Genomic DNA, 56794 nt, shown 5'->3' on the forward strand with positions numbered 1-56794 from the left:
GAACGGTTGTTTATCAGATTACGCAAAACCGAGATCGCCCTGAAAGTGCGACCTATATTGGAATTGGGAAAATTGAAGAAGTGATGCGTGCAGTCGCAACCTATGATGCCGATACCGTGGTGTTCAATGATGAACTCAGTGGATCACAGATTCGAAATCTGGAAAGTTTAATTGGTTGTAAGATTGTTGATCGAACCAATTTAATCCTTGATATTTTCGCTTTGCGTGCAACCACGGCCGAAGGAAACTTCAAGTAAAACTTGCGCAACTAAAATATCGTTTACCGCGCTTAATTGGGTAGAGTGATTATTTATCTCGTACTGGTGGTGGCATTGGGACACGGGGTACCGGTGAACAAAAACTTGAATTGGATCGACGCCACATCCAACGGGAGATTCTTCACGTCCAAAATGCCTTAACCAAATCAGAAGAAAACCGTGAAATTACCCGTAGTAAACGGTTAAATTCAAATCTTCCAATTATCTCATTTGTTGGATATACCAATGCGGGTAAATCAACCTTAATGAACGCAATTTTAACCAATGGTGATCCCCAAGCTAACGATAAACATGTGTTTGTGAAGGATATGCTCTTTGCGACCTTAGAGCCCTCCTTGCGTAAAGCCCGTCTTAATAATGGACTGAATGCTATTCTTACGGATACCGTAGGGTTTGTATCAAAATTACCCCATACACTTGTAGAAGCATTTAAAGGGACTCTTGAAGAAATTAAGTATTCAGATCTAATTATTCATGTGGTGGATGCGTCCAATCCTGACTTAAACATTCAAATGGATACAACGTATAAAATGCTTCGCGATTTGGATGTGCTGGATCGTAAAATCATTACCGTCTTTAACAAGATGGACCAGGCAATGGATCAAGATATTGTCTACTATCAAAGTGAATTTGGAAATCGTATGTACATCAGTGCCCTCGACATGGAAGACATAGATCGACTGGTTGATGCGATTGAAGTTGAACTGGAATCAAGTTTTAAGAAAGTAAGTTTTGAAATCCCGTTTGCGGATCTTGGAATCTTAGATGCGATTGCCTCCAACTATGAAATCATCGGTTTAAATTATACGGAAAAAGGGGCAGAATTTCGAGCTGTCATTCGTGAATCAGATCAAAATCGTTATAAAAAATATATAATCTAAAAGATGTGTGTGTTTTTGGATGCTCATTAACCACTTTGTACTAAGATAGTGTATAATGAAAAAGCACTTTCACACATGTCCAATCGGTATGGTGAATTCGGTTTAGAATAACCATGCATAGAAAAGAGATGATATCGTGAAACATACATTTAAAAATTATGGAATTGATGACTCAATTCTAAAGTCAATTCAGTATTTGGGCTATGATGCCCCAACTGATGTTCAACAAGAAGTGATTCCTGCTGTATTAAGTGGGAAAAATATTGTTGTGCAATCACAAACAGGTAGTGGAAAAACCGCTTCATTTGGGATTCCTATTTGTCATCAGGTTGATTGGGCAAAACGTAAGCCTCAAGTTTTAGTGTTAGCACCGACGCGTGAACTTGCCATCCAAATCCAAGAAGATTTATTTAATCTTGGTCGTTTTAAACGCTTAAAGGTTGAAGCGTTATTTGGGCGCAGTTCATTTGAGAAACAGGCACAGCGTTTAAAAGAAATGACCCACATCCTTGTCGCAACGCCTGGTCGTTTATTAGACCATATGGCAAGAGAAACCGTGGATCTTTCGCATATTGAAACATTAGTGATTGATGAAGCTGACGAAATGTTTAATATGGGCTTTATTGATCAAATTACAAGTATTATTAACCGTATTCCCAAAAAGAGTCAAAAATTACTCTTTTCCGCAACCATGCCAGAACGCGTTAAAGATCTCTGTACGCTTTACATAAAAAATCCGCAGTGGATTGATATCGAAACAGAAAGTCGTGTTGAAGACCGTATTGATGAACGTTACTATATTGTCGATTATCCCGATAAAATGGCGTTACTTGAATCCGTACTCATAACGGAAAATCCAGATAGTTCAATCATCTTCTGCAATACCAAAGAACAAGTAGAATCCGTGACTGATTTTATGGAAGACTTAGGGTGCAAGGTAGATACCCTTCATGGTGGGATGGAACAACGTTTTCGAACCAAAGTCCTAGCGGACTTTAAACATGGTCTTTTCCGTTATCTTGTGGCTACGGATGTGGCAGCACGTGGATTGGATATTGATGATGTTTCACTCGTGGTGAACTTCGATGTTCCTGAAAATACGGAAAGCTATACACACCGCGTGGGCCGTACCGCACGTGTGGATAAATATGGTAAAAGAGAAACAAGTCAACGTGACGAAATGAAATTTATGAATTTAATTATTAATGAAACGGATCATGAACTTCAAAAAGTTGTGAAACCAAGTCAAAGCCTTGTGGATGCACGGCGTGATGCATTTGAAGCCAAACGTGATCGCAAACCTAAAGTCAAAAAAGATAAAGCGCATGACTTTAAACAAGAAATCACCAAAATTCATATTAACGCAGGTAAGAAAACAAAAATGAGACCGGTCGATATTGTGGGTGCATTGTGTTCCATTGAAGGTATGAATGCAGAAGACATTGGGGTTATCAGTATTGTCGATGTTTCAACCTTTGTGGAGATTCTTAATGGTAAAGGAGACCTTGTTTTAAAAGCACTTAAAACAATGCCCATTAAGGGGAGACCTCGTAAAGTAAACCGTGCCAATAAAACGGAATACGAACGCCTCTTATAAAAAAAAAAAAAACTGTAGCTGCACCTTAAAGGAGGCAGCTACAGTTTTTTTTTCTAAAAAAGATACGTTAGCGATAAAAAATTATTGTTTGCGTTTAAAAATCACAAATCCGCAAAGGGATACAAGCATTCCAAGTCCGACAAATCCAGAAACAGCTTTTCCTGTTTTAGGAAGTGTTGCATCGGTTTTGTCTGTCGGTGTTGTTTGAACATCACCTTCAGTTGTGCTATCGGGAGTTTCGGGTTTTTGAGAATCCGTATCCGGTTTTGGTTCTACAATCGGAGGTGTGATGCTTTCATCAGGATTTGATGGTTCCTCTGTTTCAACCTCACGTTTGCTTAAACCTCTAACGGCTGAGTCTAAGGCTTCAATGGCTTCTTTAATCTGCGCTTCATTTGGTGTAGAAGCTTTGAAGAGACGTCTAAAACTGAAGCGTGGTGTTTGAAGCAGTGCTTTCGCAGACTCCAACGCATCATATACGGTCTGCACACTTGTCTCTGTATAAAGAGACAGATCAAGGGTATTCATGTAATCCTCAACCTCTTAAATTTTTAAACGTAATGAATCTAAAGTGTAGTTACTTAACTCGAGATTGTTGATCAATTCATTGAGGTTTTGAACCATTTCATCAATTATTTCCTGTGTTGTTTCTGAGTTATCAAGAAGCTCATAGGCTTTTTCTTTTAATTCAAGTAATGGTTTAAAACTTGCTTCGGTATAAAGGTTTTGATCGTAGCTTTCAAGTGTTTCAAGAACGTGATTTAAGCTTGAATAATCGAGAGGTGCACGATATGTTTTTCCATGCAGGGTAATTTCCGCAGCATTTCCATAGTTTTCAAGACCTTTTACGACTTTAAAAACTAGTGTATCCACATGAGCATCCTCAAACGTAATGGTTTTCTTTGAAAGATTTGTATCGAGAGTGCCTTCAGTGAGAACCTGAAGCGGTGCATCACCCAATTTACCTAAGATTTGATATTCTGTGACGACACCGTTGATCGTTCCATCTTGACGTGGTAGATAGGTCAAGGCATTCACAACCATCTCATGATGGAATGAAATCGTTACATCAAATGGCGGGTTTTATCGCCCCATTTGAGTGCCAGAAGGTCCTATCGCCATCAAAGGCTAAGCCGATAGGACCTTCAACGAGTGTGTTCCTTTTCATCTTCTTGACTTGATGCCGTTACATCAAACATTGAGTTTGGAATGTAGGTTGGATCAATCGCATCAATCATTGCATGGATTTGTTGGATGAAATCACCAATGGTAAAGGGATTATCACTTAAGAGTTCTGCTTTGGTAATCAGTTGATCCGCTGCATCTTTTACACTTGGTGCTAGGTTTTCAAAATCAAGGGCTTTAAGTGTTTCGAGTGCTGCATCAAGACCGTGTTTATTCGCAATATTGAGTGCTTTCCCATCAAGTGTTTCAAGATAGCCTTCAGTAAAGCCATTGAGAATGGTGATGGGTTCTGTTAAGTTAAAGCGTATTGTGTTCGCATCAACACGTTTTGGTGTTGATGTTTGATGTGTATTATACGTTAACGTTAAGTTTGAGCTAGGAATTAAAGCCTTATCCGATTTTATTTCAAGGAAGGTATCCTGAATATCAAGATTTAAACTTGAGGTATCTTTAACACCTAAATCTTCAAACGAGAAACGTTTAAACATCATCGACATATTATCCCCGTTTTCAGGTTTTTTATGTTCGTACATTAAACCAAAATGTCCATCAGGAAGTGGTTGAACCACATTGTACTCATAATTTCCACTTTGCATATGCGTATTGGAGAGCAGAACGAGTCGTTCACCTTCTAAAACTTGAAGCAGCTTTACTGCCCCATTGGTTCGTTTAGGACCATTTGGATTTGCAAGTAAGATATACTCGTTACCTTCATGGTTATAATGTAAGGCCGACATTTGTGAGTAAACATCGGTAATGGGAAGAGTTTCAAGATCATTCTCCCAGGTTTCTCCATTATCATAAGATGTACCTACCAGAACTTTTCCGGATACATTTCGCGCAAATTGTTTCAGGGTACCGTTATTAAGTTGGACCACTTGGGATTCGGTGACCAGGGCGCCGCCATTATTTAAGGTTTCGGAATTTAAAACTTGACCGTTAAAGTTACGGTTATCGTTGAGGTATTCCGTTTTATGCCACGTAATACCATCGGCACTTTTGATCATGGATGTGGATTGAGAATTACCGCCATGACGGTTTGTATGGTAAATCGGGAAAGCGAGTTCGCCATTTTCAAGTTGAATGCCAACGCCAGGACCCGTTCCTATGAACTGCATCCAATCTGCTTTGACTTGTGGTGTAATATCATGAGGCGATGACCAGGTTTGACCGTCATCATCCGAATGGGTTAACCATAGATAAGCCGTTTGACGGACGCGTAGGGGACTTTTCTTAAGGTAGATATTTCCCACATATGTATCGCCCTCATAAATATCTCCAAGATCATTGAAAGGCATGCCTTTCTCAGATTCTAAGACAACGCGATAATTCGTGATGATATCCGTATTTAAATCAAATACGGTCCCATCAGCTTTTGCGTAGTATTTCTTGCCATCAGTACCTTTTAGAACAATATGCGTACCGTCTTCTTTGGTTACATAAGGTTGACCAAAGTCCTGGTCTTCATTTTGAACACTAAAGAATCCACGTGATTCTGGGAACATATCAACTAAAAGATAAATACGGCCATTCCGTTTATCTTGTGCCATTGCCGCATCAATAAGGAATGCGGAACTTTGATAGTTTGTATTCACATTTTCCTGGGAAACATTTGGGTCTGATTTTAAATCAATAATCACTTGGGTATCAGACCATGTTTTACCACTGTCTTGACTTCTACGGATTGCGATATCGATATTTCCCCAGTCTGCTTGATGGGTAATACGTTTATCAATCGCAGCTAAGACGGTCCCATCTTGAGTTGTGAGAAGACTTGGAATGCGGTAGTTTTTACTGCCATCTTGTCCCGGTGCATAGAGCTCAATTGCTTCTGAAGTCGATGGATCAACGGTTGAAGCGGTGTCGGAATGTAATGTTTTAATGGTATCAACATCGAGGATGTCGTGGGTTAGGTTTAATGAAGCAATCTTTCCACTAAAAGGCCATAAGTTTTCACCTTTTAAGCGGGCAACGCCACCCAGTTTCATACGATTCCAAGGTATGGATTGGATTTTCGTGAAATCAATATCATCTTGGGATGCAAGTAAGAGTCCATCTGCATAAATTTCTACACGATTACCATGATTAAGGACGGTAACGGTGTGCCAGTTTGCGTTGGCAAGTTGGGTACTTGTGCCCGAAGTATTAATAATATGTTTTCCGGTTTCATCTCTGAATTCAATGCCAAGCTTACCGGTACTGTTTTGATAGTAAAGCGCGAAATAGTTGTTTTCCAAATTTGCGTTTGATATTGAAAACAGTGAAGTAAGATCACTGGATAGTGATTCAGAACGGAAACGTAAGGTTAGGGAACCTTGGTTAAATTCTTTGATGTGTGATAAATGGTCGGAAATATCAGCACCTTCTCCCTTTAAGTGTAGGTGATTAAGATTTAGATCATTCATAGCAAAGATAGAACTTGGGTAAAGACTTATACCCAATACAAGTGTAAGAAGCACGACGAAAATGTTACTTATTTTCTTCAATTTAAATACCCCTCTCATATAAGTAATGTATGGATGATTCAAATGTAAGCGCTTCATTCATCGACATTATAGCATCTTTTTTCGCCATGTCCAAAACAATTTACAAAATTTCATATTCATGAAAATCAGTTTCCTTAAGCGTTGAATTTTAGCTTGTAAACCCGCAATTTAGCGAAAATAATTACCAAAAAAAGGAGCTTAGCGCTCCTTCGCATATTTACCTTGCCAGGTGTTCTTTTGAACCATGAGTTTATCGATTTCATTGGTGACTGCAATTTTGCGAACCGTCCAAAGTGGGGCAAGCAAATCATCCGCCATGCCATCTCCAGTAAGTCGAGCAACCACAATATCTTCGGGCAGGCGTTCAATTTGTTTCACAACCACATCCACATAGTCATCACGGTAGAGAAGTGGAAACGGATTTTTTTGATATTCTGCACCCAGTTTTGTTTCTTTAATAATATGAAGCATGTGTATTTTAACCATCTCCGGATGCATTCGTGCAAGGTAATCGGCAGTTTCAAGCATCATCTCAGGCGTTTCCTGAGGAAATCCGTTAATAATATGAACACAAGTACGAATGCCTGCTGCTTTGAGTTTTTGTATACAAGTTGTGACCGATTCAAGATCGTGACCCCGATTCATACATTCGGAAGTTTCAGGATGAATGGTTTGCAAGCCAATTTCGATGGTCAAGTCTTTCTTACGACTCATTGCTTCAAAATATGCAATCTTCTCATCATCCAAGCAATCACTGCGTGTCGCAATATCAATCCCCACAAAACGATCATCATTGAAGAAAGGGTCGTAGAGTTTTTTGAGGTTTTCTAAGGAATCATGTGTATTTGAGTAGGCTTGAAAGTATGCAATCTTGGCGGCATGGGGCCATTTTTGAAGCATTATATTTTGGCTGTGCTCGATTTGCTTTTCTAAGTCTGGATTTTTTAAAATCATATCCCCTGATCCACGGGCACTACAGAAGTTACAACCGCCACTTCCACACGTACCATCACGATTTGGACAGGTAAATCCTGCATCGATGCTGACTTTAAATGCTTTTTGGCCATAAGTTTTCTGGGTAAAATAGTTATATGTTTGATAACGCTTGTTATCAAGGGAATAAGGATATGGGTTTGTCATCGTAATACCTCCATAATACAATAGTCGATGTCATTGCGGGTAAATGTTTGATCTGTTTGTGTAAAACCAAAACGTTTATAGTATGAAATTTTGCTTGTTCGCGCATTAAGAATGATGCGCCCATTATATAATGATAGCACATGGCTTAATAACAGGCTTCCATATCCTTGATTTTGGAAGCCTGGAAGGGTTGCGAATTTTCGAAGTTGGACCGTGTCATCATGCTTAACGACAGAGATTACGGAAAGACAGTGTTGGTCCAAAAAGAGACCATAATGAAGTGCCATGGCGTCATCCTCTGTTTGTGCTAAGGTTATGGGGCCATCAGGATACATTGCGTGATGGCGGATGGGTAAAACCTGTTGAAGTGAAGTTGTTTGTATGGATATCATGATTATTCTCCTTGTGACATATTATACGGTAAATGGTAGAATAGATGTAAAGAATTAGAAAATAGATTGAGGACTTTATGAAACAAGCACGACAACAAGCATCAAACGCCAATGAAAACATCAATCCCATTCAGCACGAAGCGCGGGAATCATTGCGTTTAAATAAATATATCAGTGATTCGGGTTATTGTTCACGTCGACAAGCAGATCGTTATATTGCGGAAGGGGTAGTTGCCATTGATGGAGTTACGGCTATTGTTGGCCAACAAGTACTGCCAGGGCAACGTGTAACCGTTGAAGGCAATCACGTGACCATCGATGACGAGAAAGTTTATATCGCCTTAAATAAACCACGTGGTATTACATGTACAACGGATGGTGCCATTGAGGGCAATATTTCAGATTTTATGAACTACCCAAAGATGATCTTCCCAATAGGACGGTTGGATAAAGATTCCAGTGGCTTAATTCTACTTACCAATGATGGTGATATTGTTAATAAAATATTACGTGAAGAATACGGTCATGATAAAGAATATATCGTATCGGTGAATAAGATGATTGATGAAGACTTTATTACCCAAATGTCCAAAGGGGTCGAGATCTATAACCAACAAACCCATCGTATGCAAGTGACCAATCCATCCGATGTGGAGCAAGTTGCACCGAAAACCTTTCGAATTATTTTAAATCAAGGTTTAAACCGACAAATTCGCCGGATGACAAAGGCATTGGGATTTAAAGTCACAACGTTAAACCGGGTTCGAATTATGAATATTAAACTGGGTGATTTAAAGGTAGGAGAATGGAGTTATCTAAGCGTCCAAGAACTTGAAGAAATGAACCGACGTATCCAAAGCCGCTAAGCGGCTTTTTTAATGCGCTATAATCAGAGATTATTACGCAATAGGTTTTAGTTATAAGTATTGCTTATGACTGAATGGCCAAAACGGTCAAATTTTGTGATACAAGTTATTAATTTCACAAATACAAAAGAAATAAATCACTTTTAAATCGAAAAAAGTGATATAAGGGCAGATTATGGCTAAAGTCGTAAAAACTCGTGAGTTAATTAGTTGTAATGTCAACAATACGTGATACGATTTATGAGCAAGGCAACGATTAGCCTTAAACATTTGATGATTATCCATGCGGTGATGCGCAAAAGATACGGGGATCTGATAATCCTATAAATGTAAGGTGTCGTTTGCTTATTTGTCATTCATAGGAGGAGAACATGAAGAAGACAGAAAATATTATTGGATTTGTATTGCTTATCGAAGTATTCATCCTTGGAAAGAATTTTTTAGCGTCTGATATGCATTTATTCAGACTTGTAATGGGGATTGCATTAGGATATACATTAACACGTGCTGCAACAGGGTTTGCAGGAAGTGTGAACCGTGCTGCAAATACAGGTTCCACAAAATTAATGAAAACCTTAATGTTTATGTTCTTTATTACAACAGCATTATCCGCATCATTTATGATTTTCCAAGATCCATCACAAATGGATTTATGGGTTAATCCAATTAATGGTGGGTTACTTGTTGGGGGTGTGCTTTTCGGATTTGGGATGGCATTCTCATCCTGCTGTGCATCAGGTGTTTTAACGGATTTAATTACAAGTTTACCACGTGCTTTAATTACACTCGTATTCTTTAGCTTTGGGGTCTTTATTGGATTCCCTCTTCAAAAACAAGGTTGGGTTGCGACATCATGGTTTGTATCTGAAGTTGGATCACAAACAGCAGGTGGTGTCTTCTTACCAGACCTCTTTAAATGGGATGGTCTTGGTGGATGCCTTGGCGCATTAATCTTAACAGCACTGCTTTGTGGTCTTGTGGTTGTGCTTGCGAACAAATACGAAGCAAAACGTAAAAAAGAGGGTACATACACAGGTCACTTTGTGGAAAAAGGCCAAGATAGTATGGAATCATTTGAAGTTGAAAAAGATTATGCTTTCCCAACAGAAAGTACTTATGAACGTCTTTTTGTAAAGACATGGACTTTAAAACAAGGTGCAGTGATCATCGCGATCCTCTTTACATTATTAATGGGTGTTACTAAAGCAGGTTGGGGTGCATCAACACCTTACGGTTTCTGGTTTGGTAAATTCTTAACACTCTTTGGTGTATCCGCAGAATCCCTGGGATCATTTACACAAATGGATCCAGCTGTATTCTCAAAACCATTCTTAGCAAACCCTGTAACAGTTCAAAACATGGGTATCCTTGTTGGAACTGCAGTATACTTACTGACAGCAGGTAAATTTAAAAATACATTTATGTCAGAGCTACACATTACCGTTAAAGATGGACTGCTTTATGCAATGGGTGGTATCACAATGGGTGTTGGAACACGTCTTGCGAACGGATGTAATGTTGGTGCTTTATATACACCGATTGCGAACTTCTCGTTATCCGGTTGGGTATTCCTTGTTGTGATGGTAATCGGTGGTTACTTGGGAAACAAACTCGCAAAACCATTTACAAAAATAAAGTCTTAAAACGATAACTTAGATTAGAAAAGAAAGAGGATTCTACCATGAGTAAAAGAATATTAATTGTTGGAGGGGTAGCTGGAGGTGCTTCAGTTGCAGCTCGTGTTCGTCGTCAAGATGAACATGCGGAAGTCATTATGTTTGAACGCGGACCGAATGTGTCCTTCTCAAACTGTGCTTTACCATATCACCTAAGCGGCATTGTTGCTTCAAGTGATGACTTAGTCTTAATGACCCCTGAACAATTTAAAAAACAATATAACATCATTGCACGCACAAGCACTGAAGTTCTAAAAATTAATCGTGACGCGAAAACCGTTACGGTTAAAAACTTTGAAACTGGTGAAGAAATGGATGAAGCGTATGACAAGCTTGTCCTATCACCAGGAGCAAGTGCAATCTTACCACGCAGTATCGAAGGCATTGACGGTGATAATGTCTTTACCGTACGTAATGTTGTCGATATTAAAAAATTAAACGGACATATCGTCACCAACAACATTGAAAACATTACCGTTGTTGGTGGGGGATTTATCGGTGTGGCAGTTGCGGAAAACTTGCGTCATGCAGGCAAAAACGTAACACTTGTGGAAGCTATTGATCAAATCATGAGTCCATTCGATTATGATATGGCACAAGTACTACATAAAGAAATGATGGATCACGGCATCAACCTAATCCTTGGTGATGGCGTTAAAAAGATTACAGAAACAAGTGTGGAACTGGGTTCAGGAACCATCTTAGAATCCGGCGCAGTTGTCATGGCAATCGGTGTTGCACCTGAAACAAGTCTTGCGAAAGCCGCAGATCTTGAAATCGGTGTTACTGGTGGAATTAAGGTAGATCACAATTATCTTACAAACGATAAAAATATTTACGCAGTGGGTGATGCGATTGAAGTCTTCCACCAAATTACACATAAACCAACACGTCTTGCACTTGCAGGTCCTGCTCAACGTCAAGCACGTGCAGCTGCAGATCACATGTATGGAATTCCTCATAACAATAAAGGTGTTGTCGGATCATCATGTGTACAAGTATTTGATTTGAACGCTGCATCAACTGGTCTTAATGAAAAAATGGCAAAGGCTAACGGTTTCGACTATGACTTTGTTTACATTATCCCGGGTGATAAAGTAGGGTTAATGCCCGATGCAAATCCAATGCACTTTAAACTTTTATTTGAATACCCAACAGGTAAATTACTGGGTGCACAAGCAATCGGTAAGGGAAATGTTGATAAACGTATTGATGTCATTGCGACAATGATTCAAATGGGTGGAACGCTTGAAGATCTTAAAGAAGTTGAATTATGCTATGCACCACCATTTGGTACAGCCAAAGATGTTGTGAATCATGCAGCGCTTGTTGGTTTAAACCTTCTTTACGGTCGTTTCAACCAAGTTCCTGTAACGCAAGTTCGCGAATTGGTAGAATCCAATGCATGTATTATTGATGTGCGTGAAGAACATGAATATGCTTTAAGTCACCTTATCAATGCAATCAATATTCCATTAAGCCAAATTCGTGATCGCTTGGATGAAATTCCTACGGATAAGCCTGTATATTTACACTGTCGTTCAAGCCAACGTTCATATAATGCTGTAATGGCACTTCAAAACCTTGGATTTGATAATGTAATTAATATTTCTGGATCATATCTTGGAATCTGTGTTTATGAATACTTTAACGATCAAGTCACAGGCCGTGATAAAATCGTTACAGAATACAACTTTAACTAAGGAAACAGTATGCGCAAAAGACTCAGTAAATTGGATATCTTGGCGCTTGCATTAGGTTCAATTATCGGTTGGGGATCGTTTACGCTCCCGGGGACCAAGTTCTTGCCCGAAAGCGGTGTAATAAACACTGCGATCGGGCTTATTCTTGGTGGCATCGCAATTATCTTTATTGTTCAAGGCTATCATGTCATGATGTCTTCCCATAATGAAGATGGTGGTGAGTTCTCATATACATACAATAATTTAGGAAAAAAGCACGGTTTCATTGTAGGCTGGTTCTTAATTCTTTGTTATATCAGTATGGTGCCTCTGAATGCGACAGCATTTGTGCTTGTCGTGAAAAAACTTTTTGGATCAATTGTAACGTTTGGATACCTCTATGATATCGGAGGAACCTCTGTATATCTCTCAGAAATACTAATCGCAAGCTTTATCATTATTATCTTTGCGAAAATAAACATCCAAGGACTTAAGATGAGTTCGAAAGTTCAAAATGTGATGATTTTACTTACAGTCGCAAATATTATGGTAATTTTCACCATGATGCTAGCCACTCAAGGAACTTCCGTTCTAAAAGAAAACTATATTACACCCTATACCTTTGATCTTGCTCAAATTGCGAAAGTTTTTGCGATTGCACCGTTTCTCTTTGTAGGGTTTGATGTCATACCACAGGGTTCAACAGATTTAGACTTTAGTCCTTCAAAAGCCGTTCGGGTTACCATGCTCGCTGTGTTTGCAGGTGTTGTATTCTATAATCTCAATAACATCACGACAGCCTTGGGCTTTGCGCCACAAGCAGGTTTGCTTGAGGAGTGGGCATTAGGGTCAGCGGTTTTAAGTCGCTTGGGATTTGCGGCGTTTATCTTGCTGCTGATTTCACTTGCAGGTGCGGTATCGGGTGGTATTAATGGCTTTATGCTTGGGGGAAGCAAACTTATTGGAGCATTAGCTCAATATAAGCTCATTCCTGAAAAGTATAGCTATGAAAACCAAAATGGGATGTACACGAAAGCAATTCGATTTATTACGATCGTGAGTCTTGTTGCTCCATGGTTTGGACGTGAGATGATTATCTATATAGTAGATATGTCATCGCTTCTAGCGGCCATCGTTTATTTCTATGTGTGTATGATTAGCTATCGAAAATCGTCGGGGCGTTTAAGTGCTGCTGGTGCTTTAGTAAGTCTTGTGTTTGTGGGACTTCTCGTCATACCGGGATCACCTGGACAACTCCAGTTGCCCTCATTTATCTTTATGATTATTTGGTCGGCACTTGGTGTTTTCTATTATTTTAAATATCAATAATCTTTTTGGTTAAAGCACTGTCGCTTTACCCTTTTTTTATGAAACACCTTCGATGATGTTTAATTGTGTGACACAACATTTTCGTTATGTTTCAACGCTGAAAAGGGTATAATAGAAAAGAAAAGAGGAATCCCATGAAACGAAATGCAGCTTATTTAACCATCGCAATTCTTATCTCAAAAATATTAGGTCTTGTAAGAGGCCTTGTTTTATCATATTTTTACGGAACATCCATGGTATCGGATGTTTACTTTACTTCATGGAGTATTCCTAATGTTATCTTTGGTTTTGTAGCAATCGGATTGGTAAGTACGTTTATTCCGGTTTATATTCGAGCATCAGAAGAGCACGGTGAAGGCATTGCCGATCGATACATGAGTGATGCCCTCAATCTGATTGCGCTTTTAGCTTTGGTACTTGTATTACTGGGGCTTGTCTTTACCCAAGAACTTGTACTCGTATTCGCACATGGGTATACAGGAGCCAAACTGGCACTTGCGGTTCGCTTTACTAAAGTGACATTGTTATCCATCTTTTTTATTGGGGCACGGTCGATTTATGAGAGCTATCATGAGATTCATAATCGCTTTCTTATTGCGCCAATCGGAAGTTTTATGATGAATATTGTCGTGATTCTATCCATTTTTATGAGCGTGAAAACGGATATCATGGTCTTACCCATTGGGATTTTTGTGGCGAGTGTCATTCAATATCTATTTGCCTTCCTAACATCAAAAGGTAAAGGCTTTAAACGTCGTTTAACCTTTGATGTTCGCAATCCTTATGTGAAGATGATGACGGTGATGGCGATTCCAATTATTCTTGGGGCTTCAATTGATCAAATAAATCTCGTCATTGACCGCACCATTGCCTCTACATTTGCGGATGGATCGATTTCCGCCATCAGTTATGCATCGCAAATCAATGACGCAGTCTTAGGTGTATTCGTCTCCACAATGGCAACAGTACTCTATCCAACCCTAGTGGGGAATGCAGTTCGAAATGAAACCGAACAACTTAAAGAAACCGTTACGAAAATATTAAATGTTGTGAATTTATTAATGATTCCTGCGTCAATTGGGATTATGGTGCTTTCAAAACCGATTGTTATGATGCTTCTAGGTCATGGTAAGTTTGATGATCAAGCGATTGTGGTTACGGGTACAATTTTATTTTTCTATTCCTTGGGTCTTGTGGCATTTGGAATGCGACAGGTTCTAACGAAAACCTTTTATGCACTGGAAGATACAAAGACACCCGTACGTATTGGGGTTATTTCTGTAGTCGCCAATATTGTTTTAAATCTTCTGCTTTCAAAGACAATGGGGGTAACCGGTCTTGCACTTGCAACCACATTGGCTGCATTTATCGGATCACTGTTACTCTATAATGCTCTGCGTATCCGTTTAAATGGATTGAGAACGGGTCAATTTATGCGTTCGTTCTCAAAAACGATGATCGCTTCACTTATTATGGGATTTGCGGTTTATGCCATCTATTACCCAACGGTGCTTGCTGATATGGGTAAAAAAGGTGTTGTGATTGTGATTGCCTTTGGTATTGCGGTCTATATGCTCGTCATGCATTTTATGGGTGTACCGGAATATGATGAAATTATTAAAAAAAGAATCAAGGTTTAATCATAAAAAAAACTTCTTGAGAAGAACTTGTTTTGTTCTTTTAAGAAGTTTTTTTATCGAGATAATTGGTCAACGTATCAAGTTGCCATTTTCGCTCAAGGGAACGTTTACTGCGTTTTCCAACTTGAACTGCTTTTAAGGCATAGTCTGCACATTGAATGCCGTGTGCTTTAACCTGTGTCGTTCCTGCCGCATGACCGCTCGCTCTAAGTAAATAGATGTGTTCTGTTTTTGTAAGCTCACGTGCACGTTCATGGGCTTTTAAGGCACGTTTTCGTGCTTCATCAGTCGTCATAGTGCCTTGAACCCAATCTCGTGTTGCTTTAAGGGACGCGGTGGCGTGCACATCACGATATCGACAAAGAGTTAAGGCATGTTCCAAGCAATCACCAGCCCACATGACAACAATGGGTTTGGGTGTGTCTTTTAAAAGTGTTTCCAGTAATTCAGTATCAGTCATGTTTGATGTGTTGGATATAGTGTCCATAGCCTTCCTCTTCCATTTGATCAAGTGGTATAAAGCGAAGCGCTGCGGAATTAATGCAGTAACGAAGTCCACCAAGTTCTTTCGGTCCATCGTTAAAGACATGGCCTAAATGCGAATCTGCATTTAAGGAACGGACTTCGATACGTCGTGTTTCATCTTCAACCTCAAGCAATGCATCAATTGGTTTTGAGAAAGCTGGCCATCCACAACCTGCATTAAACTTATCATTTGATAAGAAAAGGGGTTCGCCACTTACGATATCGACATAAATTCCCGGCTCATAAAAATCATCATATTCGCCCGTAAACGGTGCTTCAGTGGCACTGTTTTGGGTGACTTCATATTGAATGGGTGTGAGTTTATTTTTTAGATTCATCTTTATGTCCTCCTGAATTTATTATAGAACAATGTTGTATCTTAAACAATTCTTAAACATTTGACCCGTTGGGTTTTAAACAGTTAGTCCCTATAATAGAACTATGAGGTGACGAGATGGCTAAAATTTTGATTTGTGATGATGAAAGAGATATTGTGAACGCATTAAAAATTTATTTATCACAAGAAGATTATATGATTTATGAAGCATTTAATGGTGTCGAAGCATTGGATGTGCTTAAGAAGGAGCGGATTGATCCGGTGTTACTGGATATTATGATGCCTGAAATGGATGGGTTGGAGGCGATAATGCATATTCGTCAAACAACAACAATCCCAATTATATTCTTGACGGCTAAGGGAGAAGATACGGATAAGATTTTAGGATTAAATGTTGGGGCGGATGACTACATAACGAAACCGTTTAATCCAATGGAAGTGATTGCGCGCGTAAAATCACAACTTCGTCGGTATAGACAATTTAATCAAGGTTATATAGAATCGTCACATATTTTAAAAGTAGGTGGACTGGAATTAAATGATGAAACCAAATCGGTGAGTATGGATGGAAAACACGTCCGTTGTACACCTACCGAGTTTGAAATCTTAAAGTTCTTGATGGCACATCCAAACCGTGTTTTTTCACCCAAGCAGATTTACGAACAGGTATGGCAAGACCATTCCTATGGTGCAGAAGGGACGGTTGCTGTTCATATTCGCCACTTAAGAGAAAAACTCGAAATCAATCCATCCGAACCACGTTATTTTAAAGTAGTGTGGGGTCAAGGATATAAAATAGAAGGAGATATAAACCATGAATCGAAATAAACGCAAACATTTTATGATTCGTTTCGTCTCAGCGGCCGTATTTATCGTATCCCTTTGGGGATTTGTAGGGAGTGTGTATGGTCTGGTGAAGATGCAAGATCTTCATGTGAACAGCATGACGCCTGAAGCATTACGGGAGCATGTTTTCAAAGAAACAGCCCAAGAACAAATTAAGGCTTTGATTCGAACGTCATCGATTGATAATGCGTCTGAAAAACGTTTTTCCGCAGGACTTATAGACATGGAACAATCTGTCGTGTCTCCAAATCATTTTTTTAAAATCTATAATTCGGAGAATGCACTTCTATACAGCAAGGAATCCCCTTCTAAATCTGGATTTATCACAGTCTATACTCTTTCGGATTATCAAAGCGTGGATGAACGTGATTCGAATGGTAATTATATAAAATCACAAATGATTCAAAAAGATTACCGGGTTGAAAGCCAAATCGTTGAGGGAGCACCCGATGTGTTTTGGTACCTGGATCTTTTGATCACGACGCTTTTAGAGATTGGTTACCGATTATATGGCATTCTCATTGTTTCTGCATTCTTAATGCTTGCATCGATGATTACATATACAAAACATGCAGGGATTCGACAAGAAGATGGTAACATCGAACAGAATACCTTCGATCGCTCACCTTTAGAACCTTTTGTGTTATTATATTTGCTGGTTTTTGGCTTTTCAATGAGTCTTCTTGGCGAGAGTATTAATGTATTCTATCGCGATGTTCCCAATGCCTTTTTGATGGGTACGAGCATTTCGCTCATCGGACTGGGATTATCCTTTGTCTTTTATCATTCTTTAATTAAACGCATTAAAGCAAAACAGCTCTTTGTGAATTCATGGGTCTATCGATGGGGGGACCTCCCGATAAAATGTTTGTATCAAGCGTCATTTTCCAATCGTGACTTGCTTCTAAAAGTTTCCATGATTGTGGGAGCATCGTTACTGTTTGATTTTATAACGATGATATCAATTTCCAATCATAATAGTGGAACCATGTTGTTTTTCTGGTTGATTAAAACAGGGGTGGTTGTCTATTTTATCTTGAAATTTGCAGTTGATGGTAAAGCAATCCGTGAAGCGACACAAGCAATGGTTTCAGGAAATTTCGATAAGTCCCTTGATACTTCAAAACTTAATGGCGTCTTAAAAGACCATGCACAGGATTTAAATCAACTATCTGATGGGATGCATCGTGCGGTTGAGCGACAAATGAAATCGGAACGCATGAAAACGGATTTGATTACAAATGTCTCACATGACATCAAAACACCGTTGACATCAATTATCAATTATATTGGTCTTCTTGAACAAAAATCGTTTGACGATCTTGAAGTGCAGGAATACTTAAACGTTCTTTCAAGACAATCGTTACGTCTTAAAAAATTAATTGAGGATTTAGTTGAAGCATCGAAAGCGAGTTCAGGAACAATCCCTCTCAATCAAGAAGATACCGACCTTAATGTCCTTCTTGATCAAGTCATTGGAGAGTACCGTGATCGTTTGAATCAGAATGAATTAGAGCTTATTGTGATACAAGATGAGGTTCATGCGCATTTAGATGGTAATGTCCTTTTCCGTATTTTGGATAATCTATTTGGAAATATTTGCAAGTATTCCTTAACCAAATCACGTGTTTATGTAACGTTAAATCAAATTGATCACAATGCAGTCATCGAAATTAAAAATATATCGGATGTATCGTTAAACATCAGTTCGGATGAATTAATGGAGCGATTTGTACGCGGGGATGCTTCCCGAAATACAGAAGGGAGCGGTCTGGGGCTTTCAATCGCAAAAGCATTAACTGAAGTCATGGGGGCGCGTTTAAGTTGGAAATTGACGGCGATTTATTTAAAGTTAAATTAACCTTCCCACTTCAGTGACACACTTCGTTTTCTCACGTATAATAAAGTGAAGGAGACGATGCTTATGAATCAAAAACTTATGAAATTTAAAAATATCATCGTCTTAATCGCCGTAATTAATTTTACGATGTTGACGATAGTTCGCGTGATTCTCTATTCTGAATTGCATTTAGTTTATCGCTCCCATTTTAAGATGTTTCTTTATCTGTATCATCCTCCTGTTGATTTACATGGTTTATTTTCTAATGCGTCCCAACGCCTTTGATCGACGGTATGGCATTGACAACTTAACTCGACGCATCTTTCTCACAGTATTTCTACTGGGATGTATTTTTTATTTAGGGTCCATCATGACACGTTATGTTATTGGGCTGGAGCGAACAGAAGTCAAACGTGCAGGGATGATTGAAGTAACCGCGAATGGACATCTTGAACGCTATCGAAATCGAGGGCCATTCTTTATGGAGTACATCACACCATCCCCCAATTAAGTAAAACGATCTTTCCAGGATCGTTTTTTTTTACGTGATTTTGAATAACAATTATTGACAAGAAAAGTGAGAATCTCTATATTTAAACTTGATTTACTTAAGGAGGATGTATTATGAATCGGATATTGGTGGTTGATGATGATTTTGAAATCAGAGAATTGCTTGAATTACTACTCACAAACGATGGTTTTCACGTGCAGACATATGCGAATGGGTATGACGCGCTGGAGGCTCTTGATGATGGATTTGATTTAGCCATTTTAGATGTAATGATGCCAGAAATTGATGGTATTCAGCTTTGCCAGAAAATTCGGGATGCACATCACATTCCAATTTTATTTCTAACTGCAAAAGAAAGAGAAGAAGATGTAGTTAAAGGATTTTCAGCAGGTGCGGATGACTATGTCATGAAACCCTTCTCGTATCTTGAACTCAGTGTGCGTGTGAAAGCACTGCTTCGACGTTACTGTAATTACGGAAGCAAACCACAAGGGTATGAGTCCGATTTTCTTGAATCAAAGGACTTGCGTTTAAATCGTAGGACCAATGAAGTTTATAAAAAGGGAGCACTGCTCGATCTTACAGAACGTGAGTATCGTATATTACGGCTTCTTTTAGGGAATCCAGGCCGCATTTATACGATGGAACAGCTTTTTGAAATTGTATGGGAGGATACATATTTTTATTCGTGTTCCAATACGGTGATGGTTCATATTCGAAACCTGCGTAAAAAAGTTGAGGATGAACCCAATAAACCCAAAATTGTAAAGAACGTTTGGGGTAAAGGGTATACATACGATGGTCTTTAGGCAAACAAAGAAGCCAACGCATCTTTCGTTTCAAATTTTGGTTTATATCTTTATCGCAACAGTCGTGAGTTCGTGTTTGTATTTTACGATGCAGCGTTTCTCTGAAATCTATATTACCAGTGTCCACCCCAAACGAAACACGATTTTTCAACGTGTCGAATCTTTACAAACGTATATTGATGATAAAAACATTACCGAGCAATCCTTTGATCAACTGAATGATTGGGCTAAGCAATATCCTTATTCAGTGTTTTATATCTATAATAATTCAAAACTTTTGTATACCAATGATCTTGAGGTTGAGGTGCGATCCTTTGATACGGTCAATGATGCCTCCTACCCTTACAAACCTTTGGATTAAAGGTAGATGGGGATTCCTTCGTGTTGATATCATGAGTCAAGATATTATTGAATTTCTCGATCGCTTTGATCAGGTGAATCGGGTTGTTTCGTTTATCGCATTTATAACGGTTATGTGTATTTTACTGCGAAGCATGACCTTATACATTGAAACGATTACCAACGAACTGAATGCGATTGGCGGTGGGATGCTTGAAACAAAAGTGTCGGAGCAGGGAATGATGAACTGACTGATTTAGCGCGTGGCATTAATATGATGCGCGAAGCGCTGATTGCGAATACGGAGATGGTTGTGCGTTCACAAGAAGCCTTGAAAGATGCAACCACAACGTTATCGCATGATATACGAACGCCAATGACCATCTTGTTGGGTTATCTTGAATACCTACAAAATGATCAGTCACTCGATCCTTCGCATCACGATAAGATTCAACGTTGTTATCAAAAAGCACATCAAGTTAAAGCTTTAGCGCAAGCGTTACTTCAATGCTTCACCGATATTGCCAATCAAGAAGATCATTCTTTTCCAATAATTAAAACCTCTTTTCAAGACTTGAAGCAGGACTTTTTAAAACAACTAATGGCTTCCCTTGAGGTACATGGTTTGGATATTGTTGTAGAGGACTGTGTTCAAGACCTGGGATGGTGCTATGTATCCCATATCTTAATGCATCGCATTTTTGATAATATCACCTCAAACATTATTAAATACGCTCAATATGAACACGGGGTTACGGTGAAAATCATGATGAAAGGATCCAAGGTATGGATGATCATTGAGAATGATGTTGCCGTAGAACCACGAAATCAGGAGAGTTATGGTATTGGGTTAAGAAGTTGTGATCGCTTGATGAGTCTACAAGATGGTTCATTGACTTGGAATCGGATTGGAAATCGATTCCAAGTATGCCTTGCATTGACGGTTAAGAATTATTAAGTAAGAAAGAATAGGATTTATTAGTATTCTTTTGTATACTATCAATGTCTTAAAACTGGATGACCGTATACATAATTAATCTCGTTGATTTGATAACGATTGTTATCAATCCATATTCTTTCCACGATCAGTCCTTCAGTTGTAATAAGACACAAAAAAACAGGATTTATATTCCTGTTTTTTTTTGTGTCGTCTATCTATACAATTCCCATCATAAATTCAACTCCCAATGCAACAACCACAACCAGTAATGAAATAATAAAACCGTGAAGGAACGGATTGAGTCCTGTCTTGATCATAGATTTAAATTTTGTATTTAATCCAATTGAAGCCAGTGCACATACCATTAAAAACTTACTAATTTGTTTCAGTAAATGACTGATGCCAACAGGTATGAGACCCGTACTGTTGAGGATGGCCATGCCAATAAATAATAGAATAAACCATGGGATGATTCGGGTGAATTTAATGGATTCATTTGCGGGTGTTAAACCGTCACGTTTTTACGTGAGCATGAATTAACGAGAAGACAATAACGGTTGGAATGATTGCCAGTGTCCGTGTCAACTTAACCATGGTCGCGAAATCACCGGCAGCCTCAGAGAATGCATAGCCAGCGGCCACAACACTTGATGTATCATTCACCGCAGTGCCTGCCCACAAGCCATAAGCCATGTCGGTAAGTCCAAGTGCTTTACCCATAATTGGAAATAAAACAATCATTAGGACATCAAACAAGAAAGTTGCGGACATCGCATAGGCGATATCTTCATCTTCTGCTTCAATAACAGGTGCAATCGCTGCGATTGCGGAACCACCACAAATTCCAGTACCGGCAGATATTAAATTGGATAACTTCCAATTTAAGTCAAGTTTCTTACCGATAAAGTAACCCCCGCCAAAACATGTAAGGAGGGTAAAGACCATCACAGCTAAAGAAAGTTTTCCTACAGTTAAGATCATGGTGATATTAAGCGATGCACCTAAAAGAATAATTGCGAATTTTAAAACGTGTTTCGATGTGAATTTTAAACCTGTTTTAATCAATGCACTTGGTTCTTTCCATGCATTCACAAGCATTCCAATAAGAAGTGCAATGACGGATGCACCGACAAATTTTACGGGTAATAAGCTTTCAAGGACGACCGCAATCAAAGCGACAATGCATGAAAGCATAAAACCGGGTGTATATTTTTTAATTGAGTTCATAAGACCCCTCTTTCCAAAGAAAGTATAACATGTCCAATCATAACGGTTTATTATTCTGTGTTATAATAGATAAAGAATATTTATGGAGGGCGTATGGATCCAAAGTTAAAAACATTAATGACGGTAATGGATTTGGAAAGTTATACCGAGGCGGCTTAGGCACTTCATTTAACCCAACCCGCAGTATCGCAACATATTAAACGTTTGGAATCGGTGTATCAGTGTAAATTGGTGTTTTTTGAAGGGCGTGGGCTTCATTTTACACAAGCTGCTTATTTTCTGTATGATTTCGCCAAAATTCAAAGTGCTCACCAAGAGGTGTTATTTCAAAAACTTGAACGTATCGAAAATCCAGTATCCATTGTAATGACATTATCAATTGCGGATTATTACTTTCCGACGTCATTACGATCGTATCTGATTGATGAGTGTGTCAATTTCCAGATTAAAGTTGCGAATACGGAGACGCTTTTGGAGGATTTGAAATCGGGTGTTATTGATTGTGCCTTGGTTGAAGGAATGTTTGACCAAGATATCTTTACATCACATATCTTTACAGAGGCACGTTTTATGCCTGTGGTGGCACAAAACCATCCTTTGGCAGGACAAGGGGTGAGCGTGGAAGAATTATTGTACTATCCCGTTATCGTGCGCGAGCAAGGTTCAGGGACCCGTTCAATTTTTGAAAATTGGCTGACGGCTCATAATCATCGCTTAACCTCGTTTAAATCAGTCAAGAGATTGGCAGTTTTCAAACCATAAAACATTTTAAAACGATCGGATGCGTTGTCGTTTATGTATACCAAAGTAGCTCATGATGATATTGAAAACAAAACGTTAACGTATCTTGAGTTAGAAGATTTTGAATTAAAACGTCCCTTGCATTTTGTCTATCTAAAACATCACCTTAAACACAATGAGATTGAAGCAATTTACCGACTTACGCAAAAATAAAAGAGGAACTTATATTGGAGTAGTAAACTAAAAGTAGACAAGTAAAAAAGACTTGTCTACTTTTTTGTGTAATAATAAAATCAGAGATAAAACGGAGGTATTAATGATGGGAAGACCCAAAGGTGGATTAAATAATAAATGGACTTATGAGGATCGTATTAAAGTCGTTACACGTCATATTGATGAACATATAAGTGCTGCGAAACTATCACAAGAAACAGGAATACCTAAAGGAACGATTAATGGTTGGATTGATCGATTCATGCGTGATGGTAAAGAGGGTTTAAAAAACAAGAAAAAGACAGGAAATCATTTTTCTGCGCTTCATACGAGTAAATCATTAACTGAGCTCGAACGACTTCAACTCGAAATTCTAAAACGAGATATTGAGATTGCACGATTAAAAAAAGGGTACCAGGTGAAAGGAGTTGGTGTAAACAAGGAGTTCGTTACTTTAAAAGACAAGAATTCCAAATAGCACATGACTTATCTTTTAAACATCCGATTACGTTCATTCTTAGATTTATGAATTTGAACCGATCTGGTTATTACAAGTGGTTAAAGCATAAGAATGATCTCAATATTTATGAACAAAAAAGAGCGATTCTTAGCTTTGTGATTAAAGACTGGCATCGCCGTTTTCCAAGTTATGGTTATCATGATATCGCTGCAGTCATGAGAAAGCAAAGTGATTTAGGGATTGAATTTTCCGATAATTTAATCCACAAGTGTTGCAAGTTTTTAAATATTAAATCAAAAGTTAAACACTATTCCTATAAAAAACCTGGAACACAAAGTCGAATTTATCCTAATATTATAAAGAATCAATGGAGGGGAACCAAACCTTTAGAAATTATTGTTTCAGATATGACACATATTCGAAACAAAGGGATTAATTATGAATGGACTTTAATGGTTGATACCTTTAACAATGAAATTATCAGTTCTGCATTATCGCGTACAACTGGTGATCCTAAGCCTTACTACAAGTGTCTCGAGGATCTCCTTGCGCTACTTAAGGATAATAAAAAAACAGCTCCCACGATTCTTCACACAGATCAAGGAGCTGTCTACCACTCTAAAGCTTTCGCTAAAGCGCATGAAAATTATAACATAATTAGATCTATGTCGCGAGCTGGAACACCTACAGATAATCCAATTATCGAATCATTAAATGGATGGATTAAAGCAGAAATGGCGTGTGATTATCAATACTGGTCCGTAGATAACTTTGAAAATTTTATCGAAGAATATGTACATTATTTCAATTTTGAAAGACCTGCTTACTGTTTAAATTACAAAACCCCTATCCAATATAAAATGGATAAGGGTTTCTAGTCTTTTATCAATGTCTACTTTTGTTTGACAACTCCAGTTATATCAGTTCCTCTTTCTTTTGGATGGATTGAAGTTGCAAACTGCAGAAGGCAAGGATGAAAGTGGGAACGACCCATCCCAAGTTGAGTGAATAGAGGGGCAGTGCTCGACAGCATTGTGTAATTACGGGAATTGAAATTTTAATGTGATCAAGCACCGTAATAATACTAAAAATCGTACTTGAGATGATTGCAATACGGTATGTAAGAGCAGAAGGTTTTGAAGACAAACCTAAGAGAATTAAAACGATGGCCGCAGGATAGACACATGCGAGGATGGGCCCACTGATTTTAAGGATTGTTGTTAATCCGATATTTGAAATTGCGAAACTTAGGAAGCAAAGGATTGATACCCTACGGCGATAGCTTAAGCGTGGATAACGTTCTGCGAAAAATTCAGAAGAACAGCTGATGAGCCCAACGCATGTTGTAAGGCATGCAAGAAAGAAGAGCATCCCCAATACGAATGGACCGTAGTTTCCAAATAAACGTGTTCCAAGACGGGCAATAACTTCCGCACCATTTTGCGCATGAAGTAATTCACTCGACATTAAATTACCCAAAAAACCAAGCATACAATAAACAATAAATAAGAGAATACCTGCAATCACACCCGATTGAATGGTGGATTTTCGAACTTGTTGTTCATCTTTCAAACCGTAACTTTTGATTGACATTGTAACCAAAATACCAAGATTTAAAGCACCTAATCCATCGAGTGTTAAGTAGCCATCCACAAAACCACTCGCGAATGCAGACCCTGATGTGAGGTAGGGCTCATGCGATAGGGTGTTACTGGATAAAGTTGTGACGAAAGCCGCACCAAACAATATTAATATAAATAACAAAAGCAACGGTGTTAAGATTTTTCCAACACGATCGCTGAGTGCTTGTGGTTTTATACAAAAACCAAAGCATAGAAGAAAAAATAGGAATGAATAAATCAATAATCCAATTTGAATATGACTTGGGTCATTAAAGAGGAGGCGAAGTGACGTTTCGAATGGCATAATCCCTGCTCGTGGCACCGATAAGAGTGGACCACTTAAAAGATATAAAATGGTTGGGAAAATTAGTGCAAAGCACGGATGTACTTTGTCTGCGAGATTTAAAAAACCATCTTGTTTGGAAACGGCAACAAGGGCAAGGATTGGTAAGAGTACCGCTGTAATACTAAATGCAAAGATTCCAATCCATTTGTGTGAACCCGCAAGGTAACCAATCATTGTTGGGAAAATAAGATTTCCAGCACCGAAGAACATGGAAAACAACATTAAACTAACAGACAGTAATTGTGATTTTGATAATTTATTCATATGAATACCCCTTAATTTTTAATTTTATTTTTTAATTAAACTTTAATGAACAAATATTGTCAATAATAATCACAAAAAAAAAGAGCCGTTTAAGACTCTTTAAGATTCGATTAGACCAGCGTAGCTCCAAAGATAAGGCAATATGCGACACCATTAATGAATCCATGAAAGCGTCGATGCATCACCATTAAGGCTATAAATTCACGAATCATTGCATTAGGTACAAAGTAACCGGCAGTCTTTGCGCCAATGCCTTGTGCATTTAAACCCACTTGACGCGCATATTGACTGGCTCTAAAAATGTGAAATGTATTGGAACTAAAAAGACATGTATAAGGCTGATGGGGTTTCATGGCATCCATAATCTGTTTTGAAAAAAGCATATTCTCATACGTTGTTGTGGATTTGATTTCCATAAGTGCATGGGACTTAGGGATTCCTTGCGCGAGTGCATAATCCCGCATTGCTTGCCCCTCAGGAATCAATTCGTCCACACCTTGTCCCCCACTAAAAATAAGATGCGGTGGTACTTCTTGACGGTGATAATAGGTAAGTGCGACATCAATCCGTGCGGCTAAAAGAGGAGGTACCTCACACCCATTTCGCAACCCACTTCCCAAAACAATGATAAAATCTCGATCTTTATGCGGTTTAAACCGTTGATAAAGATAAGAAGAGGACAAAAAATTAATAAAGACAAAGATAAAATAAAAACATGAAAATGTAATACAAGCTAAAAGAGCCTGGACCCATCGTAATTCTTGTGGAATTGATTTCGATAGCAAGGGAATGATAAAGACAAACAGAATCAAACCAATAGCAGCGAAAAGCGTTAATAAATTCGAAAAACGAATTCCTTCCTTTTGAATTAACTGCTTCGCATTCTTAAAAAGTCCGATGATGAGTACATAATAACCGAAGAGGAAAAATAAAACTCCAACTATGATTAATAACAGGGCAAACCCACGAAGAAAGGGATTTTCATAAGAGAACGAAAGCGCAATGATATCAAGCGCCACAAGGAAAAGTAAAGCATTAAATAAAAAACCATTTAAGATGCGCCCACGATTTTGTTTAAAGGATACAAAGAGAATCGATGCAAAGCCAAGGCACATTAAGGTTAGGATTTTCACGACAGTAAAATCAGCCATATTTGCCCCTCCTTTTTCGCATATTATACCTCAAAACGACCAAAGACAAAACTTCAATGATTTTTAAGGTATAATAGGTTTAAGGAGTGTGACATATGATAGAGATACGTAAATTACAAAAAGAAGATATGACGATGTTATGGGAATATGCCTTTCAAAAAGAAAGACCATGGATGTCCTTTGATGCTCCGTTTCTTGATGAACATCTTCCGTTGTCTTATGAAGATTTTGAAGCATCACGACTTGAATTATACTTGGATGTGGATTTCCGACAAGGTATATTCAAGGATGGTCGATTAATCGGACTTGTGTCATATTATTGGGAGTCTTATAAGACACGATGGCTTGAATTTGGAATTGTTATCTATGACGAGAATGAGTGGGGTCACGGTCTTGGTAGCTCGTGTGCCATGTTTTGGATGGACCAGCTGTTTACAGCCTTTCCAGATATACCACGTCTTGGATTTTCAACATGGTCTGGTAATAAAGCCATGATGGGAGTTGGTGAAAATATTGGAATGACTTTGGAAGGTAGAATTCGAAGCGTTCGCTATTACCAAGGTAAGTATTATGATGCATTGAAATATGGTATGCTACGCGAAGAGTGGGACGTTAAAAGGAGAATGTTTTAATGGACATTCAAGCGTATATCAATCAAGGGGAAGGGGCCTTTAAACAGCAATACATTTTATTGTTTGATGCCATCAAATCCTCCATCCCTGAAGGATTTGAACTGGTTATGCAATACAATATGCCATCATTTGTTGTTCCGTTATCGTTATATCCAAAAGGATATCGTGGCGATCCTAATGTCCCATTACCCTTTATCAGTTTGGGATATCAAAAACATCATATTGGTCTTTATCATATGGGTATCTATGCACAACCAGAAATCTTAAAGTGGTTTGAAACTTCCTATGAACAAACGGTTTCAACTAAACTAAACATGCGTAAGTCATGCATTCGATTCACAAAGACAACAGAAATTCCAATCCAACTCATTCAAAATCTCGCATCCAAGATAACACCAGAAGCATGGATTGAAATATACGAAAACAGCTAAGCGGCTGTTTTTTTTAGATTGAATCGATAAGTTGTCGCAATCGAATCAATAAATTATGTATCCATTCGAAATGAGATGTCTCCTAATTCATTCGATATGTTTCGTAGTATCTAGTTTGTCGGAAGCAGTACAATGGTATTTACTAGCACTTTTTCAATCAAACATTTGTTAATTCTAATGCTTGCGTCACTGAGTTACACTGTGATCTTGAAAGGGTCGATCCGTATAAAAACATAAAAAAAGGCCCACGCTTAATAAGTGGGGCTCTTTCTTTTAGATTGATGATTCTTGTGTAGGTGTGATTTTGGATAATTTTTTAAATTTTGGTGGTAATGGTGATACAAAAGTCATCAATTTCTTTGTTTTAGGATTCATAACTTGCAAACGATAAGCATGCAATCCAAGACGTTTTAAGGGATTCGTTTTCGCATCATATTTTTTATCACCAATAATGGGGTGGCCAATATCATTCATATGAACACGAATTTGGTTTTTACGTCCAGTATCAATTTGAATCTTTAAAATAGTATTGTTTTCAGTGCGTTTAATCACTGCATAATTTGTGATTGCTTCTTGACCGGATGTTGTGGAGTACATGTGTGTTGTCTTATTTTGTCTTAAAAAGGAGCGGATGACATCATTATCTTTCGGAACGACGCCCTCAACGATTGCGACATACAAACGTTCTTTAACCAGTTCAGACCACTTATCTTGGTATAGACGTTTAACGTATTCGCTCTTCGCAAACATTAGAACACCGGATGTATCTTGATCCAGACGGTGAGCAACAAAAATACGATTTTTTGAATCTTGTTTTTTGACGTAGTCACTTGCGAGACGGTATGCAGTTAATTCTTCTTCTTTACGCGTCGAAACAGTTAAGAGTTTATAAGGTTTATCAACCACTAATATATCCTTATCCTCATAAAGGATTTGTAAAGGTGTATCACGTTGCTGGTTATGACTCACGATTGTGATTGTTTGACCTGCTGTGATGGCATCATCAAATTGTGTTGTAACTTCATTATCAATTGAAATACACTCGTGTTTTAAGAGTGACTTAATCTTTGAGCGGCTATACGGTAAGTCTTGGCTCAAAAGATAATTCAAAAGTTCATCATTATGTTTTACTTTTAAAATATGTTTCATATATATTCCTCATTTCGTACTCTATTATGACAGAAAATCTTAATGAAAGATACACGTACTCTTTCATAACATGATGATATGAAGTAAAACGTGCGTGATTTTGGGAATGCAGGATACGTTTCGATAAGTTGGCTCTCGAAGTGAAAGATCAAAGCAAGCAGCTGTACACACCCTTTTAGTGTGAATTTTAAAATGAAACTTTTGTGAGAGGCGATCTAAAAACAAGGGGGTTATAACTGAATTACTCAAAGGTTTTGCATTAATAAACCTTTGGGTTCGGGAATAATAGTTTTCATTTTTTATCATTTATGAGGATATTCTTAACATTAAAGACCCGATGAATAACATTAAACATTAAAAACTATTACAAAAACCTTTAAAAACGTGATGCAAATCCAATTTGTCCTGTACGCAAATGAATCGCAAACATACACGATTGTGAAAACGAACAAAAATCCAATCAAGAGTGCATATTATGAAGGTTTAACAATTACTATGGAATTGATGCCGTAGAAGTCTAAACTGTTTAATTCTCAGGAATGCATAATAGAGATTATGAATCGCCATGTGTTCGTTTTATCATGATGGACACATATTTTGAACATGATCATTTTCGATAGAATAAATCAATAGTAATCATTGAATTGATATCATCAATCTTAAAGCGTTATTTGTTGAGTTTTTAGGTCAAAATGTAAACGCTTAATATTTATGGGTTTGTGGTACGATAATTCATTGACAAGGTGTTTTAGAAGTGATAATATCAAGTTGTAATAAGAATGTTTATGATTAGTATTGTATATTAAATCGTAATAAACTCAATGTGTTTTGAAGAACTGGTATATTAGTTTGCGAATTACGCTTGAGTACATCTTATTCTGATAGGAGGTACTAGCATGAGTACAGGTAAAGTGAAATTCTTTAACGCTGAAAAGGGTTACGGATTCATTACTATCGAGGGTGGGCAAGATATCTTTGTTCATTACTCAGCAATCGTTGCTGATGGATACAAAACTTTAGAAGAAGGACAAGAAGTTAGCTTCGAAGTTGTTGAAGGTCCACGCGGCGAACAAGCAGCAAACGTTAGAGCTATCTAATTAGTGAGCTAAAATAAAACAGTGGATTTATCCACTGTTTTTTCTTTGTTTCAATCAAGAGCACGTTAATCACATTATTCAAAATGTATGATTCAGCGTGCTCTTTTACGATTTATTATAAACACTTTGTTCGATCTTATCGCCTAAAAATCCTATCAACGGCAATTTGCAATATTGATACTTACCCGCTTTGGCGATGCCGAATATATGATATAAGCTATAGATCAGTCCTAATGCAATATTAATAATGGTGAAAACTAAGACTGCAGTGGGGCCGACTAAGATAATCCAACCAAATACGGATAAGAAGATGGTCTGAATCAGCCCGATAATTAAATTGATCATAAAGATTGCGATGTTTAGAATAACAATCTGGCTTGCGTGATTACGAAGATAATTGCTATGCTTTTCTAGAAACAGGACGAGAAACGCAAAGATTAATGGAAAAAAGCTTAAATCACGATTGCCGATTGCGGCAGCAAAGCTAAAAGCCCATAAAATTTTTGCGATAATATTGACGTTAATATTCATAAAACTGGCATTTTCATTACGATGATTCATATGGTATTCCTCCTTTGTTTATAATATAATGAATAAAGGTAAAAGTAAACGTGGAGGTAGTTTTTATGGACGGAGCAATACATGTAAGTGGTTTGCAAATCGCAATGATGATTGTGAGTTTTGTGTTTATTATCGCAATGATGGTTGTATTACTAGGACGTTATCGTCGTGATAAGGATTTAAGTCGTACTCTAATCTGGGGACTTGTAATCTTTATGGGTACCAATGTGTTTGTAACGGGTTTTGGATTAATTCTAAATAAATCAGGATGGTTCATGGCGTTACACCCCTTAATACAAATGTTGATTTATTCATTAGATTTGGTTATTGGTTACACACTTATTTCTGCGATTGTTATGCATTTTTTTGTTAAAAAAAGTCATAGCGATCGAACACCAATTATAATGGCTCTTGGATTTATGCTTATGCATTTTTTTCAAACGGCCATGAGCTTAGCGAATTTTGCGGTTATGTCGGTTGCGATAAATAAAGGTGATACCGCAAAATTTATCGGAGAGAATGTAAATGCGGAAGCTGTGCAAAATACAATCGATTCGATTATTGCTATGATACCAATGAATTATCTCGATCTAATTGTTTCAATTTATGGTGATTTTATCGTTTATACTGTAGTCTTAATCATTCTCTATCGTCTATTCACTGCTCGTGATAAAAAAATGGTGTTTGGCTTCTATTCGATAGCAATATTACTATTCTATCGACTTCTAATTGGAATTTCCAAGTATTACATAAGTAGTGTTGTCATTGTAATTTTAATTAATCTTGTTGCAATGAGCGCAATTGGTTATCTAGGCTATAAATTCTATAAAAAAGATTTTTAATTCGAGGTGAATCATAATGGAACTAAAATTGATCGATATTTCAGATGAATTTGATGATAACGGTGTTGAAACACTTTTATTTGATATTTATGTAGGTGAAATTGATCGTTATGTTGGACGGTGCGAGTATCGTAATGAGCACGGGCGAGATCTTTGGTATTATGGAAATATTGGTTATATTATCTATCCACCTTATCGAGGGCACAATTTTGCTTATCATGCGTGTGTTGCGCTTTTTGAAATTGTGAAATCGGTAAAAGCAGGCTTACCAGAATTAATTATTACTTGTAATCCTGATAATATTGCATCAAAAAAGACGATTCTCAAGTTAGGTGGCAACTATCACTCAACCATTGATATTATGGCTGATCATGATTTGTTTAAACTTGGTGAAACGTCTAAAGAAATATATACGATTAAACTTTAAATTTTACGGATAATTCCTAATGGTGTTGATTGTGCTTTTTGACCAAGCGGGTTATCCTTTAATATTTTAACCATTAATTGATTATCAATTGAGGAAGAACTTGATCCAAGTATATTTCCACCTAAATCATTAATATCAGTTACGATGACTTCAATGTCCTTATCAAATGCAGCTTTAATTGCTTTTGCAACTTCGTTTGGACGTTCGGGTACCAGTACCACATATTCGTTATAAGGTGGAATTGTATGGGAAGTTGGTCCATCGATCGCACGTGCCTTTGAACCTGCTACACGGTAGAAATCACCTTTGCGTCCAAATGGTTTCGTAACTGCAGCAACACCTGCTGCGAGGATAATGCGTGGTGTTCCACATTCACGAAGCGCCATTTCCATGGTTTCAGGCATTCCTAAGCCAATTCCATGAGGGGTTTTCGTTACGTATTTTGATAATGTGAATGCGAGTTTACGTGGATTCACATCTTTAATTGGATATGCACGTCCCTGCGTGATTGCTACGATTTTCTCAGTAACAAATAAAATATCTCCATCGTGTAATGAAGCATCCGCAAATTCTTTGACAACTTCAATTAAATTATCATCTCGCATGATTAATTTTGTTTTTAAAGGTAAACGTTGGTAACGTTTGCCATCGACAATTACTTCAAGTTCTTTATTGTCATTTGGTTTGATTGTCATGATTATCAACCTCTCTATCCATAATATCATAACTTTTGCATTAGGCTTAATCAAGTAGAAACTTGATTATTGAATTTAGTTTAAAGTATAATTTACATATAGAAAGAGGACTTATGAAAACATTACTACGTTTATTAACGAATAAGATTTTTATGGTTGGACTTATTGTGATTGCGGAGTTTGCGATTGTGGTTGCATTAATTTGGAATTTATCGCTTAATTACGCGTTTATGCACGCTTTTTTTGTGTTTTTATCAGTCCTTCTAATTATCTACATTACAAACCGTAATGACGATCCCTATTATCGTTTGGCGTGGACCATTATTATTCTTGTAATTCCTCCGATTGGTGCTGTGTGTTATCTTATTTTTGGAGGGAAAAAGGTTCCGAAAAAGTTGCGTGAACGAATTAGTGATACCTACTCTAAAGACGCTTTTTTACAGGATGAGTCATTTGGTATTTTGGAAGAATCAATTGAGGCAACCCCGCGTTGGGCGCGTCTTGTGAAGTATTTAATGGCAAGTTCTCATTATCCAATTTATAAAAATACAGAAGCAACATATCTTGCAAGTGGTGAAGAAAAATTCTTGCATATGAAAGAAGAAATTCGCAAGGCAGAGAAGTTTGTTTTTTTAGAATACTTTATCATTAAAGAAGGTTTAATGTGGCAAGAATTGCTTGTTATTCTTCGAAAAAAAGTCGAAGAGGGTGTGGATGTTCGGTTGATGTATGATGACTGGGGTTGTGCACTCTTTCGTGATTTGAAGAAGCAATGTGAGGAGGCAGGAATTGTTTGCGTGGAATTTAATCCATTAGTAGCGCGTTTAGCAATCCAAATGAACAATCGTGATCACCGCAAAATTTGTGTTGTGGACGGTCGTGTTGGGTTTATTGGTGGAATCAATCTTGCGGATGAATATATTAATATCGGAAGTAAATTTGGTCATTGGAAAGATACTGCAGTCATGATCGAAGGGGATGCAGTGCATTCACTTACCTTGATGTTTCTACAGTTTTTCCGTTATTATACGGGAGAGATTGAAAATCCGAATGATTATAAATATGACTTTGGTGATTTAGAAAATGCACAAGGATATGTTATGCCTTTTGCGGATGCACCTACTGATAATTATGATTTGGGATTGGATGCTCATTTATCCATGATTAACAACGCGCGTGATTACATCTATATCCAAACTCCATACTTAATTGTGGGACATGAAGTTATTCAGGCTTTAGAGCTGGCTGCACGCAGTGGCGTGGATGTCCGAATCATTGTTCCCCATATTCCAGATAACAAAATTGTAAATCATGTGACGAAATCCAATTATCAAATCTTGATTGAAAGTGGTGTGCGTATTTACGAATACGAACCAGGGTTTGTGCATTCAAAAACATTTGTAGCAGATGATCAAATCGCGCTTGTAGGAACGACAAACATGGATTTTAGAAGTTATTATTTGCACTTTGAGTGCAGTATTCTCTTCATCAATAACAACATCGTTGGTGATTGTTATGATGATGTAATGCATACGATTACAGAGAATGCGATTGAGATTACGTTAGAGGACTGTCTTTCAGTTCCCTATCCCGTAAGACTCTTTCGATCAATCGCCCGTATTTTTAGCGGCTTAATGTGAGGTTAAAATGGAAAAAATTGGTTTAGTTTTAGAAGGCGGTGGAATGCGTGGAGCCTACACGGCGGGCGTATTACATTGGTTATTACAAGAAAAAATAGAATTTGATTATATCGTTGGGATTTCATCGGGAGCGTTGTATGGTGGTATGTTTGCTTTAGGTAAAGCAGATACCTTGGAGAAAGCAGCGATTGATGTTGCGGCTGATAAACGCAATGTAGGAATTCGTCCGGTTTTGGCGGAAAAAACAATTGTAGGTTATGATTTCCTTTACAATACAGTGACTCAAGATTTGGATTATCCAATTGCTGAAATCAATAAAATCCCGGGAAATATTGATATCGGCGTTTATGATATTGCAGGTGAAAAAACGATTTGGATTGATAAAGAACAATTGGCGAAAGAACCTCTATTTATTAAAGCTGCATGTACTCTGCCGGTGGCAGGGCGTGCGGTATGGATTAACGGTCGTAAATATATGGATGGTGGGATTACTACGATGATTCCAGTTCAAAAAAGTATTGATGAAGGCTGTACACGTCATATTGTTGTGACCACAAAGTCGGCAGATTACGTTCGTAAAGATCAAGGGTTTGCACAGAAGATGCTTTTACGAAGTGTATACCGTAAGTATCCGAAACTTGTGCATGATTTTGAAAGTCGTCGTGATGTTTATTATGAAGAACGTGCGTTGATAAACAAACTTGTGGACGAGAAAAAAGCAACCTACATTTATCCAACTCAAGAAGTTGGGGTCGGTCGCTTTAAGGGAACTGAAGAACAGTTTGAAGCCCTGTTTAAGATGGCTCATGATGATTGCGAATTACGTCGTGACGAAATTATGGCAATGGTTTCTAGAGATTAAATGGGAATTTTGAGGGCGTGTGACTTGTAAAGGTCATACGCTCTTTTGTTATGGGATGATCAAAACTGAGTTCGGTCGCCCATAACGCAATTTGTTGCCCTGGTTTTGCCTGCTTATTGTAACGTGCATCGCCCCACAATGCATGCGAACGGGACGCAAATTGTACACGGATTTGGTGAGATCTTCCTGTAACGAGCTTAATCCTAACTGTTGACAGATTTTCGGTTGGGTGATAGCAGGCTTCGATGACATGAAGCTCCGCATATTTGCCATCCGGATGGTTTTTATCGACCACATACGAAGTGTTTGTCTTGCGATTTTTAACTAGAGTATCTCGGAACGTTGTAGGTTCAACATAGCCTGTACAAATAGCGGTATACGTTTTATCTAATGTACGTGTTCGAACTTGATCGCTGAGTCGTCCTGCTGCTTTTGGTGTTTTTGCGAAGACCATGATGCCACCAACTGGGCGGTCAAGGCGATGGACAAGCCCCACATAAACATTGCCGGGTTTATCATATTTCACTTTAATATAGTTTTTGACTTCTGTAAGGAGGTCAAGGTCATTACTTTCATCACCTTGTGAGGGTTGATTCGGTTTTTTCTCCACGACAATAACGTGGTTATCTTCATAAAAGATTTTCATCATAACACCACCTTGTTGTGACGCCACAGGGTAACATTGTATCCATGGATGTGATAGGTAGTCCTATCGCTTCGCTTTGTGTGTTTATCGGAAGGTTTTGATTGCGCAGCGCATCATTTAACGCGTGACGAACTTTTTTAGGCGTAAGATTTGTCGTATAAGTATTTAAGACGACAAAAAGTGCATTGGGATCTAAAAGTTCCATAGAAGCGTTAAGGAGCGGTTGCAGTTGATCTTCAATTTTCCAACGCTCTCCTTTAGGCCCCCGTCCAAAACTTGGCGGATCCATGATGATACCATGATAGGTCCGTCCGCGACGTTTTTCACGTTCAATAAATTTCATAGCATCTTCAACGATTGTTCGAATTTTTTTATCATTTAAATCATTCAGTTCGATGTTTTCCCGTGTCCAAGCAATCATTCCTTTAAGTGCATCAATATGAACAACCTCTTCAACATTTTCTTTGGCACAAGCGATGGTCGCACCGCCGGTATATCCAAATAAATTAAGAATGCGAACTGGCTCATTGTGGGATTTGATAACAGAACGCATCCAATCCCAGTTAACAGCTTGTTCAGGGAAAATCCCGGTATGTTTAAAAGATGTTGGGCGAACTTTAAAGTTTAAATCTTTATATTTGATAATCCAACTTTCGGGAAGGGTTCGATTAAAATGCCATCCCTCCTTAAAAAAAGCATCAATCGGCATGCCCGGGGTTGTGGGTTTCCATGTCGCAACAGGATCAGGACGTCGCACAATAATATCATGATAGCGTTCTGTTTTTAATCCATTTCCTGCGTCGAGGACTTCAAAATCTGTCCATTCAGTAGGGACTCTCATACGTTTACCTCAGTTTCTAAATATATTCCTTCATATTATAGGTTAGAAAGGTGTTTGAGCGCAAACATTTACTTAGTAAATGTCACTCAGTCAAACGAGTGAATATGCTATAATGTTAGCGGTGATAAAATGGATTATATTCAAGGATTAAATAAAGAACAAAAAGAAGCAGTATTAACAAAAGCAAAACATGTGCGTGTTATAGCGGGAGCTGGAAGTGGTAAGACTCGAGTTCTTACAACCCGCATCGTGCATCTCATCACAGATCTTGGATATTATCCATCTAAAATCTGTGCAATTACATTTACGAATAAAGCGGCGAATGAAATGAAAGGGCGTATGGAAGCGATGTTGCCCGAAGCAATTCGTGTTCATACATCAACCATTCACTCATTATGTGTGCGTATTATTCGTGAAGAGTATGAAGCGTTAAATTTAGTTCGCAATTTTACAATCTTGGACACTTCCGATCAACAAGCAGTGATGCGTGAAGCATATAAACAATTTGACTATGATCGTAAAGATATTTCATTCCGAGAGGCATTGACCTATATTTCAAATAATAAATTTGCAGGCGTTGATGTTGCGCAAGCGGAACGTATGGCGGGATCGAATTATCACGAACAGAAAAAAGTGAATTTATATCTTTTTTATGTGAATCGTTTGCATGAACTTTTTGCTTTAGACTTTGATGACCTACTTTTAGAAGTGAATCGTTTGTTTAAAGAGAATCTTGAAGTTCGTGATAAATGGCGTCGTCGCTTTGATGTGGTTTTAGTTGATGAGTTTCAAGATGTGGATCATGTTCAGTATGGAATTGTGGATGCACTTGTTGGTGATGAGAACCAACTTTATGTGGTTGGAGATCCTGATCAAACAATCTATACCTGGCGTGGAGCCAATGTTGATTTTATTATCGATTTTAATAAGAAATATCCCGATTCAGAAACGATTACCCTAAATCAAAACTATCGCTCGACGCAACACATTCTCGATAGCGCAAATACATTAATAAAAAATAATAAAAATCGTCCTGATAAAGCACTTTATGCAAATAAAGAAAGTGAATTTCCGGTACAGTATGCAACATTGGATGACGGTGATGCCGAAGCGTTTTGGGTTGCGAATCGGATGTTGGAGCTACACGATGAAGGGCATTCTTACTTAGATATGGCTGTTTTGTATCGTTCGAATTACTTATCGCGTGCACTTGAGAAAGTCTTGATGGCGCGTCGAATCCCTTATGTTATTTATGGTGGTTTACGATTCTACGACCAAGCTGAAATTAAAGACATGATGAGTTATTTACGGATGATTACACATGGTGATGATTTGGCCTTGCGAAGAAGTATCGCAATGCCTCGTCGTGGTATTGGTGAAAAAACGTTGGATACCATTATGTTTCAGGCAAGAGAACGTGGTATGACGATGTATGAGAGCATGCTCTATGATGTTCATCATCAGCAAGCAACGCCCAAGATACGAAACTATGTCATGATGATTGAAGATTTTCGCGAAATGGCCCAAGAGGCATCAATTGAAACGATTATGCAATATGTATTAAAACGAAGTGGACTTCGTGAACATTTCGAAAAAATTCAAGAACTGGAGCGCGTTGAAAGCCTCAAAGAATTAATTGGGGATGCACTAACGTTCCAAGAAAATTATGAAAATCCGAGTTTAGAAGAATACATTCAGATGGTGAGTCTCTATGGTGATAAAAGCGAAGTGGTGGAGGGCGAGTATGTCCGTCTCATGACCGTTCATGCAGCCAAGGGACTGGAGTTTGAGAACGTCTTTATTATGGGGCTCGTGGATAATATTTTCCCAAATAAAAACAGCATTCAAGAAGGTTCTGGAGGAATCCAAGAAGAACGCCGATTAATGTATGTTGCAATTACACGTGCGAAAGAACGGCTGTTCCTTTCAAATAATATTGGATACAACTTTGTTGCGGGAGGGTACGCGCGAGCTTCTCGATTTATTAAAGAAATGCACTTAGATGAAAAACCTTCACGATTGGAAACGACGCCAACCATAACGCGTAGTGAAGTTCAAGATACAATCAGTTCGTTTGAAAAAGCAGAGGGTCTTACGAAGTTAAAGAAAAAAATCAAATTTAAAAGTGGAGACCAGGTTGTTCATGATGACTTTGGCGAAGGCATCGTAATTCGTGTTGAGGATGATACGATTAAAATCGCCTTTAACTTCCCACATGGTACGAAAGTGATTTCAAGAAAATATGCAGGCATTCGATTGAAGGGAGATATGTCATGATTAAAGAACGGATTTTAGCGTTACGAAAACAACTCCATCAGTATAATTACGAGTATCATGTTTTGGATCAACCAACAATTTCAGATGTCGAGTATGACCAACTGTTACTTGAATTAAACGAGTTGGAAGCACAACATCCTGAGTTTTTTGATGTTAATTCACCGACCCAAAAAGTTGGGGGTGCGGTTTCGGATCGTTTCTCAAAAGTAACGCATCGATTTCCAATGTTTTCATTGGGGAATGCGTTTTCGCGTGCTGATTTAGAAGCCTTTGATGAGCGTTTGCGTACTCAATTTCCGACTGTCTCATATGTTGTGGAATTAAAAATCGATGGACTTGCGATGTCCGTTGATTATGAAGATGGAATGTTTACACAAGCTGTGACGCGGGGCGATGGAACCGCCGGAGAAGATGTGACACAAAACATTCGTGTGATTGATTCCATACCACTTAAGCTTAATGTTGATGAAGATGTTACCGTTCGTGGTGAGGTGTTTATGCCCGTTAAATCGTTTACCCGGGTTAATGAATCGCGAAAAGAAAACAATGAGGTGGTTTTTGCGAATTGTCGAAATGCAGCGGCAGGGACAATTCGTCAATTAGACTCGAAAGTTGTGGCGAACCGAGGTCTTGATGGTTTTTGGTATACTTTGGTCAATGCAAAAGAATTAGGGATTACAAGTCAATTTGATTCGCTTACGTATTTAAAACAAATTGGATTTAAAGTAAATCCGGAAATCCGCTTATGCCATACCATGGATTCCGTTTGGGAACGCATTGAAGACATCGAACAAATGCGTGCATCCTTGCCTTATGATATTGATGGTGTCGTAATTAAGGTAAATGACTTTGCGATGCAGGAAGAACTTGGATTTACCGTTAAAACGCCAAGGTGGGCGATTGCTTACAAATTTAAGGCAGAAGAAGTGAAAAGTCGTGTTGAAGATATCTTTGTGACAGTGGGGCGTACAGGGAAAATTACGCCCAATGCGAAACTCACTCCGGTTCAGATTTCAGGATCGCTTGTAAGTTACGCAACCCTTCATAATGAGGATTACATTATGAACAAAGACATTCGTGTTGGTGATGAGGTTGTTGTGCGTAAAGCGGGTGAGATTATTCCGGAAATTGTTTCAGTTGATGTAACGCATCGAACGGATGTAATTCAGCCTTATCAGTTTCCTGAAGTATGTCCTGTATGTATGGGGCATTTAGTTCGATTTGAAGGAGAAGCAGATCATTATTGTGTGAATGTTGATTGTTCTGCGAAAATATCTGAGGCACTCGTTCATTTTGCGTCAAGAGATGCTATGAACATCGATACCTTAGGGGAGCGTCGTGTCTATCAATTGCATGATGCGAACTTGCTTAAAACGATCACTGATATCTATACCTTACATGAACATAAAGATGTTCTTGAGAAACTTGAGAAGCTGGGACCTAAAAGCACAGAAAAATTACTTGAGGCAATTGAAAACAGTAAAAACAATTCGGTAGAGAAGTTAATCTTTGGACTTGGTATTCGACATGTTGGTGCGAAAACATCCAATGTTCTCGCCGCTCACTACAAAAACATTGCTTCACTGATGAACGCAACGTATGATGAACTCATTGAAATTGATGAGATTGGTGGCGTAATTGCTCAGTCTGTTGTTTCATTCTTTGAAATTGATCATAATCGAGAATTAATTGAAGATTTACTTGAACGTGGCGTCAATGGGAATTACAATCATGTAGTAACTTCAAATAAATTTGAAGGCATGAAGTTTGTTCTTACTGGAACATTGCAAACCATGGGGCGAACCGATGCCAAGAAAATCATTGAATCGTTTGGTGGTAGTGTATCAGGCAGTGTAAGCAGTAAGACGGATGTTGTTGTATATGGTGAAAGTGCCGGATCAAAACTGACGAAAGCTCAATCATTGGGCGTTAAAACATGGACAGAAGAAGAATTCTTGAATGAGGTGAACTCATGAAAATGAAAAAAATAATGATTGTTAGTCTGGTGGGACTCTTATTGATATCAGGATGTGCACGCCAAGAGACCAAGCCGGAAACAAATAAAGAAAATATTTCGGTTATTCAAGGTGGTAAAGGAGAATATTCAATCCTTACACCGTTTAAAACGTCGCCTTTGCGACAAAATTATGGCACAAACTTTAGAGAAGTGGACATGATTGAAATTGGACGGCGACTTCAAGATAAGTCAAAAGATCATTTTAATCCTGCCAACTTCAATATTTCAGAAGGGTCAATTATTAACGATGACCATTATGATCAACTGCTCCGTCATGAATCGAAGAATTATCCGTATGGTTTAAATCCGGGAGATGGAACGGAGTTTGTGGAAAAAGGACGTAAAATTCAAACACCAACATTTGTACGTGATGTCGTAGAGGTAAATTTCCATTCAGGTAATGATATCAATAAAATTGATGGTGTGGGGATTGCACTCGTCATGAAACGTGTACAAACCGAGGCGGGGACGGGACTCCCTGTTCGCTTATCGGATGAAACGCTTTATGAAATTGCAAGAACTTCGATTGGAAATCGACTCATCTCCTATTTACGTACGATTGAAGGGATGAGTGATGTACCCATTTACCTTGTGCTTTACGCACAAGAAAGTGATACAGACTCATTGCCAGGGAAATATTTACCTGGACGTGTCATTGGCGAGGGATATTTTGAATCGCGTGGTGGTCAATTTGAACAAACCAATGAAAAATGGACGCTCCTTGGGACGTCAGAAGCATCTGAAGAATATCCAGAAACCTCTGATGATTTCTCCGTATTTAAACGTGAAGTTGTTGACTTTATGAATGACGAAAGTATTGGTGTAACCGGTAAGATGTTTGTGGTTGATAAAAAAGTTCAACAACTTGATATTGACTTAACAACAGGTGCAAAGACTTATCTTGAGATTTATGGACTTGCGCAATATGTGTCCGAGCGGATCAGCGCATTTTCAGACATTCAAGCGCCCATAACCGTAAATATCAAAGTCTATCAAAATACACGAATGATTGTTCGTAAAGAACCTGGGAATAACAAACCCATTATTACAGTAACTTAGGAGGATTTATGAAAAAGTTAGATAAAGAGCTTATTGAAAAATTTGCTTCCGACTTGATGTTTCGTCTAACCGATGAAGAACTTGAGATGGTTGAAGCAAATGCTCATGTATTTGAGCGTTATATTGATAAAATTCAGGCAATCGATACTGAAGGTGTCGAAGTGATGTCTTATCCTTTTGAAATGGAAACGACCTGGCTTCGTGAGGATGAACCCAATCATGTTATTGATCAATCCCTTGCATTTGAAAATGCACCGCGGGTTGAGGGGGATTACTTTGAAATTGTAAAGGTGGTTAACAAATGAGTAAATCAATCGATGAAATAATCGGCAATTTAAAAAAAGAAAATGAGCGTCTTAACGCGATTGTCAGTTTTGTAGATCCAAATGAAGCTAAAGCTGGTTTGATATCTGGATGGGATCTTGCTTTAAAAGATAATATTAATATGGAAGGAACGCTTACAACCGCTAGCTGTAAGTTGCTTTCAAACCATCAATCGATTTACAACGCACATGTTGTAGATCGCCTCTTAGATGAAGGTGCTGTTATTGTGGCGAAGACATCGATGGATGAGTTGGGGATGGGTGGTACAAATCTTTCTGCCATTACAGGACCCGTATTCAATCCATACGACACTTCACGAATATCAGGAGGGTCTTCAGGTGGTTCTGCGGCGCTTGTAGGTGCGAAAGCTGTTCGCGCTGCATTAGGAAGCGATACTGGCGATAGTGTTCGTAAACCTGCTGCATATTGTGGCGCTGTAGGGGTAAAGCCAACATATGGCCGAATTTCTCGCTATGGTGTGATTCCTTATGCGTCTTCCCTTGATCACGTGGGTTATTTCACCCAAAATGTAGCGGATGCAGCACGCCTTCTCGAAGTGCTTGCTGGACGTGATGATCGTGATATGACCAGTTCCATGGAGCCGGTTGAACCGTATTCACAACTTCTTGATATGGATTTAAACGGAAAACGCATTGGTATTTTTAAAACAGTTGAAGATCCAATCGAAAATGAAGCTGTTAAAGCATCATTTGGTCGTTTTAAGGAAGCACTTGTATCACAAGGCGCAGTTTTGGTTGAAAAAACAATCGATAAAACATTAATGCGTACAATGCTTCCGGTTTACAGTGTAATTTCAAATTCAGAAGCTGTAGCAAATCATGCGAATCTCGATGGTGTGCGTTTTGGGTTATCGCAAGAGGGTGATTCACTTGAAGAGATTATGAAGAATACACGTACAAATGGATTTAGCTCACTTATTAAACGTCGCTTTATCTTTGGTGCCTTCGCATTAGATGATGCAAATCAAAAAGAAGTGTTTGACCAAGCGAAGAAAGTTCGTCGTTTATTAGTCGATGCTTATGCATCTTGTTTCGAAGATGTTGATATCATGGTTACATTAGCTTCAGGAACGGTTGCTCCAACGGTTGAGAATCAACCTATGGATGAATTATCCGATGCTTATCTGATTGGGGAAAACCATATGGTCATTAATAACTTTAGTGGTTACCCAAGTATGACGTTACCACTTGATCTTGTGGATGGACTTCCTGTTGGAATCAATATTTCGACACAACCCTTTACGGAAGCGAAAATGTTTGCATATGGACAAGCGTTTGAGGCATTAATTAACTGGAAGGGAGCATTTTAATGGGATACGAAGCAGTTATTGGAATTGAAATTCATTGTGAACTAAAAACACGCACAAAGATGTTTTCAGGAGCGCCCCTTGGGTACGGACAAAAACCGAATACCGAAATCAATGAAATTGATTTAAGTTACCCTGGAACCTTACCTCAGCTTAATAAACAAGCGGTGAACTATGGTGTTCGTTTATGTAAAGCGCTCAATTGTGAGATTGATGATCTCGTTCGCTTTGATCGTAAAAATTACTTTTACTCGGATTTACCAAAAGGATATCAAATTACGCAACAATTCTTTCCATTAGGTAAACATGGTCATTTTGATGTGCTTGTAGGTGAAGCCGTAAAGCATGTACGAATTAACCGTATTCATATGGAAGAAGATACGGCTAAACAGTTTCATGAAGGGGATAAAACGTTAATCGATTTTAATCGTGCGGGAACACCTTTACTTGAAATTGTTACGGAAGCAGATTTTAGAACTGGTGAAGAAGCAGCGGCCTATGTGGACGCATTGCGATTATTGGTTGTATATTTAGGCATTTCTTATGGTCGCATGGATGAAGGGTCTTTACGTTGCGATGTCAACATTTCATTAAGACCTGAAGGGCAAGAAACCTTTGGAACAAAAGTAGAAATTAAAAACTTGAATTCAACCAACAACGTTCAAAAAGCCATTGAGTTTGAAAGTGTGCGTCAGGCAGAAATTTTAGATTCAGGTCAACACGTAATCACTGAAACACGTCGTTTTGATGAAAAATCACACGAAACAGTCGCAATGCGTACTAAAGAGACGGCTGTAGACTACCGTTATTTTGTTGAACCGAATATTGTACCTGTACGAATTGGTCAAGATATCCTTAACCAAACATTGGTTGAATTACCTATGGCTCGCATTCAACGATATCAAGACCAAATGGGTTTAAGTTTATATGATGCGAGTGTCTTGGTTAAAAAACCGGAATTATCCGCTTACTTTGATGTATTAGCTCAAAAAACAGATGCTTATAAATTGCTGGTGAATTGGTTAACACAAGATGTATTAGCGGTACTGGATCAAAAAGGTGACCGCAGCTTTGACGCATGGCTCAATGTTGATCACTTTGTTGATTTTATCGAAGCAATTCAATCCGGTTCTATCAATTCAAAACAAGCAAAACAAGTGTTTGCGAAATTTGTTGAAGGAAAGTCTCCGAAAGCAGTAATTAAAGAATCGGGTATGGTTCAAATCAGCGACGAATCAACAATTACAGCGTGGATTGAAGACGTGTTGACTCAAAGTCCACAAGTTATTGAAGATTATAAAAATGGTCTTAATAAGTCCATTAAGTTTGTCGTTGGTCAAGTAATGAAGATATCAAAAGGGCAAGCAAATCCTCGTGTAACCAATGAACTGGTTGTACGTGTGCTTGATAATAAATAGAAAATAATATAATATTTAAATGCATAAGGAGGATCGCAATGACAAAAAAAATGGATCCAAAGCAAAATAAAGAAGTTCAAGTTAAAAAACAAACAAAAAAACATGACTGGTCTTATTATGCAATCATTATCTGTCTTGTTTTAATCCTAATTCCATCTCTTTGGTTGGGCTTTACAATCGTTAAGGCTTCAATCGAATCTGGAAAACCATTAACCGGACAACGATTCGCGAATGATCATGATCCTGAAATCTCGTCAGACCTTCAAAAAAAGGTCGAGGCGGCTTTGAAGGAGCGTTCGGAGTTTGAGTCTGTGAGCGTCTCGTTAAAGACAGCTACGCTTCGTATTCAGCTCAAAATGAAGCCCGATACTTCGAAAGAAGATGCATCTGCTTTAATTGAATCAGCATATGATCACGTGGTTGAAATTTTACCGGTGACCGAGTACTTCACAACAGTGGGCTCGAAAAAACAATATGATTTAGAAATTAATCTTTTCAACTTTACCGATGTTACTGAGGATAATCGTGGTGATTTTATTTATTACCAATTAGTAAAAAACGGAAATATGGAAGATAAGCAAATTCAGCTTGTTTCTGAGTCGAAAGATTCAGAACTTGTCGAACGTTTAAAAACAGAACAAGCTGAAGCAAAAGAAAAACAATCAAATGAAAACGGAGAACCGTCGAAAGAAGAGAAAAAAGAAGAGTAAATTATAGTGATTTCGCTTTATTGGATGGCTTCTTAGATGAAAGTGACACTATTGTAATAGTCGTCACTTTTTAATGTGGTAAAATATATATGATGAAAATAATAAAAGACTTCAGTACAAAAGTAAGAACACTGCTATCAGAAAACGTGATTTTTTTGATGATTATGGTGTTATTCTTACCAGATTATTTGTTATATCCAGCGGTCATTGTGGCAGGAATTTTTGTATTGTACGAATGGATTCGTTATAAAGGATTTAAATGGAGTTTGTTTTGGGTTCTATGGGCCTATCTCTTGGGTGTGGCGCTGTTGAACAAGAATATGCAAGGGGTTATGGGGACGTTATATTTGATCGTCTTAGTAGCCTATGCATTTGTTTTAAATCGAAGAATGAGCCCTAAAGAATACATGAAGATGCAATATTATATTGTTTGGTGTTCCTTATTTAACTTCTTCTTTAACTTTATCCGTTGGAGACCGGTCTGGTATAAATCGTTTATGGGATTGTTTGATGGTGTAATACAGATGGGGCATCTTCCATTTTATGGGGATGGATACTTTAGAGCGTACTCTACATTTGATAACCCCAACTTGTATGCGTTTATCCTTTTAATTGTTCTGTTGGTTTGTTTTAATCAACTTCAATTTCAAATAACATTTAAAAACTACCGATTGGGTGCCTTCTATGCAGGAGCTTTTATCATTAACCTCTATGCAATGTTTTGACAGGTACACGATCAATTATCGTAGCGTTAATGTTTGGCCTTCTTACTGTAATTTTGGTTCAAAAAAAATGGACGCAATTTAAGGTGATGATTCTTTTAGGTGCGCTCTTAACCTTATTTATTCTATCGAGACCTGATTTGTTTCCACGATTTATGCAAATTGCTGAGCACAGCGGCATTCGCCTTGAGATTTGGGATAAAGCAATTCATCAAATTTTGAAAGAACCGTGGTTTGGTAAGGGTATGTTTACCTATGCATTGCTTTTCGATAATATTGATGCACATAATATTTTTATTGAAAGTTTCTTAAGTTTTGGAATTTGTGGGACGATGATTCTTGTCGCATTTTTAATTGAAAAATTACGTGATATATACTTAAATGCGTATTACTTAGACTACCCCTTAGCTTTAGGGGTGTTGGTCGCGACCATCATGTATGGGATCTTCGATATTCCCTTATTTGCGGTGCAAACGAGTCTTTTATTTGTTGCGGTTTTCTGTCTTCCCCGACGTCAACCGTCACAAATATTGATTCCAAAACCAACGCATGTTGAATTTATTGAAAAAACTTAAACTATTTTTAAAATATGCTTGTCAAGGCAATATTAGTATGGTATATTTTATAAGCACTTGGCGATGCTTGTTTAGCTCAGTCGGTAGAGCAACTGGCTGTTAACCAGTGGGTCGCAGGTTCGAGTCCTGCAACAAGCGCCATTTATATGGCCCGTTGGAGAAACGGTTAACTCACATGCCTTTCACGCATGCATTCACGGGTTCGAATCCCGTACGGGTCACCATAGTGTAATAACAAACCTCATCGTTAAGATGAGGTTTTCTTTGTCAAAGGTATTTGTATGGGCACGGAAGATCCTTTGTTATCTCCTTAATTTAAATGAATTTCAAGATGCGACGACATCTAAATGAAGACCCTAAATCACACCTTCTTAAAAAGCGAAAATAATCAATTATTTTCACGAAAAAAGGTTGCTAAGTCGAGATGGGTATGGTATATTTTATGAGCACTTACGCGATGCTTGTTTAGCTCAGTCGGTAGAGCAACTGGCTGTTAACCAGTGGGTCGCCGGTTCGAGTCCTGCAACAAGCGCCATTTTATATGGCCCGTTGGAGAAACGGTTAACTCACATGCCTTTCACGCATGCATTCACGGGTTCGAATCCCGTACGGGTCACCATAGTGTAAATAACAAACCTCATCGTTAAGATGAGGTTTTTCTTTGTCCAAAGGTATTTGTATGGGCACGGAAGATCCTTTGTTATCTCCTTAATTTAAATGAATTTCAAGATGCGACGACATCTAAATGAAGACCCTAAATCACACCTTCTTAAAAAGCGAAAATAATCAATTATTTTCACGAAAAAAGGTTGCTAAGTCGAGATGGGTATGGTATATTTTATGAGCACTTACGCGATGCTTGTTTAGCTCAGTCGGTAGAGCAACTGGCTGTTAACCAGTGGGTCGCCGGTTCGAGTCCTGCAACAAGCGCCATTTTATATGGCCCGTTGGAGAAACGGTTAACTCACATGCCTTTCACGCATGCATTCACGGGTTCGAATCCCGTACGGGTCACCAAAGTGTAAATTACAGGTTGCATCATAACGATGTAACTTTTTAGAAATAAGGACATTACCGTCTTATTGTGACTTTAATTCACATATAATCAATATATTCAAAAAGTATGATTTATTTGTGAAATAATGCTTGCCAAGTCATATTTCGTATGGTATATTTTATGAGCACTTAAGTGATGCTTGTTTAGCTCAGTCGGTAGAGCAACTGGCTGTTAACCAGTGGGTCGCAGGTTCGAGTCCTGCAACAAGCGCCATTTATATGGCCCGTTGGAGAAACGGTTAACTCACATGCCTTTCACGCATGCATTCACGGGTTCGAATCCCGTACGGGTCACCATAGTGTCAATAACCTCACTTCTTAGGAAGTGAGTTTTTTTATTTTGTAGATTTATGTGTTTTTTAGCACAGTCAATCGTCTTGTGGTAAAATAGATGTAACGGATAAAACCGCAATAGATAAGAGGTGTATTTATGTCGGATAAATATGAATTACCACTTCGAAGTGAAGTGGATATAAAAGATACATGGGATTTAACCCCTATGTTTAAAGATGATGACGCATGGAATGCAGAGTTTGATGCGATTCAAAACGACTTAAGTGAAGTGGCTGCATATCGCGGTACACTCACCAAGAGCGCAGAGAGTTTATTAGCGGGTCTTAAATTTCGTGATGAATTAAGTTATCGTATTGAATTTTTATATGTTTATGCACATCTAAGTTTTGATGTCGATACCACAAACCCTAAGTATCAAGCAATGAATGCACGCGTACAATCGCTTCTTGCGCAATTTGGATCAAGTTTTTCTTTCTATGAAGCAGAAATTTTATCTGCAGATGAGGCGGTTATTCGCGAATATCTTGAATCAAATGAGGCACTCACTTTATATCATCACGAGTTTGATCGTCTTTTTAAATCAAGACCTCATATTCTTAGCGAGAAGGAAGAGCGTATTCTCGCATCATCAGGCGAAATCTTTGGCGTTTCTTCGCAAACATTTGGTATGTTAAATAATGCGGATATTCAATTCCCTACAATTAAAGATGAATCAGGAAATGATATTCAATTATCACACGGACGTTATTCACTCTTAATGGAGAGTGCGGATCGTCGAGTTCGTGAAGATGCTTTTAAAGCAATGCAAACAACGTATGGTAATTTAAAGAATACACTTGCAAGTACTTTATCAGGAAATGTAAAGGTTCATAATTTCAATGCAACGATTCGTAATTATGCATCAGCACGTCAAGCTGCACTTGCTGCAAATAATATTGACGAAGAAGTTTATGACTCACTTCTCGAAGGAATTCATAATAATATTGATTTACTTCATGATTATGTTGCACTTCGTGAAGATGCATTGGGTATTGATGATATTCAAATGTATGATATCTATGTCCCAATGGTTGATGAAGTGGATTTAAAATTTACGTATGAAGAAGCACAAGAAGTAATTTTGGATGCCTTGAGTGTTCTGGGTGAAGAATATTGTGCAGTATTAAAACGTGCATTTAATGAACGTTGGATTGATGTTGTTGAGAATAAAGGGAAGCGATCGGGTGCTTATTCATCAGGTACTTATGGAAGTGCCCCTTATATTCTGTTAAACTGGCAAGAAAATATAGATAATGTCTTTACACTTGCTCATGAACTCGGCCACAGTGTTCACTCTTACTTTACACGTAAGTATCAACCTTACATTTATGGTGATTACTCGATTTTTGTTGCTGAAGTTGCTTCAACGACAAATGAAAATTTATTGTTGAATTACTTATTGGATCAATATGAGGATCCTAAGGTTCGTGCTTACCTGTTGAATCATTATTTAGACACGGTTAAAGGCACGGTGTTCCGTCAAACGCAGTTTGCTGAGTTTGAACACCTTATCCATAAATCAGACCAGGAGGGCGTTGCTTTAACGACTGATTATCTCATTGAGTCGTACTACAAACTGAATCAATTCTATTATGGTGAATCGATCAGTACCCAAGAAATTGGTTATGAGTGGGCACGGATCCCTCATTTCTACTACAACTATTATGTTTACCAATATGCTACAGGATTTAGTGCGGCAACTTTATTCAGTGAAACAATTTATAATGGTGGCGATGCGACACCTTATCTTGACTTCTTAAAATCGGGAAGTTCTGATTATCCTATCAATGTCCTACGAAAAGCAGGTGTTGATATGACAGAATCAACAGCTGTTGATAAAACACTGGAAAAATTTGGTGAACGTATGGCGGAATTACGAACACTGCTTGTAAAATAGATAATAAAAAAAACGGAATCACACCCAATTTGGATGAGATTCCGTTTTTTCGTGTTTATTGCTCGTTTATAGCGTATTCCTTAAGCACACAGGCTTCGATTACATTGAGATCAAGTTCTTTTGCCTTGGCACGTAAAACGTCGTTTACGGTGCCGGGTTGAAGCCAGAGAACGTTGATGCTTTTCTCTTTAATTGATTCGAGCATGTGAATGCCAATTTTAGGATTAACAACCATCACAGCAACATCAACGGTGTCCGTGATTTCCGAAAAGGAAGGGTAGACGGTCTTGCCATTAATTTCTGTATAGTTTGGATTTACACCAAGAACCGTTTTACCTTTTTGTTCTAACAATTTATAAATGCGGTATGCATACGATTCGGGTTTGTTATTAATTCCAGCTATCACAAATGTTTGTGATACATTTAGGATTTCATAAGGGTTATTCATAATGTTAGCTCCATATCAAACCATTGTTTGATTTCTTCGATTTCGTAAGCGCGCATCCGATGGTCCAATTCATAAATGCGGTGTGTAACACGTGCATTATTATTAATGAGACGTTTCTCCAAAGCGACGGCACTTTCATAAGGAATTATATCATCAAATCGACCACTATGGATTAAAATGTCCATGCCCTTTAAATCAAGCTCCTGTGTATCACTTGTGAAGTTCATCGGTCTCAGTAAGACACACTTTTTAAAAGGGGTTGGTTGTTCTAGGATTAAGGCTGCGATGGTATTGGCGCCATTAGAAAAACCTAATGCCCATAGTTCGCCAAGATTGTAGGCGTCTTGTAATGACTTCACAGTATCCAAGATTGTACGAACTCGGCCCAATAAGTCCGCTTCATCAAGAATTTGAGTTTCGCTTTGTACAGCAGAAAAGCGTCGTTTACCAAACGTAACGACGTCGCCTCGGATGGAAAGGTGATTCATTGTGGGGGCAACCATTTTCGCTACCGGCAGTAATACGTTTTCATCACCACCTGTTCCATGAAATAAAACAAGCGTTTTATCGCTTCCGTTATCAATAAATTTATGTATCATTTTATGTACTCCTTAAGTCGTAAATATGAAAACATCATACATGATGTAAGGTTTTGGGACAAGTCATGCGCTAGGCAGAAATTAACGCGTGTTTAAATTCATCAAAGGATTGACCTTCGATAAGCTGTTGGACTTTAAGACGGTCCATAGACCATCTTGAGAATCGATCACATAGGTAGAAGAGGTCATGATCCCCATCACGTTTTGTTTTAATAATAAAAAGAACGTGAACTTCACTTTTATCCCAGATAATCGGTTTTTCCAATACCGCTACAAAACATAAAGCCCGATCAACATGTTTCTTGAGATCTTGTAAATGTACAAGATTGTGTCCGATTTCATGTGTTGTGAAGGGGTTTGAATCATAGTGGGGTTTGAGAAGGTTCATGGTATTCATTTTCTCAGTTAAGTTGTGAAGGACTTGTTCTTTGTTGTTGCCAGGGAGGTTATAAATTACATATTGAGGTTTAAGATAGTGGTCTAAATCGGCTTCAGCAAGATCGAATTGTTTGATTTTTTGTTCGATATGGGTAAGGTAGTTCCCATCCTCGATTGCGACGACTTCACGGGCTTGTGGGATGGTCATTTTGGCCATGGATACGCCGATGTCCAGAGGTTGTGTAATTTCTTGTAAGGATCCATAAACGCTGACAGTAATATGATCATCATTAAAATGTTCGCGCAAAGTTTGGGCATAAACAATGGTTTCAGACCGTCCATTTCCACCAATAAATCCAATGTTGAGGGTTTGTTGGTGGCGGGTCATGAGTGCACCTTGGAAATAAAGTAATAAATAGCCAAACTCATCAAGATTTATGGAAATGTCGGGATAATTGGATTCGATGACCGAAACGGCAGAGATGGTTACCTTGGCGGCAAAGAGAAATTCACGAAGGTTTCGATGGATTAGCGGATTTCGAATGGTCAATCCGTTTAATCATCTGGGGAATGTGTAATAACAGATAACGAAAAAGTTCGTGATTATCGAAAAAGTTAATCGCGAAGTTGTTATCGATTTCAGTGAAAATATCGTAGATGAGTGCCTCGTCTTGCAGTTTTGTTTTTCCTGAGTGCGCAATGATTTGTTTGCTGTCAAGGTGGATTGCCAGGTAGAGAAGTTCTGATTTTTCTAAGGGGTCTTCATTTAAAAGCGTACTAATCGCATTGGCCATCGTTTGAGCAAGGGGGAGTAGTGGTGAATCAGTTGTTTTATGAATTTCAACGGTGTGACCTTCACGACGACGTTTAAAAAGGATTAAAATATGTACTGCAATATTTTGGAGTGAAAAATCAGAAAGAAGGATATTCGCATTAAAACAACATTCCTTTACAATCGCTTCCGTTTTATGAAGCATGTCATTGTTGAGGATGAATGCTTCTTTTTCCTTCGATTCCACAAGACTTAAGGTATTATGGAAAAAGTATTCCGCAAAGGCAAGCCGCAGGTTGAATTCCGACCCAATGAGTTTCAGTCCATATGCAGGTCGAGATTTTAGTTCAAGATGAAATCGGCGAAGTTGCAGTCGAACATCTTTAAGGTCGTTGTGAATGGTGGTACGGCTGACAAACATCCGTTCTGCGAGGTCTTCAATCTTTAGGTAATCGTTGGCGTTTAAGAGCGTTCGAATTAGATAAGAAACACGTTCGGAGTTATTTCGCGAAAAACTATTCATGCGTCGAATCAAGCTAATCGAGCCAATGTTCTCGAAAATTTTTTCTTCTTGGTGTTCATTTAGCGGATTTAGACGATATCCATGGCCTGGAATGGAACAAACCTCAATCTGATATGACTTCAACACTTCACGAAGTATTTGGATCTCTTTCTTGATTGTTCGAATGGATACATTACTTGAAAGTGCAAGTTCATGGGCTGTAACGGTTTGCCCTTGTGCAAGATGATGCATGATGATAAGTTGCCGATTTGTGAATTCCATAAGTCCTCCTTTTAAAAAAAAGATGTTGCGTATCTTAACGATAACGCAACATCCTGTCTTGTGCAATTAGAGTAATCCAATATACGAACCAATGATACCAAATGCAATGGTAACAAGCAGTAAGAACATCGAACTCTTTTTCTTGTTCTTTAATAAATGGAACATTAAAAGTGTATAAAGAAGTGGTAAAAGCAGTGGGAAGATTTGATCAATGTATTGTTGGAGTAAAAACTCTGTTTCATTAAATGAAAATGCCACAATGGTTTTAAGTTTAACCATTTGAGCACTCATGCCTCCAATAACCATTAATCCGACAATGGTTGCTGCTCTGGTGATCTTTGCGAAAATACCGGATTCGGATGCACTATCCATCAGGGTTGTTCCGAATTTATATCCAAAGACACCACCAAGGTAACGCACAATCATATGTGGAACATTGAATGCAATTAGGAATAAAATCGGACCGAGGATGTTTCCTTGTTGTGATAAAGGTAACGCAATTGCGGTTGCAATAATACGGATGGTTCCCCAGAAAAAGGAATCACCAATCCCAGCAAATGGACCCATCAATGAAATCTTGATGCTATTAATTGTATTCTTATCAAAATCGGGATTTTGACTTGCTTCTTTTTCAAGTGCCGTCGCAACACCCGTGATGGCGGAAACAACATGAGGGGTTGTGTTAAAGATTTGCATATGACGTACAAGTGCATCGGCACGATCTTCTTTGGTGTGGTAAAAGCGTTTAATGGCTGGGCACATTCCTACCGCAAATCCGAGTCCTTGTTGGCGTTCATAGTTATAGGAATTTTCGAGTAAGAATGAGTACCAGAAGATTTCTCGAAATAACTTTTTATCTTCTTTTGTTGTTTCTATTTTATTCATCGAATAAGTCCTCCAATTCATCATGTTCTATGGCTGCAGGTGCTTGTCCGACTTCAAAGACAATAATGAAGGCAAGAATAACACCGAATAAGGTTACTGCTAAGATTGGTAATTCAAGGTAGGCAATAAGAATAAATCCAAGAATGAAGTAGAGAATGTTTTTTCCATTCATCATCGGTTGGAGTAACAATGCGAACCCTACTGCAGGGAGCAGTTTTCCAGCAACTTCAAGACCATTCATTAGATTTGCGGGAATGGCTTGTACAAATCCTTCTACAGCACTTGCACCGAAGAGTACAGCAATAAAGGCTACTGTAAAGTACATGAGGCAGTGAAGTAAGAGACCTCCAATATTGAGGGCAAACATTCCTTTAATGTTCGCATCTTCTGCGAGTTTCATGGCAAAGTCCATAAACCATGATCGAACAATAAAGATAATAACTTTTAATGATTGTGCAAGGATTGCAATCGGTAAAGCAAGCGCAAGCGCAATTTCAGATCCTTGACCGGATAAGATTGCGAACGCTGTTCCCAGTGCAGAACCAATTAACACATCCGGTGGTACTGCAGCACCAACTTGAATGGCACCCATAAAGAAAAGCTCAAGACTGGCACCAATAATTATTCCTGATTGAAGATCGCCAAGTACGAGTCCAACAAGGGGTGAGATAATAAGTGGTCGATTGGCCATTGGGGTTCCGAGCATCTTTTCTACGAACCATACCAAGGCGACTACAAGACCAACAAGTAACGCTTCTTGCATAGATATTTCCTCCTTATATATTTTTAGTAGATTACTGTGTTAAATATTTTTGACGTAAATCTGAAAAGTCTTTACCTTTGTCATCGGGTACTTGTTTTACTTCGACAGAGATTCCTAAACCAATGAGGTCGTCCATGGCGTGGAGTTCTTCGGGTGTGAAGTATACAGCTGGTGCGAAGGCTTTGCGACCTTCTTTCATTTGAACACCACCCAGTGTACATACAGGTGTTTCTTGAATGCCTTGGTAGAGTTTGAGTGCATCATGTGGGGATGCAGTCACAACAAATACCTTAAGACCTTTTCATTTTTCATTATTTAAAAGGGCGATGGCTTCATCAAGAGAACGAATTGCGAGTTTAACCCCGTCAGGTTTGGCAAGTTTAAGTGCTTGTTTACGAATTGGGTCCGATGCTGCATCATCACTTGCAATTACGATTGCTTCATAATTGAGTGCAGATTTCCAACTGTAAGCGACTTGACCGTGTAACAAGCGGTCATCGATTCTAATTTTTTGTATCATAATATACTCCTTCTTTATATAGTACCGGTTAGTGATGTAAGTGTCGGATTGAAGTTATCCGTTATCGATATTCGAATAAAACCAACATCGCACAGTGCGATAAATCATAAGGTCCAATGCTTTAGACAATTTAATGTAGTTCGAAGGAACCTTCATTAAGAGCGTTTCGTCTCAAGACTTTTATTGATGTATTCCGAAAGTTGGGGATACATTGTCTTCGAAAGGTCGCGACCACGATCTGTAGCAATGTGGTATGCAAGCACTTGGAAGAATGTCATATAAGCAAGTGGATAGAAATACGTTGATTTCGTGTTGATATTGAAATCGTCTTTGTCCGTATTTGAGACAATTATACAGCGGGCATGCACTTCCTGTGTTATAAATTTCTGAATCTTCCTGCTTTTACGCAAATCATTTTCGTGATACGCAAGTAAGAAGAACCCTTGGTCATGGGTAAACATATTTTGTGGACCATGAATTAATTCTTCAAGTTCGAAACTATTGGTAAGACTGGGTAGCATTTCCATAAACTTAATATCTGCTTCTTGAGCAATGGGCCATAAGGCGCCCGGTCCGGAAAAGATATAAGCATCTGTCTTTGAAAAATATAACTTATTGTTGTGATAAAAGGCATTGGATGCTTCACGAATGTGGGGGAGTTCCTGAATCATCACGTCTAAGTCTTTGATAATTGCTTCAGATTGTGTGGGGTCAATCTGATTGTTTATAACGCCAAGAGATAGGTAAATAAGATAAAGAACGGTACATGTCGTCGAAAACCCAA

General features: G+C 38.3%; 60 protein-coding genes, 8 tRNA genes and 2 pseudogenes (2 of these 70 only partly in view). 46 read left to right on the forward strand and 24 right to left on the reverse strand.

Features of this window, described 5'->3' with window-relative positions; genetic code table 11:
• The 3 genes from EEI45_RS09060 to EEI45_RS03370 all read left to right on the forward strand — a co-directional run.
• Nucleotides 1–257: the 3' portion of an HflX-like GTP-binding protein gene (locus EEI45_RS09060; RefSeq protein WP_228410508.1), read on the forward strand. The gene continues 121 nt to the left of window position 1, outside the view; only the last 257 of its 378 coding nucleotides appear in the window; the start codon falls outside the window, past its left edge; the stop codon is at nucleotides 255–257.
• A 110-nt stretch (nucleotides 258–367) separates the two neighbouring features.
• Nucleotides 368–1159, forward strand: a complete 792-nt coding sequence (hflX, locus tag EEI45_RS09065; RefSeq protein WP_267128149.1) for a GTPase HflX — start codon at nucleotides 368–370, stop codon at nucleotides 1157–1159.
• A 136-nt stretch (nucleotides 1160–1295) separates the two neighbouring features.
• Complete coding sequence (locus EEI45_RS03370) at nucleotides 1296–2756, forward strand: DEAD/DEAH box helicase (protein WP_125164149.1); 1461 nt, start codon at nucleotides 1296–1298, stop codon at nucleotides 2754–2756.
• A gap of 81 nt (nucleotides 2757–2837) precedes the next feature.
• Here the strand turns inward: EEI45_RS03370 and EEI45_RS09070 are convergent, their stop codons facing one another.
• The 5 genes from EEI45_RS09070 to EEI45_RS03385 form a co-directional block, all read right to left on the reverse strand.
• Entirely contained in the window at nucleotides 2838–3284 is a 447-nt protein-coding gene (locus tag EEI45_RS09070; RefSeq protein ID WP_228410509.1) for an LPXTG cell wall anchor domain-containing protein, read from the reverse strand.
• A gap of 15 nt (nucleotides 3285–3299) precedes the next feature.
• Nucleotides 3300–3794, reverse strand: a complete 495-nt coding sequence (locus tag EEI45_RS09075; protein WP_228410510.1) for a hypothetical protein — start codon at nucleotides 3792–3794, stop codon at nucleotides 3300–3302.
• A gap of 107 nt (nucleotides 3795–3901) precedes the next feature.
• The gene (locus EEI45_RS03375; protein WP_228410511.1) at nucleotides 3902–6427 is read right to left on the reverse strand and encodes a sialidase family protein; all 2526 of its coding nucleotides are present in this window, start codon (nucleotides 6425–6427) and stop codon (nucleotides 3902–3904) included.
• 198 nt (nucleotides 6428–6625) lie between these two features.
• Nucleotides 6626–7567, reverse strand: coding sequence for a TIGR01212 family radical SAM protein (locus EEI45_RS03380; protein WP_125164150.1), 942 nt, complete (start codon nucleotides 7565–7567; stop codon nucleotides 6626–6628).
• Nucleotides 7564–7959, reverse strand: a complete 396-nt coding sequence (locus EEI45_RS03385; RefSeq protein ID WP_125164151.1) for a GNAT family N-acetyltransferase — start codon at nucleotides 7957–7959, stop codon at nucleotides 7564–7566. Before EEI45_RS03385 ends, EEI45_RS03380 begins: the two co-directional genes overlap by 4 nt.
• A gap of 77 nt (nucleotides 7960–8036) precedes the next feature.
• Between EEI45_RS03385 and EEI45_RS03390 the strand changes: the two genes are divergently transcribed.
• From EEI45_RS03390 to murJ, 5 genes are all read left to right on the forward strand, one after another.
• Nucleotides 8037–8825 (forward strand): pseudouridine synthase, encoded by a 789-nt coding sequence (locus EEI45_RS03390; RefSeq protein ID WP_125164152.1) that lies wholly within the window; start codon nucleotides 8037–8039, stop codon nucleotides 8823–8825.
• A gap of 371 nt (nucleotides 8826–9196) precedes the next feature.
• Nucleotides 9197–10468 (forward strand): YeeE/YedE family protein, encoded by a 1272-nt coding sequence (locus EEI45_RS03395; RefSeq protein WP_125164153.1) that lies wholly within the window; start codon nucleotides 9197–9199, stop codon nucleotides 10466–10468.
• Between the two features lie 38 nt (nucleotides 10469–10506).
• Complete coding sequence (locus tag EEI45_RS03400; RefSeq protein WP_125164154.1) at nucleotides 10507–12204, forward strand: FAD-dependent oxidoreductase; 1698 nt, start codon at nucleotides 10507–10509, stop codon at nucleotides 12202–12204.
• A 9-nt stretch (nucleotides 12205–12213) separates the two neighbouring features.
• Nucleotides 12214–13512 carry an APC family permease gene (locus EEI45_RS03405; protein ID WP_125164155.1) on the forward strand — a complete coding sequence of 433 codons (1299 nt, stop codon included), beginning with the start codon at nucleotides 12214–12216 and terminating at the stop codon, nucleotides 13510–13512.
• Between the two features lie 134 nt (nucleotides 13513–13646).
• Nucleotides 13647–15152: a murein biosynthesis integral membrane protein MurJ gene (gene murJ / locus EEI45_RS03410; protein ID WP_125164156.1), complete on the forward strand. Its 1506-nt coding sequence runs from the start codon at nucleotides 13647–13649 to the stop codon at nucleotides 15150–15152.
• 40 nt (nucleotides 15153–15192) lie between these two features.
• Here murJ and EEI45_RS03415 read toward each other — a convergent pair whose 3' ends face one another.
• The gene (locus EEI45_RS03415; RefSeq protein ID WP_228410512.1) at nucleotides 15193–15639 is read right to left on the reverse strand and encodes a putative immunity protein; all 447 of its coding nucleotides are present in this window, start codon (nucleotides 15637–15639) and stop codon (nucleotides 15193–15195) included.
• Nucleotides 15605–16015: a peptide-methionine (R)-S-oxide reductase MsrB gene (gene msrB, locus EEI45_RS03420; RefSeq protein WP_125164157.1), complete on the reverse strand. Its 411-nt coding sequence runs from the start codon at nucleotides 16013–16015 to the stop codon at nucleotides 15605–15607. Before msrB ends, EEI45_RS03415 begins: the two co-directional genes overlap by 35 nt.
• A 116-nt stretch (nucleotides 16016–16131) precedes the next feature.
• Between msrB and EEI45_RS03425 the strand changes: the two genes are divergently transcribed.
• From EEI45_RS03425 to EEI45_RS09100, 8 genes are all read left to right on the forward strand, one after another.
• On the forward strand, nucleotides 16132–16842 hold the full coding sequence (locus EEI45_RS03425; RefSeq protein ID WP_125164158.1) for a response regulator transcription factor: 711 nt from the start codon (nucleotides 16132–16134) through the stop codon (nucleotides 16840–16842).
• Nucleotides 16829–18721 (forward strand): sensor histidine kinase, encoded by a 1893-nt coding sequence (locus EEI45_RS03430; RefSeq protein WP_228410513.1) that lies wholly within the window; start codon nucleotides 16829–16831, stop codon nucleotides 18719–18721. Before EEI45_RS03425 ends, EEI45_RS03430 begins: the two co-directional genes overlap by 14 nt.
• Before the next feature lie 63 nt (nucleotides 18722–18784).
• Nucleotides 18785–18985 carry a hypothetical protein gene (locus tag EEI45_RS09080; protein WP_228410514.1) on the forward strand — a complete coding sequence of 67 codons (201 nt, stop codon included), beginning with the start codon at nucleotides 18785–18787 and terminating at the stop codon, nucleotides 18983–18985.
• An 85-nt stretch (nucleotides 18986–19070) separates the two neighbouring features.
• Entirely contained in the window at nucleotides 19071–19211 is a 141-nt protein-coding gene (locus EEI45_RS09085) for a hypothetical protein (RefSeq protein ID WP_228410515.1), read from the forward strand.
• 113 nt (nucleotides 19212–19324) lie between these two features.
• Nucleotides 19325–20020 carry a response regulator transcription factor gene (locus EEI45_RS03440; RefSeq protein WP_125164159.1) on the forward strand — a complete coding sequence of 232 codons (696 nt, stop codon included), beginning with the start codon at nucleotides 19325–19327 and terminating at the stop codon, nucleotides 20018–20020.
• Nucleotides 20021–20057: 37 nt separating this feature from the next.
• Complete coding sequence (locus EEI45_RS09090) at nucleotides 20058–20381, forward strand: hypothetical protein (protein WP_228410516.1); 324 nt, start codon at nucleotides 20058–20060, stop codon at nucleotides 20379–20381.
• A 31-nt stretch (nucleotides 20382–20412) separates the two neighbouring features.
• Nucleotides 20413–20610 carry a hypothetical protein gene (locus tag EEI45_RS09095; protein WP_228410517.1) on the forward strand — a complete coding sequence of 66 codons (198 nt, stop codon included), beginning with the start codon at nucleotides 20413–20415 and terminating at the stop codon, nucleotides 20608–20610.
• A gap of 23 nt (nucleotides 20611–20633) precedes the next feature.
• The gene (locus tag EEI45_RS09100; protein WP_228410518.1) at nucleotides 20634–21317 is read left to right on the forward strand and encodes a sensor histidine kinase; all 684 of its coding nucleotides are present in this window, start codon (nucleotides 20634–20636) and stop codon (nucleotides 21315–21317) included.
• 197 nt (nucleotides 21318–21514) lie between these two features.
• Here EEI45_RS09100 and EEI45_RS09895 read toward each other — a convergent pair whose 3' ends face one another.
• A complete protein-coding gene (locus tag EEI45_RS09895) occupies nucleotides 21515–21739 on the reverse strand; it encodes a putative sulfate exporter family transporter (protein ID WP_267128150.1) in 225 nt (74 codons plus the stop codon).
• A 73-nt stretch (nucleotides 21740–21812) separates the two neighbouring features.
• On the reverse strand, nucleotides 21813–22526 hold the full coding sequence (locus EEI45_RS03450) for a YeiH family protein (protein WP_267128151.1): 714 nt from the start codon (nucleotides 22524–22526) through the stop codon (nucleotides 21813–21815).
• A 171-nt stretch (nucleotides 22527–22697) separates the two neighbouring features.
• Here EEI45_RS03450 and EEI45_RS10065 point away from each other — a divergent pair.
• The 5 genes and pseudogenes from EEI45_RS10065 to EEI45_RS03465 all read left to right on the forward strand — a co-directional run.
• A pseudogene (locus EEI45_RS10065) lies at nucleotides 22698–22787 on the forward strand (helix-turn-helix domain-containing protein); the annotation flags it as partial.
• A 57-nt stretch (nucleotides 22788–22844) separates the two neighbouring features.
• On the forward strand, nucleotides 22845–23288 hold the full coding sequence (locus tag EEI45_RS03455) for a LysR substrate-binding domain-containing protein (RefSeq protein WP_407644014.1): 444 nt from the start codon (nucleotides 22845–22847) through the stop codon (nucleotides 23286–23288).
• Between the two features lie 33 nt (nucleotides 23289–23321).
• The gene (locus tag EEI45_RS09105) at nucleotides 23322–23480 is read left to right on the forward strand and encodes a hypothetical protein (protein ID WP_228410519.1); all 159 of its coding nucleotides are present in this window, start codon (nucleotides 23322–23324) and stop codon (nucleotides 23478–23480) included.
• A gap of 103 nt (nucleotides 23481–23583) precedes the next feature.
• Nucleotides 23584–23958 carry a helix-turn-helix domain-containing protein gene (locus tag EEI45_RS03460; protein WP_181950066.1) on the forward strand — a complete coding sequence of 125 codons (375 nt, stop codon included), beginning with the start codon at nucleotides 23584–23586 and terminating at the stop codon, nucleotides 23956–23958.
• Entirely contained in the window at nucleotides 23955–24818 is an 864-nt protein-coding gene (locus tag EEI45_RS03465) for an IS3 family transposase (RefSeq protein ID WP_267128162.1), read from the forward strand. Before EEI45_RS03460 ends, EEI45_RS03465 begins: the two co-directional genes overlap by 4 nt.
• Before the next feature lie 37 nt (nucleotides 24819–24855).
• On the opposite strand, the gene brnQ is transcribed toward EEI45_RS03465, so the two are convergent.
• Together brnQ and EEI45_RS03475 are read right to left on the reverse strand one after the other, a co-directional pair.
• Nucleotides 24856–26172 carry a branched-chain amino acid transport system II carrier protein gene (brnQ, locus tag EEI45_RS03470; protein ID WP_125164161.1) on the reverse strand — a complete coding sequence of 439 codons (1317 nt, stop codon included), beginning with the start codon at nucleotides 26170–26172 and terminating at the stop codon, nucleotides 24856–24858.
• Nucleotides 26173–26282: 110 nt separating this feature from the next.
• The gene (locus EEI45_RS03475; RefSeq protein WP_125164162.1) at nucleotides 26283–27323 is read right to left on the reverse strand and encodes a YdcF family protein; all 1041 of its coding nucleotides are present in this window, start codon (nucleotides 27321–27323) and stop codon (nucleotides 26283–26285) included.
• A 95-nt stretch (nucleotides 27324–27418) separates the two neighbouring features.
• On the opposite strand from EEI45_RS03475, the gene EEI45_RS03480 reads away from it, so the two are divergent.
• Together EEI45_RS03480 and EEI45_RS03485 are read left to right on the forward strand one after the other, a co-directional pair.
• Nucleotides 27419–27955: a GNAT family N-acetyltransferase gene (locus EEI45_RS03480; protein ID WP_125164163.1), complete on the forward strand. Its 537-nt coding sequence runs from the start codon at nucleotides 27419–27421 to the stop codon at nucleotides 27953–27955.
• Entirely contained in the window at nucleotides 27955–28386 is a 432-nt protein-coding gene (locus EEI45_RS03485) for a DUF1801 domain-containing protein (RefSeq protein ID WP_125164164.1), read from the forward strand. Before EEI45_RS03480 ends, EEI45_RS03485 begins: the two co-directional genes overlap by 1 nt.
• A 273-nt stretch (nucleotides 28387–28659) precedes the next feature.
• On the opposite strand, the gene EEI45_RS03490 is transcribed toward EEI45_RS03485, so the two are convergent.
• Nucleotides 28660–29535 (reverse strand): RluA family pseudouridine synthase, encoded by an 876-nt coding sequence (locus EEI45_RS03490; protein WP_125164165.1) that lies wholly within the window; start codon nucleotides 29533–29535, stop codon nucleotides 28660–28662.
• 896 nt (nucleotides 29536–30431) lie between these two features.
• Here EEI45_RS03490 and EEI45_RS03495 point away from each other — a divergent pair.
• Nucleotides 30432–30632: a cold-shock protein gene (locus EEI45_RS03495; RefSeq protein ID WP_018580069.1), complete on the forward strand. Its 201-nt coding sequence runs from the start codon at nucleotides 30432–30434 to the stop codon at nucleotides 30630–30632.
• A 105-nt stretch (nucleotides 30633–30737) separates the two neighbouring features.
• On the opposite strand, the gene EEI45_RS03500 is transcribed toward EEI45_RS03495, so the two are convergent.
• Nucleotides 30738–31193, reverse strand: coding sequence for a hypothetical protein (locus EEI45_RS03500; RefSeq protein ID WP_125164166.1), 456 nt, complete (start codon nucleotides 31191–31193; stop codon nucleotides 30738–30740).
• Between the two features lie 65 nt (nucleotides 31194–31258).
• On the opposite strand from EEI45_RS03500, the gene EEI45_RS03505 reads away from it, so the two are divergent.
• Nucleotides 31259–32035: a hypothetical protein gene (locus tag EEI45_RS03505; RefSeq protein WP_125164167.1), complete on the forward strand. Its 777-nt coding sequence runs from the start codon at nucleotides 31259–31261 to the stop codon at nucleotides 32033–32035.
• A 16-nt stretch (nucleotides 32036–32051) separates the two neighbouring features.
• Nucleotides 32052–32462 carry a GNAT family N-acetyltransferase gene (locus tag EEI45_RS03510; protein WP_125164168.1) on the forward strand — a complete coding sequence of 137 codons (411 nt, stop codon included), beginning with the start codon at nucleotides 32052–32054 and terminating at the stop codon, nucleotides 32460–32462.
• Here the strand turns inward: EEI45_RS03510 and EEI45_RS03515 are convergent.
• Nucleotides 32459–33157: a coenzyme F420-0:L-glutamate ligase gene (locus tag EEI45_RS03515; protein ID WP_125164169.1), complete on the reverse strand. Its 699-nt coding sequence runs from the start codon at nucleotides 33155–33157 to the stop codon at nucleotides 32459–32461. The genes EEI45_RS03510 and EEI45_RS03515 overlap by 4 nt on opposite strands.
• A gap of 113 nt (nucleotides 33158–33270) precedes the next feature.
• Here EEI45_RS03515 and cls point away from each other — a divergent pair, with 113 nt between their 5' ends.
• Complete coding sequence (gene cls / locus EEI45_RS03520; RefSeq protein WP_125164170.1) at nucleotides 33271–34797, forward strand: cardiolipin synthase; 1527 nt, start codon at nucleotides 33271–33273, stop codon at nucleotides 34795–34797.
• Between the two features lie 7 nt (nucleotides 34798–34804).
• Entirely contained in the window at nucleotides 34805–35659 is an 855-nt protein-coding gene (locus tag EEI45_RS03525; RefSeq protein ID WP_125164171.1) for a patatin-like phospholipase family protein, read from the forward strand.
• Here the strand turns inward: EEI45_RS03525 and EEI45_RS03530 are convergent.
• Entirely contained in the window at nucleotides 35649–36308 is a 660-nt protein-coding gene (locus EEI45_RS03530) for an RluA family pseudouridine synthase (protein WP_228410520.1), read from the reverse strand. The two genes, EEI45_RS03525 and EEI45_RS03530, sit on opposite strands and share 11 nt — an antisense overlap.
• Nucleotides 36289–37146, reverse strand: coding sequence for a class I SAM-dependent methyltransferase (locus EEI45_RS03535; protein WP_125164172.1), 858 nt, complete (start codon nucleotides 37144–37146; stop codon nucleotides 36289–36291). Before EEI45_RS03535 ends, EEI45_RS03530 begins: the two co-directional genes overlap by 20 nt.
• Before the next feature lie 129 nt (nucleotides 37147–37275).
• Between EEI45_RS03535 and EEI45_RS03540 the strand changes: the two genes are divergently transcribed.
• The 18 genes from EEI45_RS03540 to pepF all read left to right on the forward strand — a co-directional run bounded on the left by EEI45_RS03540 (nucleotide 37276) and on the right by pepF (nucleotide 50861).
• The gene (locus EEI45_RS03540) at nucleotides 37276–39423 is read left to right on the forward strand and encodes an ATP-dependent helicase (protein WP_125164173.1); all 2148 of its coding nucleotides are present in this window, start codon (nucleotides 37276–37278) and stop codon (nucleotides 39421–39423) included.
• A complete protein-coding gene (gene ligA / locus EEI45_RS03545; protein ID WP_125164174.1) occupies nucleotides 39420–41399 on the forward strand; it encodes an NAD-dependent DNA ligase LigA in 1980 nt (659 codons plus the stop codon). Before EEI45_RS03540 ends, ligA begins: the two co-directional genes overlap by 4 nt.
• Nucleotides 41396–42499 (forward strand): CamS family sex pheromone protein, encoded by a 1104-nt coding sequence (locus EEI45_RS03550; RefSeq protein WP_125164175.1) that lies wholly within the window; start codon nucleotides 41396–41398, stop codon nucleotides 42497–42499. Before ligA ends, EEI45_RS03550 begins: the two co-directional genes overlap by 4 nt.
• 8 nt (nucleotides 42500–42507) lie before the next feature.
• Entirely contained in the window at nucleotides 42508–42804 is a 297-nt protein-coding gene (gene gatC, locus EEI45_RS03555; RefSeq protein ID WP_125164176.1) for an Asp-tRNA(Asn)/Glu-tRNA(Gln) amidotransferase subunit GatC, read from the forward strand.
• Nucleotides 42801–44153 carry an amidase family protein gene (locus EEI45_RS03560; RefSeq protein ID WP_125164177.1) on the forward strand — a complete coding sequence of 451 codons (1353 nt, stop codon included), beginning with the start codon at nucleotides 42801–42803 and terminating at the stop codon, nucleotides 44151–44153. Before gatC ends, EEI45_RS03560 begins: the two co-directional genes overlap by 4 nt.
• On the forward strand, nucleotides 44153–45568 hold the full coding sequence (gatB, locus tag EEI45_RS03565) for an Asp-tRNA(Asn)/Glu-tRNA(Gln) amidotransferase subunit GatB (protein WP_125164178.1): 1416 nt from the start codon (nucleotides 44153–44155) through the stop codon (nucleotides 45566–45568). Before EEI45_RS03560 ends, gatB begins: the two co-directional genes overlap by 1 nt.
• Nucleotides 45569–45606: 38 nt before the next feature.
• Complete coding sequence (locus EEI45_RS03570) at nucleotides 45607–46278, forward strand: hypothetical protein (RefSeq protein WP_125164179.1); 672 nt, start codon at nucleotides 45607–45609, stop codon at nucleotides 46276–46278.
• An 89-nt stretch (nucleotides 46279–46367) separates the two neighbouring features.
• The gene (locus EEI45_RS09110; protein WP_228410521.1) at nucleotides 46368–47003 is read left to right on the forward strand and encodes a hypothetical protein; all 636 of its coding nucleotides are present in this window, start codon (nucleotides 46368–46370) and stop codon (nucleotides 47001–47003) included.
• On the forward strand, nucleotides 47000–47575 hold the full coding sequence (locus tag EEI45_RS09115; protein ID WP_228410522.1) for an O-antigen ligase family protein: 576 nt from the start codon (nucleotides 47000–47002) through the stop codon (nucleotides 47573–47575). Before EEI45_RS09110 ends, EEI45_RS09115 begins: the two co-directional genes overlap by 4 nt.
• Before the next feature lie 65 nt (nucleotides 47576–47640).
• A tRNA-Asn gene (locus EEI45_RS03580) sits at nucleotides 47641–47716 on the forward strand.
• Between the two features lie 7 nt (nucleotides 47717–47723).
• Nucleotides 47724–47799 (forward strand) — tRNA-Glu (locus tag EEI45_RS03585).
• Between the two features lie 235 nt (nucleotides 47800–48034).
• Nucleotides 48035–48110, forward strand: a tRNA-Asn gene (locus EEI45_RS03590).
• A gap of 8 nt (nucleotides 48111–48118) precedes the next feature.
• Nucleotides 48119–48194 (forward strand) — tRNA-Glu (locus EEI45_RS03595).
• 238 nt (nucleotides 48195–48432) lie between these two features.
• Nucleotides 48433–48508 (forward strand) — tRNA-Asn (locus tag EEI45_RS03600).
• An 8-nt stretch (nucleotides 48509–48516) separates the two neighbouring features.
• A tRNA-Glu gene (locus tag EEI45_RS03605) sits at nucleotides 48517–48592 on the forward strand.
• A gap of 177 nt (nucleotides 48593–48769) precedes the next feature.
• Nucleotides 48770–48845: transfer RNA gene (locus tag EEI45_RS03610), tRNA-Asn, on the forward strand.
• A 7-nt stretch (nucleotides 48846–48852) separates the two neighbouring features.
• Nucleotides 48853–48928 (forward strand) — tRNA-Glu (locus EEI45_RS03615).
• A 133-nt stretch (nucleotides 48929–49061) separates the two neighbouring features.
• Nucleotides 49062–50861 (forward strand): oligoendopeptidase F, encoded by a 1800-nt coding sequence (gene pepF / locus EEI45_RS03620; protein WP_125164180.1) that lies wholly within the window; start codon nucleotides 49062–49064, stop codon nucleotides 50859–50861.
• A 55-nt stretch (nucleotides 50862–50916) separates the two neighbouring features.
• Here pepF and EEI45_RS03625 read toward each other — a convergent pair whose 3' ends face one another.
• From EEI45_RS03625 to EEI45_RS03655, 8 genes and pseudogenes are all read right to left on the reverse strand, one after another.
• Nucleotides 50917–51309: a CoA-binding protein gene (locus tag EEI45_RS03625; protein ID WP_125164181.1), complete on the reverse strand. Its 393-nt coding sequence runs from the start codon at nucleotides 51307–51309 to the stop codon at nucleotides 50917–50919.
• Complete coding sequence (locus EEI45_RS03630; RefSeq protein WP_125164182.1) at nucleotides 51306–51908, reverse strand: alpha/beta hydrolase; 603 nt, start codon at nucleotides 51906–51908, stop codon at nucleotides 51306–51308. The genes EEI45_RS03625 and EEI45_RS03630 overlap by 4 nt, the downstream gene beginning before the upstream one ends.
• Nucleotides 51909–51978: 70 nt before the next feature.
• Nucleotides 51979–52836: a PTS sugar transporter subunit IIA gene (locus tag EEI45_RS09120; RefSeq protein ID WP_228410523.1), complete on the reverse strand. Its 858-nt coding sequence runs from the start codon at nucleotides 52834–52836 to the stop codon at nucleotides 51979–51981.
• Nucleotides 52796–53842 (reverse strand): BglG family transcription antiterminator, encoded by a 1047-nt coding sequence (locus EEI45_RS09125; RefSeq protein ID WP_228410524.1) that lies wholly within the window; start codon nucleotides 53840–53842, stop codon nucleotides 52796–52798. Before EEI45_RS09125 ends, EEI45_RS09120 begins: the two co-directional genes overlap by 41 nt.
• Nucleotides 53843–53908: 66 nt before the next feature.
• Complete coding sequence (locus EEI45_RS03640) at nucleotides 53909–54727, reverse strand: PTS system mannose/fructose/sorbose family transporter subunit IID (protein ID WP_125164183.1); 819 nt, start codon at nucleotides 54725–54727, stop codon at nucleotides 53909–53911.
• Nucleotides 54720–55490 carry a PTS mannose/fructose/sorbose/N-acetylgalactosamine transporter subunit IIC gene (locus EEI45_RS03645; RefSeq protein WP_125164184.1) on the reverse strand — a complete coding sequence of 257 codons (771 nt, stop codon included), beginning with the start codon at nucleotides 55488–55490 and terminating at the stop codon, nucleotides 54720–54722. The genes EEI45_RS03640 and EEI45_RS03645 overlap by 8 nt, the downstream gene beginning before the upstream one ends.
• Nucleotides 55491–55521: 31 nt before the next feature.
• A pseudogene (locus EEI45_RS03650) lies at nucleotides 55522–56010 on the reverse strand (PTS system mannose/fructose/N-acetylgalactosamine-transporter subunit IIB).
• 155 nt (nucleotides 56011–56165) lie between these two features.
• Nucleotides 56166–56794, reverse strand: partial view of an SIS domain-containing protein gene (locus tag EEI45_RS03655; RefSeq protein WP_228410525.1) — the 3' portion only. 448 nt of this gene lie beyond the right edge of the window; only the last 629 of its 1077 coding nucleotides appear in the window; its start codon lies beyond the right edge, outside the window; its stop codon occupies nucleotides 56166–56168.

This window comes from Erysipelothrix piscisicarius (assembly GCF_003931795.1).
In the GTDB taxonomy this organism is placed as follows: domain Bacteria; phylum Bacillota_I; class Bacilli_A; order Erysipelotrichales; family Erysipelotrichaceae; genus Erysipelothrix; species Erysipelothrix piscisicarius.

What these genes read in the sequence shown, in the direction of transcription:
- EEI45_RS03390 (WP_125164152.1), top strand. Translation starts at nt 8,037, where the DNA reads ATGAAACAAGCACGACAACAAGCATCAAACGCCAATGAAAACATCAAT.
- murJ (WP_125164156.1), top strand. Translation starts at nt 13,647, where the DNA reads ATGAAACGAAATGCAGCTTATTTAACCATCGCAATTCTTATCTCAAAA.
- msrB (WP_125164157.1), bottom strand. Translation starts at nt 16,015, where the DNA reads ATGAATCTAAAAAATAAACTCACACCCATTCAATATGAAGTCACCCAA.
- gatC (WP_125164176.1), top strand. Translation starts at nt 42,508, where the DNA reads ATGAAAAAGTTAGATAAAGAGCTTATTGAAAAATTTGCTTCCGACTTG.
- EEI45_RS03630 (WP_125164182.1), bottom strand. Translation starts at nt 51,908, where the DNA reads ATGATACATAAATTTATTGATAACGGAAGCGATAAAACGCTTGTTTTA.
- EEI45_RS03425 (WP_125164158.1), top strand. Translation starts at nt 16,132, where the DNA reads ATGGCTAAAATTTTGATTTGTGATGATGAAAGAGATATTGTGAACGCA.
- EEI45_RS03560 (WP_125164177.1), top strand. Translation starts at nt 42,801, where the DNA reads ATGAGTAAATCAATCGATGAAATAATCGGCAATTTAAAAAAAGAAAAT.
- EEI45_RS03400 (WP_125164154.1), top strand. Translation starts at nt 10,507, where the DNA reads ATGAGTAAAAGAATATTAATTGTTGGAGGGGTAGCTGGAGGTGCTTCA.
- EEI45_RS09080 (WP_228410514.1), top strand. Translation starts at nt 18,785, where the DNA reads ATGAATCAAAAACTTATGAAATTTAAAAATATCATCGTCTTAATCGCC.
- EEI45_RS03515 (WP_125164169.1), bottom strand. Translation starts at nt 33,157, where the DNA reads ATGACAATCAAACCAAATGACAATAAAGAACTTGAAGTAATTGTCGAT.
- EEI45_RS03550 (WP_125164175.1), top strand. Translation starts at nt 41,396, where the DNA reads ATGAAAATGAAAAAAATAATGATTGTTAGTCTGGTGGGACTCTTATTG.
- EEI45_RS03440 (WP_125164159.1), top strand. Translation starts at nt 19,325, where the DNA reads ATGAATCGGATATTGGTGGTTGATGATGATTTTGAAATCAGAGAATTG.
- EEI45_RS09110 (WP_228410521.1), top strand. Translation starts at nt 46,368, where the DNA reads ATGATGAAAATAATAAAAGACTTCAGTACAAAAGTAAGAACACTGCTA.
- EEI45_RS03480 (WP_125164163.1), top strand. Translation starts at nt 27,419, where the DNA reads ATGATAGAGATACGTAAATTACAAAAAGAAGATATGACGATGTTATGG.
- ligA (WP_125164174.1), top strand. Translation starts at nt 39,420, where the DNA reads ATGATTAAAGAACGGATTTTAGCGTTACGAAAACAACTCCATCAGTAT.
- EEI45_RS03525 (WP_125164171.1), top strand. Translation starts at nt 34,805, where the DNA reads ATGGAAAAAATTGGTTTAGTTTTAGAAGGCGGTGGAATGCGTGGAGCC.
- EEI45_RS03540 (WP_125164173.1), top strand. Translation starts at nt 37,276, where the DNA reads ATGGATTATATTCAAGGATTAAATAAAGAACAAAAAGAAGCAGTATTA.
- EEI45_RS03510 (WP_125164168.1), top strand. Translation starts at nt 32,052, where the DNA reads ATGGAACTAAAATTGATCGATATTTCAGATGAATTTGATGATAACGGT.
- EEI45_RS03395 (WP_125164153.1), top strand. Translation starts at nt 9,197, where the DNA reads ATGAAGAAGACAGAAAATATTATTGGATTTGTATTGCTTATCGAAGTA.
- EEI45_RS03645 (WP_125164184.1), bottom strand. Translation starts at nt 55,490, where the DNA reads ATGCAAGAAGCGTTACTTGTTGGTCTTGTAGTCGCCTTGGTATGGTTC.
- EEI45_RS03415 (WP_228410512.1), bottom strand. Translation starts at nt 15,639, where the DNA reads ATGGACACTATATCCAACACATCAAACATGACTGATACTGAATTACTG.
- EEI45_RS09085 (WP_228410515.1), top strand. Translation starts at nt 19,071, where the DNA reads ATGACACGTTATGTTATTGGGCTGGAGCGAACAGAAGTCAAACGTGCA.
- gatB (WP_125164178.1), top strand. Translation starts at nt 44,153, where the DNA reads ATGGGATACGAAGCAGTTATTGGAATTGAAATTCATTGTGAACTAAAA.
- EEI45_RS03625 (WP_125164181.1), bottom strand. Translation starts at nt 51,309, where the DNA reads ATGAATAACCCTTATGAAATCCTAAATGTATCACAAACATTTGTGATA.
- EEI45_RS03490 (WP_125164165.1), bottom strand. Translation starts at nt 29,535, where the DNA reads ATGAAACATATTTTAAAAGTAAAACATAATGATGAACTTTTGAATTAT.
- EEI45_RS09105 (WP_228410519.1), top strand. Translation starts at nt 23,322, where the DNA reads ATGTATACCAAAGTAGCTCATGATGATATTGAAAACAAAACGTTAACG.
- EEI45_RS03495 (WP_018580069.1), top strand. Translation starts at nt 30,432, where the DNA reads ATGAGTACAGGTAAAGTGAAATTCTTTAACGCTGAAAAGGGTTACGGA.
- EEI45_RS03570 (WP_125164179.1), top strand. Translation starts at nt 45,607, where the DNA reads ATGACAAAAAAAATGGATCCAAAGCAAAATAAAGAAGTTCAAGTTAAA.
- EEI45_RS03405 (WP_125164155.1), top strand. Translation starts at nt 12,214, where the DNA reads ATGCGCAAAAGACTCAGTAAATTGGATATCTTGGCGCTTGCATTAGGT.
- EEI45_RS09070 (WP_228410509.1), bottom strand. Translation starts at nt 3,284, where the DNA reads ATGAATACCCTTGATCTGTCTCTTTATACAGAGACAAGTGTGCAGACC.
- EEI45_RS09100 (WP_228410518.1), top strand. Translation starts at nt 20,634, where the DNA reads ATGATGCGCGAAGCGCTGATTGCGAATACGGAGATGGTTGTGCGTTCA.
- EEI45_RS03485 (WP_125164164.1), top strand. Translation starts at nt 27,955, where the DNA reads ATGGACATTCAAGCGTATATCAATCAAGGGGAAGGGGCCTTTAAACAG.
- brnQ (WP_125164161.1), bottom strand. Translation starts at nt 26,172, where the DNA reads ATGAATAAATTATCAAAATCACAATTACTGTCTGTTAGTTTAATGTTG.
- EEI45_RS03475 (WP_125164162.1), bottom strand. Translation starts at nt 27,323, where the DNA reads ATGGCTGATTTTACTGTCGTGAAAATCCTAACCTTAATGTGCCTTGGC.
- EEI45_RS03430 (WP_228410513.1), top strand. Translation starts at nt 16,829, where the DNA reads ATGAATCGAAATAAACGCAAACATTTTATGATTCGTTTCGTCTCAGCG.
- EEI45_RS03500 (WP_125164166.1), bottom strand. Translation starts at nt 31,193, where the DNA reads ATGAATCATCGTAATGAAAATGCCAGTTTTATGAATATTAACGTCAAT.
- EEI45_RS03385 (WP_125164151.1), bottom strand. Translation starts at nt 7,959, where the DNA reads ATGATATCCATACAAACAACTTCACTTCAACAGGTTTTACCCATCCGC.
- EEI45_RS03460 (WP_181950066.1), top strand. Translation starts at nt 23,584, where the DNA reads ATGATGGGAAGACCCAAAGGTGGATTAAATAATAAATGGACTTATGAG.
- pepF (WP_125164180.1), top strand. Translation starts at nt 49,062, where the DNA reads ATGTCGGATAAATATGAATTACCACTTCGAAGTGAAGTGGATATAAAA.
- EEI45_RS03505 (WP_125164167.1), top strand. Translation starts at nt 31,259, where the DNA reads ATGGACGGAGCAATACATGTAAGTGGTTTGCAAATCGCAATGATGATT.
- EEI45_RS03640 (WP_125164183.1), bottom strand. Translation starts at nt 54,727, where the DNA reads ATGAATAAAATAGAAACAACAAAAGAAGATAAAAAGTTATTTCGAGAA.
- EEI45_RS09895 (WP_267128150.1), bottom strand. Translation starts at nt 21,739, where the DNA reads ATGGCCATCCTCAACAGTACGGGTCTCATACCTGTTGGCATCAGTCAT.
- cls (WP_125164170.1), top strand. Translation starts at nt 33,271, where the DNA reads ATGAAAACATTACTACGTTTATTAACGAATAAGATTTTTATGGTTGGA.
- EEI45_RS03535 (WP_125164172.1), bottom strand. Translation starts at nt 37,146, where the DNA reads ATGAGAGTCCCTACTGAATGGACAGATTTTGAAGTCCTCGACGCAGGA.
- EEI45_RS03530 (WP_228410520.1), bottom strand. Translation starts at nt 36,308, where the DNA reads ATGATGAAAATCTTTTATGAAGATAACCACGTTATTGTCGTGGAGAAA.
- EEI45_RS09125 (WP_228410524.1), bottom strand. Translation starts at nt 53,842, where the DNA reads ATGGAATTCACAAATCGGCAACTTATCATCATGCATCATCTTGCACAA.
- EEI45_RS03450 (WP_267128151.1), bottom strand. Translation starts at nt 22,526, where the DNA reads ATGAACTCAATTAAAAAATATACACCCGGTTTTATGCTTTCATGCATT.
- EEI45_RS09095 (WP_228410517.1), top strand. Translation starts at nt 20,413, where the DNA reads ATGAGTCAAGATATTATTGAATTTCTCGATCGCTTTGATCAGGTGAAT.
- EEI45_RS03380 (WP_125164150.1), bottom strand. Translation starts at nt 7,567, where the DNA reads ATGACAAACCCATATCCTTATTCCCTTGATAACAAGCGTTATCAAACA.